Source organism: Pseudomonas sp. (assembly GCF_030150285.1).
Classification (GTDB): Bacteria; Pseudomonadota; Gammaproteobacteria; order Pseudomonadales; family Pseudomonadaceae; genus Aquipseudomonas.
The window spans coordinates 1-57,671 of record NZ_JASLGE010000053.1; the positions used below are offsets into that span (position 1 = coordinate 1).

A 57,671-nucleotide genomic window follows, 5' to 3' on the forward strand; every position below is an offset into this window, starting at 1 on the left:
GCGTTTACGTTGTCCCAGCCAAGATAGTGGAAGTCGCCCACCGATGCAAAACACCAAGCTCTTGCTAACCAGTTTCACCTTTGTGGGACTGCTCGCACTCGCCGGTTGTTCATTCCCCGGGGTTTACAAAATCGACATCCAGCAGGGCAATGTCGTCACGCAGGACATGATAAACCAGTTACGCCCGGGAATGACCCGCCGGCAAGTGCGGTTTATCATGGGCAACGCCCTGCTGACCGATACGTTCCATCCGGATCGTTGGGATTACTTGTATAGCCTGCAGCCCGGTGGCGGTGAACGCCAACAAGAACGCATCAGTGTGTTCTTCAACCAAAATGACCAGCTCGTCAGTTTGTCAGGCGACTTCAAGCCTGGCGTCAGCCGCGACGAAGCCATTCTGGGCAAAGACGCGGCTACCCGCGTAGTGGAGCCTGCGGCACCTGAGGCCCCCGTCGAACAGCAAGACGCGCCAGCCAAGCCTGGTTCGCTGCTCGATCAAATCCAGAAAGACGTTGATGGCGTTGAAGCTGTTCCGGTTCCGACTCCAGAACCACTGGATACGAGCGAACAATAAACGCTCTTCACACGACAAAAAGCCCGGCACGCCGGGCTTTTTGTTGTGAATCATTAGGTCAGCTGGCTTAAGGCTGGCGCTTCGCCTGCGCCGCTTTGGCTGCACGCTGACGGCGTATTTCCTTGGGATCCGCCAGCAACGGACGGTAAATTTCGATCCGCTCCCCTGCCATTAACACGCGAGTTTCAGGCGCGGACACCTGCTTGCCAAAGATCCCTACAGGGCAATGGTCAAGATCAAGTTCGGGAAAGTCATGCCCGATGCCCGATAGCCGTAACGCAGCACGCACCGTGGTGCCCTCGGGCACAGCAAACGCAAGCAGGCGCTGGCGATCAATGGCCGCGTACACGACCTCGACTTCAATCACTGACTCAGCCATATAACTGCTTGGCGCGCTGGCAAAACGCATCCACCAATGTGTTGGCGGCCTGGTTAAACAGTGGGCCCAAGGTGGCTTTGACGATTGCACCCGCATAATCAAATGTCATGTCCAGGCTGATCTTGCAGGCTTTCTCCCCCAACGGCTTGAACACCCACAGGCCATGAAGCTTGGTAAACGGGCCTTCTTCGAGGTTCATCTCAATGGATTGCCCCGGCAGCAGCGTATTGCGCGTCACAAAATGCTGACTCAGGCCGCCCTTGGCCACGCCCAGACTGGCGCGCATCAGCGACTCGGTGTTTTCGATAATCTCGGCCGATGAACACCACGGCAGAAACTCCGGATAACGCGCGACGTCGTTAACCAGGTCATACAAAGCCTGCGCCGGATAGGGCAGCAAGGCGGAACGTTGAATATGGGTAGTCATGTCAGCGTTAATTCCACAGCTGGGCGGCAAACACCCTCAGGGTGCCAAGTGGCGCATCAAGAAATAGTCAGGACGAACAAGGGCAGCATGATACGCGAGGTAAGAAAATTACGCCCAAGCACTCAAAAATGAGGGCGTATTGTCCGGGAATCAAACTACGTGCTCAAGCACACAGGTTGACCGTAGCCGACTCGCTCGCAACTGCCTATAATGCCGCCCCTATGGCTAAACAAAAGAAACACCCCACAGGGACCATCGCGCAGAATAAAAAAGCGCGACACGATTACTTCATCGAACATCGGTTCGAGGCTGGTCTGGTCCTGGCCGGCTGGGAAGTAAAAAGTCTGCGTGCAGGCAAGGCACAGCTGGTTGACAGCTATGTGCTGCTCAAAGACGGCGAAGCCTGGCTGCTCGGCAGCCATATCTCGCCGCTGACGACCGCCAGCACCCATGTCATTGCCGACCCGACGCGCAGCCGCAAACTGTTGCTTAACCGGCGCGAGCTGGAAAAGCTGGCCGCCGCTGTGCAGCAGAAGGGTTATGCGTGCGTCTGCCTCTCGATTTACTGGAGCAAGCACTTGATCAAGTGCGAAATTGCCCTGGGTAAAGGCAAGAAAGAATACGACAAGCGCCACACTGAGCGCGAACGCGATTCTGACCGTGAGTTGCAGCGCGCAGTGCGCTCCAAGGGCAAGGACGACTAAATCCAGGCCCTAACCGTGTAGGCGCGAACTGGCTCGCGATCTTTTGAAGGTGAAAAGATCGCGAGCCAGCTCGTTCTCACGGTTTTTGCAGGTCACAGCCCATTACGTCGCTCGGCCCGCGCCATGCGCTGAACCTCCTGACGCACCTCCTCCAGCACTTCCTGCACATACAGAAGATGGCGGCTTGCCACTTCCCGCGCATCCTCAGCGCGACCTTCGATAATCGCCAGGTACAACTCGCGATGCTGACTGATCAGCATGTCCCGCGTTTCACTGCGCTGCTTGTACATGCCACCAATGTTGGTCACGACGTTGCGCTTGAGCAGGTCGAACAACCCGCGAATCGTGTGCAGCAACACCGCGTTATGACTCGCCTCGGCAATGGCCAGGTGGAAATTGGCATCAGCCTCACCCTCCTCAGCCCTGCTCACCTCCCCCACCCGCGTGTAACAGTCCTGCAACTGTTCAAAGGCCAGGCGCAGACGCTCGCGATCCATCTCGGTGGCGCGCAAGGCGGCGTAATACGCACAAGACGCCTCCAGCGTGTGACGAAATTCCAACAAGTCGCGCTGGGCTTCGGGGTTGCTCTCCAGTAGTTGCAACAGCGGGTCACTGAAAGTCGAGCCGAGTGACGTCGCCACGTAGTTGCCACCGCCCTGACGGCTGACCAGCAAGCCTTTGGCCGACAATTTCTGGATCGCCTCACGTAACGAGGGTCGCGACACACCGAATTGCTCGGCCAATGCGCGCTCGGCGGGCAAGCGCTCACCCGACTTCAACGTGCCCTCAAGGATCATGCCCTCGAGTTGCTCGACAATATCGTCAGACAAACGGCGCTGACGAATTTGATCAAACCCCATAACTGCTCTCCACCCTCCCGAACACACGCCGGGGGCCACTATTCTCGCTGATTGGCGCGATTCAAACACCTGCCAGAAACACCGTTAAAAACCCCATCAGATGCTGAGCTGGCGATCGCCTGCGACTAAATATTTCTAAGCGGCAAATTGACACATGCCGCATAAGGCTTTTAACCTAGCCAACAACGATTGTAAATTGGTAATACCAGTTTACCAAAGCAATCGAAAGCACTGACCAATAACAATTAGGGGCCACCCCATATGCAAACCTGGCAACAGCTCTACAGCCCGCTCGGCAGTCTCGGCCTGTCCGCACTCGCAGCCGTTATTCCGATTGTGTTCTTCTTTATGGCCTTGGCCGTATTCCGCCTCAAAGGCCATGTGGCCGGTAGCATTACCCTTGCCCTGTCGATTCTGGTGGCGATCTTCGCCTTCCAGATGCCTGTCGACATGGCCTTCGCTGCAGCCGGCTATGGATTTGCGTACGGTCTGTGGCCAATTGCCTGGATCATTGTTGCCGCGGTGTTCCTCTACAAACTGACCGTTAAAAGTGGCCAGTTCGAAATCATCCGCAGCTCGGTTCTGTCGATCACCGACGACCAACGCCTGCAAGTGCTACTGATTGGCTTCTGCTTTGGTGCGTTCCTGGAAGGTGCAGCCGGTTTCGGTGCCCCCGTTGCGATCACTGCCGCACTGCTGGTAGGCCTGGGCTTTAACCCGTTGTACGCCGCTGGCCTGTGCCTGATTGCCAACACCGCACCTGTCGCCTTCGGTGCCCTGGGTATTCCGATCATCGTCGCGGGTCAGGTGACCGGTATCGACGCGTTCAAAATCGGTGCCATGGCCGGTCGTCAACTGCCACTGCTGTCGCTGTTCGTGCCGTTCTGGTTGGTGTTCATGATGGACGGCCTGCGTGGCGTACGCGAAACCTGGCCGGCAGCCCTGGTGGCCGGTTTGAGCTTCGCCATCACCCAGTACTACACTTCGAACTACATCGGCCCAGAACTGCCGGACATCACCTCGGCCCTCGCCAGCCTGGTCAGCCTCACCCTGTTCCTTAAGGTCTGGCAGCCAAAACGTACGGCCGGTGCTCAGATTGCAGGCGTGGCGTCCACGGTGGTGGTGACCGCAAACAAAGGTGGTTTCGGCAAGCCGACCAACCTCATGGCATCGCCTTACACCCTGATGCAAATTCTTAAAGCCTGGTCGCCCTTCCTGATCCTGACCGTGCTGGTGACCATCTGGACACTTAAACCCTTCAAGGCGATGTTCGCCGCTGGTGGTTCGATGTATGGCTGGGTGTTCAACTTTGCCATCCCGCACCTCGATCAACTGGTGATCAAAACCGCGCCAATCGTCAATACGCCGACCGCTATCGCGGCCGTCTTCAAACTGGACCCGATTTCAGCCACCGGCACCGCCATTTTCTTCTCGGCACTGATCTCGATGCTGATCCTGAAAATCGACATCAAGACTGGTCTGACCACTTTAAAAGAAACCCTCTATGAACTGCGCTGGCCGATCCTGTCCATCGGCATGGTGCTGGCCTTTGCCTTCGTCACCAACTACTCCGGCATGTCTTCGACCATGGCGCTGGTACTGGCCGGTACAGGCGCGGCATTCCCGTTCTTCTCGCCGTTCCTCGGCTGGCTGGGCGTATTCCTCACCGGTTCGGACACTTCGTCCAACGCCCTGTTCAGCTCGCTTCAGGCCACAACCGCCCACCAGATCGGCGTGAGTGACACCCTGATGGTGGCGGCCAACACCAGCGGCGGTGTGACGGGCAAAATGATTTCCCCGCAATCCATCGCTGTGGCGTGTGCGGCCACCGGCCTGGTGGGTAAAGAGTCCGACCTGTTCCGTTTCACCCTCAAGCACAGCTTGTTCTTCGCCACCATCGTGGGGTTGATCACACTGGCGCAAGCATATTGGTTAACCGGCATGCTGGTGCATTAATAGCGCTATGGTTACTGCACGATAAAAGACGCCGGGCGGTTTGCCGGCGTCAGCCATTCAAAACCCGGTCTGCCAAGCGGCTGAAGACCTGATTCAGCCGCGGCCACAGACACATAACCGGGACCACCCGGAGACGCCTGATGAGCGAGCTTTTTTACAACGCCGTGCCAAACGCGACCCGCGTTGCCCCGCCCTTGCCTGTACCCCGCCGTTACCCCGCGCACAAACCGGCCAAGGTCTACCTGTTCGGCACTTGCGTGGTCGACCTGTTCTTCCCCGAAGCCGGAATGGACGCCATCCACCTGATTGAACGCGAAGGCATCGAAGTCGACTACCCGCAAGGCCAAAGCTGCTGCGGGCAACCGGCCTACACCTCGGGCTACACCGCACAGGCCCGTGAAGTCGCCCGTTCGCAATTGGCCCTGTTTGCCGAAGATTACCCCGTGGTGGTGCCGTCCGGTTCCTGCGCCGGCATGCTGCGCGAGCACTACGAAGACCTGTTCAAGGACGAGCCCGAAACCCTGAAAAAGGTTCATGCCCTGGCAGAACGCACCTTTGAACTCACCGAATTCCTCCTGTTTGTCTGCAAAGTGAACTTCCAGGACCATGGCGCGCCGGTCAAAGTCGCCCTGCACACCTCCTGCTCTGCACGCCGCGAAATGAACACCCACCTGCACGGGCGCGAAATGCTGGCGCAATTGAGCAACGTGGAACGCATTGACCACAGCCATGAAAGTGAATGCTGCGGTTTTGGTGGGACATTCAGCGTGCGCATGCCGGATATTTCCGGTGCCATGGTGGCCGACAAGACTCGCGCCTTGATTGAAACCGGCGCACACCAAGTACTGACCGCCGACTGCGGCTGCTTGATGAACATCAACGGCTCGCTGGAAAAACAGAAACAAGCCCTGCGGGGTCAGCACCTGGCCAGCTTTCTGTGGCAGCGCACTGGAGGTGGACAATGAGCAACAGCGCACTGATCCCTACCGTGGCCGTAGAAGAAGACTTCCGCGAGCGCGCCCACGAAGCGTTGGGTGACACACAACTGCGAAATAACTTTCGCAGTGCGATGGACTCTCTGATGACCAAACGCGCCGTGGCCTTTAGTGACGCTCACGAGCGCGAGCATTTGCGCGCGCTGGGCAACGCTATCCGCGCCCGCGCCCTGTCCAAACTGCCCGACTTGCTCGAACGCCTTGAAGCCAACCTGACCCGCAATGGCGTGCAGGTGCATTGGGCTGAAACCGTCGAGCAAGCCAACGAAATCGTCCTGTCCATCGCCCGCCGCCGCGCCGCCAAACAGGTGATCAAAGGCAAATCGATGGTCAGCGAAGAGATGGAGATGAACCACGTACTCGGTGCCCAAGGGATTGAATGCCTTGAGTCCGACATGGGTGAGTACATCGTTCAGCTCGACAACGAGAAGCCGTCCCATATCATCATGCCCGCGATCCACAAGAACGCCGGGCAAGTGGCCGACTTGTTTCACGAAAAGCTCGGTGTGGAGTACACCAAAGACGTCGATCAACTCATCCAGATCGGCCGCCGCGTACTTCGCCAAAAATTCTTTGAAGCCGACATCGGCGTGTCCGGCGTCAACTTTGCCGTGGCCGAAACCGGCACCTTGCTGCTGGTGGAAAACGAAGGTAACGGGCGTATGTCGACCACCGTGCCGCCCGTGCATATCGCGGTAACCGGCATCGAGAAAGTCGTCGAAAACCTGCGCGATGTGGTGCCACTGGTGTCACTGCTGACCCGCTCGGCCTTGGGCCAGCCCATCACCACGTACGTCAACATGATCTCCGGCCCGCGCAAGCCCGGCGAACTGGACGGCCCTGAAGAAGTGCACCTGGTGCTGCTCGACAACGGCCGCAGCCAGGCGTTTGCCGACAGCGAACTGCGCCAGACACTGAACTGCATTCGGTGCGGTGCCTGCATGAACCACTGCCCCGTGTACACGCGCATCGGCGGCCATGCCTATGGCGAGGTCTACCCCGGCCCGATTGGTGCCATTATCACGCCGCATATGGTCGGCCTGGGCAAAGTCCCCGACCACCCGAGCGCTTCATCGCTGTGCGGTGCCTGCGGCGAAGTGTGCCCGGTAAAAATCCCTATTCCGGCATTACTGCGTCGCCTACGCGAAGAGAACGTGAAGTCGCCAGACGCCACGCCGCAAATCATGCGCGGCCAAGGCAGCAAGTACTCGCGTAAAGAGCGCTTGATCTGGAACATGTGGGCCAAACTCAACAGCTCGCCCACCCTGTACCGTGTCTTCCTGAAAGCCGCCACCCGCCTGCGCGGGTTAACCCCAAGCAACGTTGGCCCGTGGACACAAAACCACAGCGCCCCTAAACCGGCCGCCCGTTCCCTGCACGACATGGCCCGCGAACACTTGGCGAAAAAGTCGGGAGAACAATGATGAGCGCTAAACAGAACATCCTGAACAAACTGCGCAAAAGCCTGACCGGCACCACGCCGGTGGCCGATAACTTCGACGAAGAATTGGTGACAGCGCCCTGGACCTACACCCCGGAGCAACGCATCCCACAACTTCGCAAGCTGATGGAAGCGGTTCACACCGAAATCCACCTCAGCACTGAACAGGCCTGGCCCGCCCTGCTCGCGCAATTGGTCAGCGACCGTCAGTTGCCCAGCCTGCTCATCGCACCCAGTACCCCACACGGGCAACAAGTGACTGCTCACTGGGCACAACATCCTGAGCTACCGACGCTTAAAGCCTACGACCGCCCGGTTGAAGGGTGGAAAGACGAGCTGTTCAACGACACCCCGGCGAGCCTGACCACCACCTTGGGCGCGATCGCGGCCACTGGCAGCCTGATCATGTGGCCAACACCGGAAGAGCCCCGGCTGATGAGCCTGGTGCCGCCGGTGCATTTTGCGCTGCTCAAGGCCAGCCAAATTCGCGACAACTTCTACCTAGTGCAGCGGGACATGAACTGGGCAGCCGGCATGCCGACCAACGCATTGCTGGTGTCCGGCCCATCGAAGACCGCTGACATTGAGCAGGTGCTGGCCTATGGCGCGCACGGCCCGAAAGATTTGGTGGTGCTGATTTTGGAGGACGCATGAACCTGCCTGCTGCCTTTTTGCGTGATGCCGAACGCCTGATCCCACACGACAGACGCTTCGATGACCCGTTGTCGACCCTGGCTTTCGGCACCGACGCGAGTTTTTATCGGTTGATTCCCAAACTGGTGATTCGCGTTGAGTCCGAAGATGAAGTGGTCGAACTGCTGCGCCTGGCGCGCCGCGACAACGTCTCTGTCACATTCCGCGCTGCGGGCACCAGCCTCTCCGGGCAGGCGATCAGTGACTCGGTGTTGATCGTGCTGGGGGATAACTGGAACGCCAAAGACATTCGCGGCCAGGGCACCCAAATCCGCCTGCAACCGGGTGTGATCGGCGCTCAAGCCAACGCGTGGCTGGCACCGTTCGGCCGTAAGATCGGCCCGGACCCGGCCTCCATCAACGCCTGCAAAATTGGCGGCATCGTCGCCAACAACGCCAGCGGCATGTGCTGCGGCACCGCGCAAAACACCTACCACACCCTGGCGGGAATACGCGTGGTGTTATCCGACGGCACCCGAGTCGACACCGAAGATGCCACTAACATCGCGGCCTTTCGTCAAAGCCATGCGCCGTTGCTCGAGCAATTGGCAACATTGGCCCGTGAGACTCGCGCCAATACTGAATTGGCGGCCAAAATCCGCCATAAATACCGTCTGAAAAACACCACCGGCCTGTCACTCAACGCCCTGGTGGATTTCGACGACCCGTTGGACATCCTCAGCCATTTGCTGGTGGGCAGCGAAGGTACGCTGGGCTTTATTAGCGCGGTGACCTACGACACGGTGATCGACCACCCGAACAAAGCCTCCGCGCTGATCGTATTTCCCGACGTGGAAACCTGCTGTAACGCGGTCACCGTGCTCAAAAGCCAGCCCGTGTCGGCCGTGGAACTGCTGGACCGGCGCAGCCTGCGTTCGGTGCAGGACAAGCCCGGCATGCCCGCCTTCGTACAACAACTGTCGAACAATGCCTGTGCCCTACTGATTGAATCTCGCGCAGCGTCTCAGACATTACTGCACGAGCAACTGGCGCACATCATGGCTTCGCTGGCCGATTTCCCGGTTGAAAAACAGGTCGACTTCACCGAAGACCCGAAAGAAAACGCCAAGCTGTGGGCCATCCGCAAGGACACCTTCCCCGCCGTGGGGGCCGTGCGCAAAACCGGCACCACGGTCATCATCGAAGACGTCACCTTTCCGGTCGAGCAATTGGCCATTGGCGTCAATCGCCTGATCGAGCTGTTCGACAAACACCACTACGACGAGGCGATCCTGTTCGGCCATGCGCTGGAAGGCAACCTGCACTTCGTGTTCACTCAAGGCTTTAACAACCCCGAGGAAGTAGCGCGCTACCAAGCCTTTATGGACGACGTGGCCCAGTTGGTCGCCGTCGAGTTTGGAGGTTCGCTCAAAGCCGAGCACGGCACTGGCCGCAACATGGCACCGTTTGTAGAACTGGAATGGGGCAGCGACGCCTACCAGTTAATGTGGGCACTCAAGCGTTTGCTCGACCCGCAGGGCATTCTCAACCCGGACGTGGTGCTCAGCGAAGACCCGCACATCCACCTCAAGCACCTTAAACCGATGCCCGCCGCCGATGAGATTGTGGATAAGTGCATCGAGTGCGGCTTCTGCGAACCCGTGTGCCCGTCCAAAGGCCTGACCCTGAGCCCGCGCCAGCGCATTGTGATCTGGCGCGATATTCAGGCCCGAAAACGCGCCGGCATCGATACGCGCGAGCTGGAAAAAGCCTACGCCTACCAAGGCATCGACACCTGCGCTGCCACCGGTTTATGCGCCCAACGCTGCCCGGTGGGCATCAACACCGGCGAACTGGTGAAAAAACTGCGGGCACGCACCGCCAACAGCATCAAAACGGCCGACTGGCTGAGCAATCACTTTGCAACCACGCTGCAAGGCGCACGGTTTACCCTGCACATTGCCAATGGTGCCCGGATGCTGCTCGGTGCGCCGCGACTGGCCAACCTTTCTGCCGCCCTCACCAAGGTCAGCCAAGGCCGCGTACCGTTGTGGACCAACGCGATGCCACAACCGGAGCGGCCGATTCGCTTTAGCCCCGCGGTCAAGGATGCACGACCACGGGTGGTTTACCTGCCCGCGTGCGTATCGCGCGTCATGGGCCCGGCCGCTGGCGACAGCGAACAAATGTCGTTGCTGGACAAAACCCGTGGCCTGCTGGAAAAAGCCGGCTACCAGGTGGTGTTCCCGGACAACCTCGACGCCTTGTGCTGCGGCCAGCCGTTTGCGTCCAAAGGCTATGCCGAACAAGCTGAGCACAAACGCCAGGAACTGCTGGGTGCCTTGTTGCACGCCAGCCGTGGTGGGCTCGATCCGATCTACTGCGACACCAGCCCATGCACACTGCGCATGGTGCAGGACCTGGGTGAAACCCGCCTCGACCTATACGACCCGGTACGTTTCATCCGCACCCACCTTGTGGATAAGTTGAACTTCACCCCGCAAACCGCCTCGATCGCCGTGCATGTCACCTGCAGCACCCAGCACCTGGGCGAAAGCCAGGCACTGATCGACATTGCGCGATTGTGCAGCACCGACGTGGTCATCCCGGAAGGCATTCACTGCTGCGGCTTTGCCGGCGACAAAGGCTTCACCACACCGCAATTGAACGCCCACTCCCTGCGCACCTTAAAAGACGCCGTGCAGCACTGCAGCGAAGGGATTTCGACCAGCCGCACGTGCGAAATTGGCCTGAGCCAACATGGCGGGATCGATTATCACGGGTTGGTGTACCTGGTGGACCGGGTCAGCACCCCCAAAACCCTGTAACGCGACCGCACTCGATCTGTTCAACGTCGAAAACGCGCCTGCTAGCACCAGGCGCGTACGGCTTTAGCCCTGCGTCAAACCCGCCTGTTCACACCCTTCCCACGCCTCAGCCATCCGCCCCATTGAAGGCACAAAAAAAAATTGACCCAATGATGGCAAAATACGAGCAGAACTCCGGAGCGCAGCTATAGTCATTTGGCTTGAGGCTCTAACGATTGGGGCCAATAACCGAGCCCGGACCACCGGGCCTAACTGTGTAGAAGGAGCTTCTCCCTATGAAACGTACCGCCCTGGCTGGTCTGTTTGTTTGCGCTGCAATGTTGGCCTCTCCGGCGTTTGCGGAAGAAAACCTCTGCGACACCAACCTTAAGCAAATCGACAACACCTTAGCGACACTGGTTGCAACCAGTGAAAACACCACCGACGACATCCACGCGTTGGTCAAAAAAGCCAAAGACGAAAAAGCGGCTGGCAAAGTTGAAGAATGCATCTCGACCACTACCCAGGCGATACAGCGACTCCAGAACCTCACCAAAGGTGGCGATGACAACTAAGGGCTTGAGGTTGGCCTTCTGCGCCAAATTGGCGTAGACTCCACCGCTTGCTGGTTAAGACCAGCAAGCATCGGGGCCGTTTAGGATTCGACGCTGGTTGCGAAACTCTAGGTGCATGCCGAGTTGGTAACAGAACTCGTAAATCCACTGTTGCAACTACTTATAGTTGCCAATGACGAAAACTACGGCCAGGAATTCGCTATCGCTGCGTAAGCAGCCTTAGATCCTGAGCTTCTGGTACCTTCGGGTCCAGCAATCACCAGGGGATGTCTGTAAACCCAAAGTGATTGTCATATAGAACAGAATCGCCGTGCAGTACGTTGTGGACGAATCGGCTAAAACTTACACAACTCGCCCAAAGCACCCTGCCCTTCGGGTCGCTGAGGGTTAACTTAATAGAAACGGCTAAGCATGTAGTACCGACAGCGGAGTACTGGCGGACGGGGGTTCAAATCCCCCCGGCTCCACCATTTCATCATCTAAAGACGTCCACGGACGTCTTTTTTTGTGCCTGGAATCCAGTGAAATCAAGGGTTTAAGCGCTACTGGGCTCTGCAGAGGTTTTTTGAGTTCCAGCCGTTTGGGTATTCCAAATGGTATTCCAAGCCTTCCGGTGCTATTTTTTGGAATACCAAAACGGTGTCAGAGGTAGCTCTCATGCCTGCTCCAGTCCTTCGCCTCTCCGACCGCCAGCTCAAGGCAGTCAAGGCAAAAGACAAGGATTACGTCCTCAGCGATGGTGACGGCCTCCAGCTCCGAGTCAGGAGCAATGGCTCGATGCTGTGGAATTTCAACTACCGCGAGCCGGTAACCAAAAATCGTATCAATATGGGGCTGGGCACATACCCAGAGCTCTCGCTAGCGAACGCCAGGAAGAAAGTGGTGGAAGCACGCGAGCTGCTTGCACAAGGCATTGATCCCAAGGTGCAACGCAATGCACAGGACGAAGCCAAACGAGCGGAGACGGAACATACGTTCGAGAACGTGGCCACTGCCTGGTTCGAGCTGAAGAAGGACTCCGTCACGCCGGCGTACGCCGAAGACATTTGGCGATCACTTACGCTGCATATATTTCCAGACTTGAAAACAACGCCGCTCTCGAAAATTACCGCACCGATGGTCATCGAACTGCTTCGCCCAATCGAGGCCAAAGGTAGCCTCGAGACAGTGAAGCGACTGAGCCAACGGCTCAACGAGATCATGACCTACGGGGTAAACTCCGGGCTGATTTTCGCTAACCCCCTCAGTGGCATTCGAGCGGTATTCAAGAAGCCCAAGAAAGAGAACATGGCCGCGCTACGACCCGATGAGCTTTCCGAGCTCATGATCGAAATCGCGAACGCCAGCATCAAGCGGATCACCCGCTGCCTGATCGAATGGCAACTGCACACCATGACCCGTCCTGCCGAAGCGGCTACCACCCGATGGGCAGATATCGACTTCGACAAACGCATCTGGACCATCCCGCCGGAGCGCATGAAAAAGCGGCGTCCGCATACCATCCCGCTGACCGAACAGGCACTCGCCTTACTGGAGGCGCTCAAGCCCCACAGTGGCCACAGGGAATACGTGTTCCCGGCAGATAGAAATCCGCGCACCCACGCCAACAGCCAGACCGCCAACATGGCGTTGAAACGCATGGGCTTCCAGGACCGCTTGGTCAGCCACGGCATGCGCTCCATGGCCAGCACCATCCTGAACGAGCATGGGTGGGATCCGGAGCTGATCGAAGTCGCGCTGGCGCATGTCGACAAGGACGAAGTTCGAAGTGCCTACAACCGAGCGGACTACATCGAGCGCCGGCGTCCGATGATGGCTTGGTGGAGTGAGCACATCCAAAAAGCGGCCACTGGTAACCTGTCGGCATCTGCGATCAATCAAACCAGGGACCACAACGTCGTGCCGATACGGTGAGCGCTCACCGGACGCCGCTGGTAACCGAGGATGACTCTCCAGATAGAGTGATGGTTAATTTGGCGACAGCGGCGACAGCGGCGACACCGGCGACAACCCATGTAATACCTGGCCTGGAGCATGGCGACAGAGCTGGCGACTGTCGCCGCTGAAAGTCTTGCTCGTGGGGGCTTTCTCGGCAAAGCCCACGCGAGCGGGAAGGCTCCGCATTCCCACTCGCATGGGCTCTGCGTAATTGCATCTCACTTGACCATTTGCATTGCCACTGACCAGTCGTTTGCATTCGCGCTGATCAGCCGTTTGCAGTTGATGGGTGTCAGCGGGTGCCACTCAGAGCGAGTGCGTCAGCCAAGCACTGAAGGACTGCAACCGGCCAAGAAGCGGTCCCTCGCAATGGAGAACAATTAGCCTTAAGCAGTCGCTCGACACTGCATCTGCTCACCGCTTAAATTCCGCCCCTTGGGCGCACCAATCTCTAAAAATAAGTTTGACGACGGCATCCGCGTGCAACCCTATTGATGCGGCGCAATGGCATCCCGGTTGTGGGAGTACTTCAGTTAGGCGGTAAGCAGGTATGGCATCTGTGCGACCGATGTGATCATGTACAGCAGCATAATGGGATCGACCTCTTCAAGACCGATGGCGCGTCGCGCTTTTTCGATCAACACGAGCGTGCCTTCGTGGCTGGGCCTGATGAGCGTCTCGGCCACCAACTTCAACCGCTCTGAGTCCATAACGGATTCCTGCACCATTAAGTGCGCGATATCTTTTGACGAATAACGTGTTTCGAGCCTAAATTCTGATAACCAGGTGAAAAAGGATAATCATGAATATCTGCAAATGCTTTCAATGCAACACATGTGGCACAAAAATCGATTGCAGAATTGGTATGTCAAACAGAGATATTCAACCATTCCAATTCGCTTGTCCAAAATGTGAAGAGCGCATTTCATTTGTTTTTGGTCAGTCAGATGGTGAATTGCTGGGGGCCACAGAATTGGAGGATTTTGAGGGTCCTTTTAATGGAGCTAATCCTTTTGTTGATTTGCACTTGGATTTTCCAGCTTACTTCGGTGTTTACGTAATGGGCAGGACGACCTTCCTCAGGGTCACGCAAGAAATCGGTCATCAATCGTACCAACACTTGAATCTACGTTTGGACATGCTGAATACGCTCTACCCGATGCAAAATGACTTAAGAAGCATAATTACTCAGTACAAGCGTAGGGATATAGTGAATTTTGAAAAGACTTGCGAAAAAATACCCGGCGCCAGTCTAAAGTCGCGTAAAAAAGAGGATGTGCTAGCCGCGTTGTATTCCGCTACATCCGTAATGTCTTCGCCGTTTACAATCCACGAGCACAATGCTGAAATAAGCACAAAGGCATCTGAGCTATTCATGTGGCTGCACCAATACCACAATGAAAAGACAATTGCATTTATTGACGAAATATTAGGCAATGAATTTCTCAAGAACCTGCACAATGATTGCTTATCTTTATATCCAAAGTTAGTCGCAATGGATTTGCCGTTCCGCTCAGCATTTTTTTACGATTATGCGAACACTGAAAATCTTGGTCAAATTCCCGCTCGAATATCTACAGCTGACTTCGATGTTTGCAGTAACTATTATAAGGATTTGGCAGAAGTTTTCGCTCGCCAACTTACTTTCTTGGCGGGCTTGAACAACCTCATAAAGCGTGGAGATAGTGATCTTTTCGAGCCATCTCTGAAACTGACGAAAGCTCAGAAGGTCAGGCCTGAGCTTGAAAGCCTGAATTCGTTTGCAAACGTAGATCTGGGGAATAAACTGGCGTTTATAGACGACTGCTTTTATCGCATTGACATGGATGCTATTGACAACAAACTCAGGAACGGCATAGCTCACTATAAATACGAATATAAAGAGTCAGCGCAAATAGTAACCTATTACCCCGGCAAAGAAGGTATGAGTCGGGATAAGTATTATGAAATCTCTTTCATGGATTTTATCAGGAAGTCGCTCCTATTGTTCAGGGAGGTTCATAGTATTAATCACATCATGAAGGCAGCGCTTTTTTATTGCGTATTGGTTCTGAAAAAAGAAGTCTAATGTCTTCCCGCGGAGTACAAAACGCACTTTCACTGTTGGCTCATTGCGGCCTGTGACGACAGGCAGCAATAGGCTGCACGTTACCGGTAAGAACGACGATGCCTGTTTTTCAATTTCGATGCGAGATGTGCTTTCCGTGCGCAGGGAGCCATCATTTGGCCATCGCCGTGTAGAATGAGCTGAAAAATCCTTTCGTGCATGTCGTTGATGTGCTCGGGGCCAACAACCTTCCATGATGGAATGCGAGATGCAGCAAGCAAATTTTCAGGTTGACTCCCGACTGGCAACGTTGCTCAGCCAAGATTACTCAACGACAGAAAAAGCTCTTAAAGAGTTGGTTGATAACGCATGGGATGCGGATGCAGAAGAGGTGGTTATCGAACTACCTGAGCCATTGACCGATGGCCCTATTGTTGTACGAGACGATGGCAACGGGATGACTCGCCAGGAGCTTGAGTCTCATTATCTGAAAATTGCATCTGATCGACGGATGCGGACTGATGGACGTACATCAAAAAAGCGGCGTCCGATCAAAGGCAAAAAAGGGATCGGAAAATTTGCTGGGCTGATGTCCGCTTCGGTGATGTGTCTCACCACAATGGCCCGTGGCCAACAGATTTCGTTCACGCTCGGTATTCAGGCCCTTGAGTCGGCGTCTGACATCGAACACTTGACGCTACCGCTTGAGGTGAGCGAATGCAGCTCCGAAGATCATGGAACCTGCGTGACACTGACGCATCTTCGCCAAGGGCTTCGTTACCCAAGCGCTGATCGACTACGCCAAGAACTGATCATGGAGTACGGTCGGCAGAAGGACTTCAAAATTATCATCAATGGTAAACCGCTGGGCATTGATGATCTTGAAGGCGAATTCACTGAAGTGCGGGGTACGTTTCCTGATGCGGGAGATGCAACTCTTCGTTTTGCGATTAGCAAAAAAAAGAGTGGTCTGAGACGCCCCGGTATTACTTTGATGGTGGAAGGAAAGGCAGTCGGCAAGCCTGGTTTTTTTGGGCTGGAGAACAGCGATGAGATTCCTGCTCGTCTGCTGAGAAAGTTGTATGGCGAGGTCGAAGCTGACGGGCTGATGGATTATGTGACAGCCGGTTGGGACTCGGTAATCGAAAACAGCGAGGCCTACCTACAGATCGTCACCTTCGTGCAGGGAAATTTGGTTGAGGCTTTCCGCTCTACGCACGGTATGGAAATGCGGATGGCGCATGCTCGCTTGCAAAAAGCGGTCGCCGGCCGATTGGAAAAACTGCCCCAGCACAAGCGCGAGTTCGCAGATCGAGCAATCAAAAAGGTTTTGAAAAAATATTACGACGAACCTGCTCACAAGGTACAGGCCCTCGCGTTTGTCGTTCTTGAAGCCGTAGAACGCACTGAATACCGCTCTATCGTCGAGCATCTCGCTGAAGCAAATCGCGGCGATATAGTTAACCTTGCTGATGCGCTGGAGAGCTTTGGCCTTGCCGACATGGCCGTTCTGGTCGATCAAGCTAGAGCCAGATTGCAGTTCTTGGACGACTTGGAGCGCCTAGTCCGAAATGAAGGCTGCCTTGAGTCAACGGTACACAAAGCTATAGAAGTGAATCTTTGGATTTTGGGTGCTGCATTCACCATCTTCAGCTCCAATATCACTTTGAAACGGCAGATTGAGGAGCTGCTGAAACAGAAGTACTCCGGAGCGCAAGGCACGACCCGCCCAGACTTGTTGTTGAATGAAAGCTTGCTGGGGGAGTTCTTGCTGATCGAATTTAAGCGTCCCTCGCATCCTTTGAGCTTTGCAGATTACCAGCAAGCAACTAGGTATCGGCATGAGCTTACCGGGTATAGCGCTAAGCCAATAAAAGTTCTAGTAATAGGAGGGCGGATTGATAGCTTCCCGACCCGAGAGCTTGAGCCTGGAGTCAGCTGCCTATTATTTACAGATATTATTTCCACAGCACGCCGACAAATTGAATGGCAGCTTCAACGTGCACCGGGTTTTCCTGGCGCGCGGCTGGTGTAGGCCGTCTCTAGTGGGTTTTGGACAGATTCCTGACTCTAGCCTTCGGAATTCAGCGACCCCGGGACTGCTCGCCATTATGGCTTGTGGCAGCTGATAAAAGGGCTCTGATATCGGGATACCTGTTGCGGCAACAGGCCCGATACAAAAACTGAAGACGGCTTCTGCAATTTTATCTAGAAGCGCGCTGAGCTGCCTGAAACAGGCCCTGGACAGCCTGCATTGTCGAGGGCCTGCAATGTCCACGCGACTGATTCAAGTGGTCCGAGCGCGCTTGCTGCTTTTCGGTGTGCAACTCAATGGAGAGGGAACGCATGACACGGGTCGATGGCCTTACGATCTGGTCGTCCGCTTTTGGCCGATTCTGTTGAAAACAGTCGACCCGGCCTGGCCAGCCATGCATTGAGTGGTGAAAACGCCATTTTTGCACGCTGCTACGTCAAATCTGAGCCCTGAACCTTCTGATTCAACACGCGGATTTCAATCTCAGAGGCGTACTTTTCTGCCGTGGAAATCGAAGCCGACTTTTTCAACAGAATCGGCCGTTCTCCGCCGGTCGTCACTACGGCGTGTGCTGGTCAAGTCGAATGCAAACGGTTGATCAGCACGAATGCAATTGACTGGTCAGTGACAATGCAAATGGTCAAGTCCATGCAATTACGCAGGCTCACATTAAAAACCGACGAACAACCACCCGACCATGAAAAACCACCGACATCCAAGGTATTCCAGCGCTACCGATTGACGCAACAGCTGCCCCCAAAATACTGTTGACCGCGAGCAGAACGAGCGCTAAACCAGAACTGTACCAGCGCTGTCCTCGACAGCACCCAGGTAGCTAGAACCTTTGAGGCTACGCCACATCGTGGTGGTTCACCCCAAGTGCGATTAGCGTCCGGCGGCTCGCACGGTCACAGCGATGTGATGGATGCCTACTTCTCAACTTTGCCCACTGCGGCAACTCAGGCCTTCTCCTGGCTGTTCTGCAGCAACTTATCCGCTTGGCCATTTCTTGCGCCAACCTGCTGCCCGTCTCTTTGCCTCCTAAAGAGACGGGCGCATATCACACTGCTGCAGCCCTGCTCGCACGGGACTTTGCGGCTTTCCCCCTCGTGACAATCGGCGTGACAAACACCGAATGCTCACTCACCACAGCGATGCCGATGATGGTGCCGCAGCCCAAGAAATGGACTGCACCTGACTGACAGTCAGGCATGCCCCGGTCATCACATCACTGCCTTCACCTGACTCAGGATCTCGCGGCATTGGTCTCGTCAGCCAGTGCAGCCTCCACCCGCCCACTTCTACGGAAGTGTCCAGGAGGCCAGGTCATGAGATGCCCAAGCTCCCGGCCGTAAGGAGCCGTCAGTCCCGCGTTAGTGGACAAACCTCACAGGTCGCAGGGGCCTTGATCCCTGATAACACTCAACAACCGTGGCGGGATGAGTGAGGACGAAGTCGATAATCTCAGGAGAATTGCGATGCAACTGTGCGAAGCGTTCGAGCCACCACAACCGTTGCTGGAATATCAGCAGGCGCCACTGTCCTACCCGGTCGAAGCACTGGGGGAATTGTTGGGCCCTGCGGTCGAACGACTGGCCGAGGTGATCGGCGTGCCCTGCGCCATGGCCGCGCAATCGGTGCTGGCCAGCGCTGCTCTGGTGAGCCAGGGTCATGCCAATGTCCAACTCGACGGCCGAACCTATCCGCTGTCCCTCTACCTACTGACGGTGGCGTCCTCGGGTGATCGCAAAAGCGCGGTGGACCATCTGGCACTGAAGGCCGCGCGTGACTGGGAACGACAGCAGTGGACCCTGTATGCGGAAAAGCTCAAAGCCTATCGCGCCGCTACCAACATCATGGCCAAACCCAAAACCTCAAAGAAACACGCGGAGGCGAAAGACGGTGAGCTATCCGAGCCGGTACCGCCAAGACTGATCATTGCAGAACCCACCATTGAGGCTCTGGTCAAAAGCCTGTGCCATGGTTTGCCCAGCATGGGCTTGTTCAATGATGAAGGTGGCCAGTTCTTGGGCAGCAGCACCATGAGCAAAGAGAACCTGCTTAAGGCGATCACCACCTTGTCGACACTGTGGGATGGCAGCCCGATTGATCGGGCGCGCTCCATGGCCGGAGAAAGCCTGCGAGCCTATGACCGCCGCCTCAGCCTGCACCTGATGCTGCAACCCTACCTGGCCAACCAGCTGTTCAAAGACCCGGTGATCAATGGCCAAGGCATCCTCGGCCGTTGCCTGATCAGTTGGCCCGAGCGCCTGGTCGGCCAGCGGCTCTACAAGGCGATTGACCTGAGCCGGGATGCCAAAGTCCAGCGCTACCAACAACGGATCACCACCCTGCTGCAACAGCCTTGGTCGATTCACCAGGATGGTTCACTCAATCCCGCCACACTGGAGCTGACTGCCCGTGCCCGTCGTGCCTGGATTGATATTCACGACACCATCGAATGTCAGTCTGGCGAGTTCGGCGAGCTGGCCGGCATCCAGCCTGTCGCGGGCAAAGCCGCGGCGAATGTACTGCGTATCGCGGGTGTGCTGGCCATGGTTGAAGAGGCCAGTGCGTTGGACGAAGCACACATTCAGCGCGCCTCCACGTTGATGGATTACTACCTGGCCGAGACCCAACGCCTGACCGAACAGGAGCCGGTCAATAGCCGATGCGAAGAGGCAGATCGCCTGCTGCGCTGGCTGGTGCAGAAAGGCTGGACTCACTTCACCATTCGCGACGTCAATCGCAACGGCCCTCGTTTTGCCCGCAAGAGCGCTGACCATACCGCCTCTTTATTGGTCGTGCTGATCACTCATCGCTGGCTGAGCAGCCGCGACGGAAAAACTTTCGAGGTCCGCCATGTTTCGCCTCAATGACGCGGTGCGCCGCTACCAGGCGCAACATCGATCGCAACTAGAATCGCGGCGTGTCGCCGCCTCTGTCGCCACCCTGTCGCCACGCGCCAGGCCAGAAACGAGGCGGGTTGTCGCCACTGTCGCCGGTGTCGCCACACCACCCTTGGAGCCTACCAACCTCGCCCTGCTGATTGAGCAACTGCGTGAGGAAGGGGCACTGCTGCAACACCACGAGAACGCCCTCCTGATCCGCCCGACACACTGGCAGCAGGTGGACAGGCTCAGCCCTCACTGGAAAGCCTTGCTGCTCTTTCTGCAAACCAACGAAAACGGTGATGACGATGGCCCTGGTCGGTCGGCGTGAGGGTCGCAACTTTGGCTATGGCCGCCAGCTGAGCTACGCCGGCCCACAAGCGCTCAAGGATTTGTTTGCCGGTGGCCACTTCGCCACGGTCAAAGCGCATAGTGATCGCTGGCAAGCGTTCGTGCGTTGGTGTCGATCAGAGGACGGCCCCGGTTACGACGATGCGCGTCAGATCGATCGACGGACACTGCAAGACTACGCTGCGTATCTGCGCCAGCAGATCCAGCAAGGTGAACTCTGCATCGCGACCGCGCAGAACCGCCTAAGCAGCGTCAACCGTACCCTCGCTGCGCTGCGTGGTGATCAGGACGTGAGGATCGCCAGTCCGAGCCAGGCGTTAGGCCACCATCGCTCGAGCGTACGCACCCGCGTGCCGGATGGCCAAGATCGTCAACAGGTCCGGCGAGTGCTTGAGGTGCTTGGCGAACAGCAACACGAGCGGGTGGCCGCGATTGTCCTGTTGGCCCGAGCAACCGGTATGCGCCTGCGCGAAGCGATTCTGGCTGACCTGCCACGCTTGCACCGCGAAGCCGAGCACTTTGGCCGCATCAATATCCAGGACGGCACCAAAGGCGGCCGTTCAGGGGCATCAGCGCCGCGATGGGTTGTGGCCAATGACGCGGTGAAGGCGGCGCTGCAGTTGGCTCGCCATGTGTCGCCACCCCATAGCCGCAACTTGCTGGCCCGCGACGAAAGCTACGCCGCGTTCCTGCAACAGACCGTGCTCCCCGCCCGTGAAACGCTACATGAACACAGGCTGAAGGGTTTTCATGAACTGCGCGCGGCCTACGCCTGCGAGCGTTACGAGCAACTCACGGGCCACGCCGCACCGGTCAATGGTGGCCACTGCTATCGCCTTGACCGTGACCTTGATCAACAGGCGCGGAAACAGATCAGCCTTGAACTCGGGCATAACCGGATCGATGTAGTTTCGGCCTACATTGGAGGTCGAGCGTGACCAAGCCCTTCGATATGGCGCTGTTCCTGAGCGGTGTACTGAATGGCTCGCAGGCCACCCAGCAACGACACCTACGGCAAGCCCGAGCCATGCAAGCGGCCATTCAACAACGATGGCAGCGAGACAATCCCTGGACCTGGCAGCTCAAGCATTTGCGCTGGTTTCTCACTCAGCACCTGAAAGACCATTCCGACGCTACCCGGTATTACTATCAACTCACCGCTCTATTGATCTGGAAGCGATTAGGGAATGATAGAAAATACTGATCTACCGCTCGAATTTAGGTGATTTTTATCAAATTATTCTTGGCAATAAACGATGGGATGTATACCCGCTTCTTTAGCGGCATGCACGAACGACGATAAGATCCAGTAGAGCTGGGTTATGTTACCTGCCACACTCTTTCCTTTCTGGATTTTCTTGAACTCCTTCTCAATAATTTTCTTGGATATGAACGAACAGCAGATGATACACCTTCGATTGAATCGATAGTCCTGCCTGATCTTGTAAAGATAGTCTTCAAACTTGCCAGGAATACTTTTTCTCGTGCGATTCAAAAGACCACCACTATATTTCTTTTGAAGCTTTTCCTTGTACTTTTTTAGAAACAGCTTCGGGTCAACGTCCATATTACCGATGTTTTTTATGGCCTGGCCCACGACATCATGGAGATTACTGGCCGACTTGCTAGGCTTCCCATGTTTGGAGTGTATGAAAGACACGGAAAAATCAGTTTGGTTAAAAGTGATGTGATCCGCCCACTCATTGCCTAGATCATCGCAGAAAACGTAGTCGTCAGCACCATGAGCTATCTCAACGAGATCAAATACCGAGGTGGAATCAAACTTGGTTATCTTCTTTGTGATTTCACCTTTCTCAGAGGTCGCTGAGGCTAGCGTAGGTAGGACTTTTAAAGTCCGAAGCATTGAAGGGATTTCGTTGATCCCCGCACCATCCTCAAAGCACTGCCCCATAAAGTACATGTACCTTGGATCGGAGAATGTGATAGTTGCCAAACTCTGCTTCTTGATGTACGCCTGGAGTGTGATCCGTTTGCCGTTCTGCTCAAAATGAATATTTCGGAGTGCCCGGCTATTGACGGCAATCGAGTGAAGATTCTTTTTGAGTGTGGCCGCCCTAAAACTACCTAGGAGTTCGTAATCGGGCCCCGGACCAATTTCGTAAACCTGTTCCATTTCCGCAATCAAGGATTTGATCTGCTTAGATGTCATCTCAATAACACGACCATGTTTGGTTGTGTAAAAAACAGGAATACCTTGATCTATTACGTTTTCAACAAAAAACGAATATTCCAGCAGAATTGCGTTTGGCGCACTCGATTTCCAGACTAAATCAAGCTCGATAAATTTTGCGAAATTATTGAGAAAGTCTTTTTCAGTAGAAGGATTATGGATGTCGTGCAGTTGTGCCTTAGCCCATTCCACGGCGTGATGTACCGATTTCCGTTCCGATGCCTCGACCACGCGACCGCTTTGCGCGGAAATAGTTTTAGTACGCCCCTTCAATTTAAGCTTAAAGAAGTAGGGTATTGATCTCCCCGCAGCGTGTACAGACATAAGCCCTTTCAGATCTGAAGCTTCAAAGGCCCGGCCACGCATTGCTCGATCGGACACAGTCATGTTGCGGGTCGCCATCTTTTGATACTGCGCATCGACGTCGCTAAAAGCAGAGGTCAGCTCACTACTCCGAATTAGCATCGCATGCTTGTCCATGCTTTCCGTTATGCTGGCACAAGACTTTTTAAATATAGCGATACAGTCATCTATGGCAATGATCAAAATAAACGCATAGATCGTATCTTTGAGTGGCTGCTGCCAAAAATGTACATCACGGTCGGTCTTGAAGACGCGGAGGCTATAGGAGAACTTACTGCCGTCTGGAAGCGCATCATCCTGGTCCAGAATGTCCGCGATAAGCGCGCTACCAATAGTCATATTGGAGCTGGCAGCTTCGAGGACTACCGTGAGCGTAGCCTTAGTAAAAGGGGCCGTAGGGCGGTAGAATTGGGCATTCTGTGTAAGCAGGAGATCTTGCGACATCAAGCACCCTTCCGTGGAAATTCTGATAATGGGTAGCATAATGCCACTTATGACTTGGGGTCTACGGCATACAACTCTCGGCTTCACGTCGAAAGGTTGAGTCCGCCGCGAAAAAACACCACTAAATTTTTAGAATCGACCATCCCTCTGGATACCTGTCGCGGCCGGCAGGAAAGTACAGAGCCCCAAATTTTTAGGCTTCTTTGCCGATTGCCTAACGGCGTTGCTTCCTAGCCACCTTCACCCTGCCCTAGGGCACGATCCAAGATAAACGCACTGCAGGGACGACGTGAAACACTAGTCCTGCTATGGCCTCGGCTTATCTTGCCTACAACTCCATCACCAAAATCCGATCTTCCCCCGTGCCACTATTAAACAAGGTACATTTACACCCATCGAGCACGATCAGCAGTGCCGGAATGGAGCGACCAGGCCGGTTTGAAAGGGAATTGGGGTTATGGACAAAAAGTCGCTTTCCGAGCGGGACATCTGCAGCAAGTACATCGCCCCAGCCATTCAGCAAGCCGGATGGGACATGCACAAGCAGGTGCGCGAGGAAGTCAGCTTTACCAAAGGCCGCATTATCGTCCGGGGTAAACTTCACAGCCGTGGCGAAGCACGCCGTGCAGATTTCATCCTCTACCACCAAGCCAACCTGCCTATCGCTGTAATCGAGGCGAAGGACAACAAGCACTCCGTTGGCTCCGGCATGCAGCAAGCCCTGGGCTATGCAGAGGCGCTGGACGTACCGTTCGTGTTCTCCAGCAATGGCGATGGCTTCCTGTTTCACGACCGCAGTGGCACAGGCAGCCAGGTAGAAACCGAACTCAACCTTGATCAATTCCCCAGCCCTTCCGAACTTTGGCACCGCTACTGCCAGTGGAAGGGGCTGGATACAACAGCCCAACACAAGATCGAAGCGCCCTACTACGACGACGGCTCCGGTCGCATGCCGCGCTATTACCAGATGAATGCCATCAACCGCACCGTCGAGGCTGTGGCGCGCGGCCAAGACCGTATCCTGCTGGTGATGGCTACGGGCACCGGCAAGACATACACAGCCTTCCAAATCATCTGGCGGCTGTGGAAATCGAAACAAAAGAAACGCATCCTGTTTCTGGCCGACCGCAACATCCTGGTAGACCAGACCAAAAACAACGACTTCAAACCCTTTGGCCAGGCGATGACCAAAATCGCCAAACGCCAGATCGATACCTCCTACGAGATCTATCTGTCGCTCTATCAGGCCGTCACCGGCACTGATGAAGAGATGAACATCTACAAGCAGTTCTCCCGCGACTTCTTCGACCTGATCGTGATCGACGAATGCCATCGTGGCAGCGCCTCCGAGGATTCAGCCTGGCGTGAAATCCTCGACTACTTCTCCAGCGCCACCCATGTCGGCCTTACCGCCACACCGAAGGAGACCAAAGAGGTATCCAGCATCACCTACTTCGGTGAACCGATTTACAGCTACACCTTGAAGCAAGGCATCGAAGACGGCTTTCTCGCCCCCTACAAAGTGGTGCGCATCGACTTCGACAAAGATCTGCAAGGCTGGCGACCACCCAAAGGTATGCTCGATAAAAATGGCGAGCTGATCGAAGACCGTATCTACAACCTCAAGGATATGGACCGCACCCTGGTTATCGAGGCACGCACCCAACTGGTGGCGCAAAAGGTCACCGAACTCCTCAAGGCCACCGATCCGTTCCAGAAAACCATAGTCTTCTGCGACGACATCAACCACGCCGAGCGCATGCGCCAGGCCCTGGTCAACCTCAACCCTGAGCGCGTGGCCGAGAATCGCAAATACGTCATGCGCATCACCGGTGATGACCAGGAAGGCAAGGCCGAGCTGGATAACTTCATTAACCCGGAAGAGCGCTACCCGGTGATTGCCACCACCAGCAAGCTGATGACCACTGGCGTCGATGCTCAGACCTGCAAGCTGATTGTGCTCGACCAGCACATCAAATCGATGACCGAGTTCAAGCAAATCATCGGTCGCGGCACTCGCATCAACGAGGACTACGGCAAGTACTGGTTCACCATCATGGACTTCAAAAAGGCCACCGAGCTGTTTGCCGACCCTGCCTTCGACGGCGACCCGGTGGTGATCTACGCCCCAGAAAGTGATGACTCCCCCGTACCGCCGGATGACCCGCTTGCCGATGAAGACGGCATCAGCGCAGGCAACGATAACGAAGGCGATGACCTGGATTTTACCGGCGAAGATGAGGGCAAAAAACGCATCAAGTACGTCATCGACAACGTCCCGATTTATGTCATCGCCGAGCGTGTGCAGTATTACGGTCCGGATGGCCGACTGATCACCGAATCGCTGCACGACTACACCCGCACCTGCGTACAAAAGCAGTTCGCCTCACTGGATGACTTCCTTCGGCGCTGGAGTGATTCCGAGCAAAAGAAAGTCATCATCGAGGAGATGGCCGTCCAGGGCGTGATGTGGGAAGCCTTGGCCGAAGAAGTGGAAAACAAACAGGGCAAGCCGCTCGATCCGTTCGACTTGATCTGCCACGTCGCCTTCGATCAGCCTGCCTTATCACGCCGCGAGCGAGCCGAGCAGGTGAAAAAGCGCAACTATTTCGCCAAGTATTCTGGCGCAGCCCGCCAAGTACTGGAGGCCTTGCTGGATAAATACGCCGATACCGGCATCGAGCATATTGAGGACATCAAAATCCTGCAGCTTGACCCATTCAGTCAAATCGGTGCGCCCATCGAGCTGGTCAAGGCCTTTGGAGGCAAGGCTGGCTACAACAAGGCTATCCACGAACTGGAAGACGAACTTTACGCAAGCTAAGGGCTAAGCACCGACGACATGCCAAAGCAGTCGTCCCCACTATCCGGTAGAATTTCGCCCCCCTTGCGGTACGCGTTGAGAGAACTTCATGTCCATTAGCTCCACCATCAAGTCCATCCAGGACATCATGCGCAAAGACGTTGGCGTAGACGGCGACGCCCAACGCATTGGCCAGTTGGTTTGGCTGTTGTTCCTGAAAATCTTCGATGACCGCGAGCTGGAATGGGAGCTGATGGACGACAACTACCGCTCGCCCATTCCCGACAGTTGCCGCTGGCGTACCTGGGCCGCCGATCCGGAAGGCATGACCGGCGAGGCGCTCAAGGACTTTATCGACAGTAACCTGTTCCCCCAGTTGCAGAACCTTCATGAGTACAGCAACACGCCGTCGGCCTTCGTGGTGCGTAGCGTGTTTGAAGACGCGTACAACTACATGAAGTCCGGGCAGTTGCTGCGCCAGGTGATCAACAAGATTCAGGAAGGCGTGGACTTCAACAAGGCCCAGGAGCGCCACGAGTTCGGCAACCTCTACGAGCAACTGCTGCGAGACCTGCAGAACGCGGGTAACGCCGGCGAGTTCTACACCCCGCGCCCAGTCACTGAATTTATGGTGCGCATGGTCGACCCCAAACTGGACGAGAAGGTCATGGATCCGGCCTGCGGAACAGGCGGCTTCCTCACCTGCGCCATCGAACACAAACGCAGCCGCTATGTAAAAACCGCCGAAGACGAACGCACCCTGCAGACCAGCATTTTCGGCGTGGAGAAAAAGCCGCTACCGCACCTGCTGGCCACCACTAACATGATCCTGCACGGCATCGAGGTGCCCAACCAGATTCGCCACGACAACACCCTGAGCAAACCGCTGATCAGCTGGGGGCCGAGTGAGCGCGTGCACTGCATCGTTGCCAACCCGCCGTTCGGCGGCATGGAAGAAGATGGCATCGAAACCAACTTCCCTGCTGCCTTCCGCACTCGCGAAACCGCCGACCTGTTTTTGGTGCTGATTATGCAGTTGCTCAAAGACGGTGGCCGCGCCGCGGTGGTACTGCCCGATGGCTTCTTGTTTGGCGAAGGCATCAAAAGCCGGATCAAGGAAAAGCTGCTGACCGAGTGCAACCTGCACACCATCGTTCGCCTGCCCAACGGCGTGTTCAATCCCTATACCGGCATCAAGACCAATCTGTTGTTCTTCACCAAAGGCACTCCAACCAAACAGGTGTGGTTCTACGAACACCAGTACCCGGCCGGCGTTAAGAACTACTCGAAAACCCGCCCCATGCGCATCGAAGAGTTCGCTGTGGAAGAAGCCTGGTGGGGCAGCGAGGCCGACGGCTTTGCCGCACGAGTGGAGAACGAATTTGCCTGGAAGGTCAGCGTCGGAGACCTGCACGCGCGCAACTGGAACCTGGACTGCAAAAACCCGCATATCGGCGAGCAGATCAGCCATGACCCGGACGAACTGCTGCGCAACTATGCCAGCCTGCAAGACGAGATCGATGAGCTGCGCGACCAGCTCAAGGCTGTGCTGACAGAAGCACTGGAGCGTCAGATATGACAACATTGCTCACCGACAATCTGCCGCTGCTGGTCGGGACGCCGAATGGCATCATGAAGCTACGTGAGTTGATTTTAGGGCTAGCCGTGCGCGGCAAGCTGGTGCAGCAGGATCCGAATGATGAGCCAGCCAGCGAGCTGCTTAAGCGCATTGATGAGGATACGACAAGGTCTGTGGCGGGTGGGCGATCAAGAAAGCAATCTACATTTCCTAGTATTGATGAATCTGAAAAGGCTTTTGAACTTCCGAATGGCTGGGAGTGGGTACGGCTCCAGCAGATCATTTCCGTTTCCTCTGGTGATGGGCTCGTATCCGCAAACATGAAGCCAATCGGTGGAATTCCTGTTTATGGTGGGAATGGCATAACTGGATATCATGACGAGAAGAATGTTAATAAGGAAACTTTGGTTATCGGCCGTGTCGGCTATTACTGTGGATCAATACATTTAACTCCGGCCAATGCATGGATTACAGACAATGCCTTGATTGTAAGTTTCTCAGAAGAGAATTTTTATAAGAACTTCTTTTTTTGGCTTCTCAAGGGGACGAATCTCAAGGAGCAGGAAAACGCGACAGCGCAGCCAGTAATTTCAGGTAGGAAGATCTATCCCATCGTTTTGGCGATTCCGCCGCTCGCCGAACAACATCGCATCGTCGCCAAAGTCGATGAGCTGATGACCCTGTGCGACCGTCTGGAAGCCCGCCAGGCCGGCGCCGAAAGCGCGCACACCCAGTTGGTGCAGGCGCTGCTCGACAGTCTTACCCAAACAACCGATTCCAACGACTTCGCTGTCAATTGGCAACGTTTGGCTGAACACCTCCACTCCCTGTTCCGCACAGAATCCAGCATCGACGCTCTCAAACAAACCCTGCTGCAATTGGCTGTGATGGGCAAATTGGTTTCGCAACCTGATGACACGCACGCAGACAGCACGAGTGCAATTAACCAACGACCTGACGCTCTCCCAAAAGGCTGGCGATGGTGCAAGTTCGGTAGCACTTGGGAAAGCTCGTTCTACGGGCCCCGTTTTGGAAAAGAAGAGTATGTCGCTTCCGGTGGTATACCAACGATCCGAACGACAGATATGAGTTCTGGCGGACTCATCGAAATGAGAGATCCCCCGCAGGTACATGTACCAACAAAAAAACTAGACCTCTACAAGTTGAAATCCGGTGATTTACTAGTAACACGATCGGGGAGCATAGGTACTATGGCTTTATTCCTCCAAGATACTCTAGCGATCCCTAGCGCCTATTTGATTCGAATTCGTTTCCTCCCCACGATTACACCGCAATTTGGTTTGCTCTATCTCAAGTCCCCCCTTGGTCAGAGTTTACTGGGATTAAATACGACGTCTGTCGGTGTTCCAAATGTAAGCGCAACAAAAATGGCATTATTCTCACTACCTCTTCCTCCTATTGATGAACAACGCCGCATCGTCGCCAAGGTCGATCAACTAATGGCCCAATGCGACCAACTAAAAACCAGCCTAACTCAGGCCCGCCAGCTCAACGAGCAGTTGGCCAGCACCCTCGTCGAACGAGCCCTTACCGACGATGGCCAGCAGGCTCCAATTGCCACAGATCGGCAAGTATCTCGCACCCTACTCGCAGCAGAAATCACTCATCAGCTACATAGCCAACGCACCTTCGGCCAACGCAAGCTGCAGAAAGTGATTTACCTGGCCGAGCACGCCGCCAGGCTCGCCGTTATTCAAGGTGACTACCTGCGCGACGCCGCCGGCCCCCACGATCGCCGGTTGATGAATAAGGTCGAAGGCGAGATGCAAAACCATCAGTGGTATGAGCGCATCGAACGCGAGACTGTTGGCCATGCTTATCTCCCACTTTCCCAAGCAGGGCAGCATCGGAAGGCATATAGCAGCGCCTGGTCGGTCGCTGAGCGGGCCACCATTGAGCAGGTCATCGAACTAATGCGGGACTGGGATACAGATCGTTGCGAAATGACTGTGACGCTCTATGCCGCCTGGAACGACTTTATTCTCGAAGGCCGCCCGGTTTCCGATGACGCCATCGTGGACGAAGTCATGCATAGCTGGAACGACACCAAGCTGCGCTTTGGCAAAATCGAATGGTTGGCGGTACTCGCAGAGATGAAGAAGCACAAAATCCTAATGCCCACCGGCTTTGGCAAACGCACCACAGGCGGCATGCTCAGCTTGCCCGGTTTCGAGTAAACAGATGGTTTTTAGCCGTGCTCTGCAAGAGACAGATACGAAGCATACGGCTTATTCCAACTCTCACGGTATTCCAGTTGGTATTCCAAAGAAAAATACAAACTCATATTAATCAATTAAGTCAAATATCTAGCAACCCAGTTCAGATTACCCCGGCCCACCACTTCAACGAAAAAAGACGTCCACGGACGTCTTTTTTTGTGCCTGAAATCCAGTGAAATCAAGGGCTTCACGGCCATTGGCGTCCCCAGCCCCAGAGGCATTTTGAGTTCCAGGCGTTTGGGTACCCCTTTGGTATCCCCGATCCACCGCTACTTGTTTGAGAGACCCCATCGGTGTCGGAGGTAGCTCGCCTACCTACTAATGCAACCCGCCTTTCAGACCGCCAACTCAAGGCAGTCAAGCGACTCTCCCAACGCATCAGCGAAATCATTGACTACGGCGTTAACTGCGGGCTGGTTTTCGCGAACCCGCTCAGCGGTATTCGAGCAGCCCTCAAGAAGCCGCAAAAAACAACATGCCGACAGCACTGTATCCCTAAGAATAACCTGACCTGATGCTGGCGATTGCCAACGCCAGCATCAAACGCATCACCCGCCCTGCCGAGGCGGCCGGGACGGCGTGGACGGCGTGGACGGCGTGGACAGAATTCCACACACCCACGCCAACAACCAGATCGCGAACATGACGCTAAACGCATGGGTTTTCAGGATCGGTGGGGCAGCCATGGCGACCGACATGGGAACGTCGTACCGATACGTTGAACGGATAGCCGCCACGGGTGGTGATGCAGTTGGGCGTCAGATGACCTGAAGGTCTCGCAACGCCTCCGGGTGCTGGCTGGCACCCCGCAACGTGCGCTGGCTGACGCCCACTAGCTCCGCAAATGCACTTTGCGACACGCCAACTTTAGCCCTGGCCGCAGCCGAAAGCTTCACCTCAGTTGTACGTGCGGCCTTGCCAGGCTTCATTTGACGTACCGAAGCCAGCAAGTCCTTCTGAAAGCTTTCCATTTCATGGTCCATTACTGATTTCCTCTTTCAATTGACTTCAAGACGGCGCTCGGCAGGTTGTCGAACTTCGCCTTGGTGTAAGCGATCAGCCGCGGTAATCCCCCCCTAAAAAGCACGTATCGGATTTACCGCGAGCTGGAGCTGAACCTGCGGATCAAGCCGCGCAAACGTATCGTGCGCGCGAAGCCCGAGCCACTGGCGGCGCCTGATGGCAGTAATCAATGCTGGTCGATGGCTTTTATGCACGACCCGTTGTCGGACGGACGCAACTTTCGGGTTTTCAATTTGATTGACGCCTCCAACCGGGAAGCCTTGAGTATGGACATTGATTTGTCGCTTCCGGCTGAGCATGTGGTTCAAGCGCTTAAACCGCACGGTACGTTACGTACTGGCTGGATGATTACTGGTTTGAATCGATAGCTGAAGTTCAGGACTACGGGGCAAACTGGATCTGGACATGCAATCATGAGCGACAGAATATGGCCCGCGGGGGATTACTTTGCCCGAGCGCGTATTAACCCTCTACCCCAAAGCATCCTAGCCAAGGCCTTCCGAGGCGAACGGGTCCTGCAAGACCCGAACGACGAACCCGCTGTCGTGCTGATGGAGCGCATCAAGGCCCAACGCGCCGCCGCCCCTAAAAACAAGCGCGGTCGCCGATCCATCACGGAAGACTAAACCTGACATCAGGAAGAAATCGAACCATGTCCGTCCCCACCTACGACCAGTTCATCGAGCCCATCCTGCGTTTTCTCGCCGCCCATCCGGAGGGTGCCACGGCGAGTGAAACCCACGAAGCGGCCGCGCAGGCATTAGGGCTTAACGAGGCACAGCGGCAGGAAACCATCGCCAGTGGCCAGGCCACTTACAAAAATCGCTCCGGTTGGGCGCATGACCGGCTAAAACGCGCCGGCTTTTCCAGCAGCGCCAAACGGGGCTACTGGCAGTTGACCGACGCCGGCCGTGCATTCGCTCAGGCTAACCCTGCCCCGTTGAGCGCAGAGCAGGTCGAGCATTTAGCGGTGAACTTCATGAGCGTAAGGCTGAAAACAGCACCGGACGCCGCACCGCTGGATGAAAGCAACGACATGTCAACGCTGATTGCCCCGATCGATATCGCTACTAGCAGCCCGCAGGAGCGCTTGAACCAAGCCCTTCTCGAGTTGCGCACCAGCGTCGCGGGCGACCTGCTGGACAGCCTGCTGCAAGTGAGCCCGACGCGCTTCGAACACATCGTTCTCGATGTGCTGCACAGCCTGGGCTACGGCGCGAATCGTCAGGCGCTGCAACAAGTCGGCGGCAGCGGCGACGGCGGCATTGACGGCGTGATCTCGCTGGACGCGCTGGGGCTGGAAAAGGTCTACGTGCAGGCCAAACGCTGGCAGAGCACCGTCGGCCGCCCCGACCTGCAAGCGTTTTATGGTGCCCTCGCCGGGCAGAAAGCCAAACGCGGTGTATTCATCACCACGTCCGGCTTCACCGCCCAAGCTGTTGAGTTCGCGCGATCGGTCGAGGGGCTGGTGCTGGTCGACGGCAAACGCTTGGTCAATCTGATGTTGGATCACGATGTTGGCGTCAGCTCGCAGCTTTACAAAGTGCCTAGGCTCGACAGCGACTACTTTGACGAGTCGCTCGGCTGAGTTTAAAAAGCCCCCTTCAATCGAAAGCCAGATCAACCAGCATTCCACCGGGTATTCCAAGCTATTTATCCGACAGATTATTAGTCAACACAAACAGATGGCTCCGGCATTTTGGCCCTCATTTGAACCCGCCATCGCACGAATCAATAAAACACAATGCTCCCAAGGCCACACCGTAGGGGCCATGCAGCGCCGGGCTCAAAACTGTTCTGCCGTGAGGCCGTAGAGGGTTTCGCTTCCGGCACATAGGCTGGCTTCCAGGCTCAATGTTCGTGGCAGTAGGCGGGCATAGAAGAATTGCGCAGTGGCCAGTTTGGCACCATAGAAGGCTTCGTCTTCGGCCCGTTTGGCTTGGGCCACTGTGGCCATTCGTGCCCACATCCAGGCGTAGGCGGTGTAGCCAAGCAAGTGCAGGTATTCCACTGAGGCGGCTCCGATTTCAGTGGGGTGGCCGGCGGCGTGCGTGTGTATCCACGCGGTGGTGCGTTCCAGGCGGTCGACAGCGTCGAGTAGTTGCTCGCTAAAGCACGCGTCGGGCTGTTGCGCAGAGTGGCGGATGTTTGCGGTGAACTGGCGCAGCGCGGCGCCGCCGTTGGCAATGATTTTACGACCGAGCAGGTCGAGGGCCTGGATGCCGTTGGTGCCTTCGTAAATTTGTGCAATGCGCACGTCGCGAACCCGTTGTTCCTGGCCCCATTCGCGGATGTAACCGTGGCCGCCGAGGACCTGCTGGCCATGCAAGGTGCTTTCCAGGCCGCTGTCGGTAAAGAAGGCCTTCGCCACGGGTGTGAGCAGTGCCACTAACGTTTCTGCCGTCTGTTTGTCGGTGGTGTCGTCGCTGAATTTGCTGAGGTCGAGTTGTTTGCCAACATAGCAGGCAAAGGCCCGGCCGCCTTCGGTCATGGCTTTGATGGTGAGCAACATTCGGCGCACATCGGGGTGCACGATGATCGGGTCGGCGGCGTTGTCCTGTGCCTGCGGCCCGTTGGGTGAGCGGCCTTGAATGCGTTCGCGGGCGTAGGCGACGGCGGTCTGGTACGACGCCTCGGCACAGCCAATGCCCTGAATGCCAATGGACAGGCGCTCGTAGTTCATCATGGTGAACATGGCCGCCAGGCCTTTGTTGGCTTCGCCAATCAGGTAGCCTTCTGCACCGTCGAAATTCATCACGCAGGTGGCGGAGGCTTTAATACCCATTTTGTGTTCAATGGAGCCACAGCTCACGGCATTGGCGGCCCCCAACGAACCGTCGGCGTTGACCTTGATTTTCGGCACCAGAAACAGCGAAATGCCTTTGGGGCCCGACGGGGCACCGGGCAGTTTAGCCAACACCAGGTGAATGATGTTTTCAGTAAGGTCCTGCTCGCCGCCGGTGATGAAAATTTTGCTGCCACTCACTGCGTAGCGACCATTGGCCTGCGGTTCAGCGCGTGTACGGATCATGCCCAGGTCGGTGCCGGCCTGGGCTTCAGTCAGGCACATGGAGCCCGCCCAACGGCCTTCATACAGGGCGGGCAGGTAGGTCTTTTTTAGCGCGTCGCTGGCGTGGGCGTCGATGGCCAGGCACGCGCCGGCGCTCAATGCCGAATACAGGGCGAAACTGGAGTCCGCGGCGTAGAGCATTTCTTCGAACTGCACGGCCAGCATCTTGGGCATCCCCATGCCGCCAAACTGGGGGTTACCCGACAACCCGACCCAGCCGCCCTCGATGTACCGCGCATACGCCAGCTTAAACCCCGCGGGGGTGCTTACGGCCCCCTTCACCCACTGCGCGCCCTCTTCATCGCCGCTGCGACTGAGCGGGGCAATCAGCGTTGCAGTTATTTTGCCGGCCTCCTCCAGAATGGCGTCAGCGGTGGTGGCGTCGACCACCTCGGCCAGCGCTGGCAGGCGAGCCCAAAGGCCAGGGGCATCGAATACTTCATGAAGCACGAAGCGCAGGTCTCGCAGGGGGGCATTGTAGTCAGGCATCACGGTTTACTCGTCAAGGTGGTCGCGCCACGCGCGGATAAAATCAGACGGTACAAAGCCCGCGCCGCATCGAACCGGCACCACGGTGTGGGCTGAAAAGCGAGGTGGGGGGAACTTAGTCGGCCAGCGGCCCCATGCCACTGGCCTCAATGGCTCGGCTCATGCCTGGTTCTCCCCGCTCTGCAAGCGTTTAAGTCGCCGCCACAGCGTGGTCTGGCTAATGCCCAGGTACTCGGCGGCCATGCTTTTGTTGCCAGCGAACAGTTGCAGGGCTTTGACGATTTCCTCCTGCTCGACATGGTGCAGGTGCCCGCCGTTCTCGGGCTCGTTAAGCGGCGCGTAGAGTTCGGGAACCACGCGTTCCAGCGCGTCGAGCAGGGCTTCGCAACTGCCGTAGAGACGCTGGGAAACGATCAGACGCTCCACCACGTTTTCCAGTTGGCGCACGTTGCCCGGCCAGTGATAACGCCGGAACAACGCCGCTACGCCTTTGATCAGTGCGTAGGGCTCGACTTCTATGCCATAGCGCAGGGTTTCGCGGCGCATCATGTAACGGGTCAGCAAGGGAATGTCTTCGGTTCGCTCGCGCAAGGGCGGGATGTGCACGACAAACGTGCTGATGCGGTAGTACAGGTCTTCGCGAAAACGCCCGGCGCGCACTTCGTCCATCAGGTCGACGTTGCAGGCGGCGATAAATTTGATGTTCAACGAAATCGGCCGCCGCGACCCCACCGGAATGATCTCCCGCTCCTGCAGTACACGCAGCAACTTGGCCTGCTGCGGCATCGGCAGCGAGTTGATCTCGTCCATAAAAAAGGTGCCGTTGTTGGCACTCTCAAGCAGGCCGGACTTGCCGCCGCTTTTGGCGCTGGTAAAAGCGCCTTCGGCGTAACCAAACAGCTCGGATTCAAACAGCTCAGCGGGAATCGCCGCACAGTTGATGGCGACAAACGTGCCCTTGGCATTCGCACACGCCGAATGCACCTGGCGCGCGGCCAGTTCCTTACCCGTTCCGGTCTCACCGCGCAGCAGCACCGTGCTGGGTGTCGCCCCGTAGATATTCAGTTGGTTCTGCACTTCAGCCATGCGGCTGGACTGGAACAGCAGGCGCCGACTATCGTCTTGCGCCAATGCCTGCGGGCTGGGCACAAAGCTGTAGAGAAAGCCGACACGCTCGCCCTCTACCTCGAAGGGTTGCTTGTGCAGGCTGCACAACCGCTCGCCGACCAAAATGCCTTCGGCGCGCAAACTCGGCGCATCGATCAATTTGCTGCTGAGCACACTGTCCAGGCGCCGTCGCCGGCTCATGTTGCCAATAAACTGCGCGGCGGCACTGTTCCAGGCGATGACCATGCCGCCCTGGTTGGTCAACACTTGTGGCAGTGGGTTTTGCTCCAGCAAGAACTGCCCCAGTTGGGCTTGTTGCTTGTGGCGTTTGTGCTGCCCGGCGGTGCGAATAGCTTTGCGCAGCAGGTTTCGGCAAGACTCGCGCGAGTAAATCAGCACCGAATTCAGGCCCCACTGCTCGGCCAAATCGCAGGCGTAACTGGAGCCAATCACCACACCAAAGCCCTCATTGCGCACGCTGTGAAAAATCTCCTTGGCGTGTTCGGCCGTGCTGTAGGTGTGGTGGGTCAGGTCGAGGCCCTCGAACAACCCCAACAACTCGACATTAGCCTCCTGCCGTTCGTAGGTGAGCATCAGTATTTTCGGTGAAATCCGCCGCGCCGTGAGCACCGCCTGAATCAGGTCCGCCTGCTCCACTTTCAACGCCAATACCGGTGTTGGCAGCGTGTCCTGAAGGTAGAACGCGTTGGCCCCGGCGCTGATGAAAATATCCACCTGCTGGCGCTCGATCAGGTCACGCGCAGCACGCACGGCATCGTTAAAAATATTGTCGATGATCGTGATGCTGGCGAGCGACTCGAACTCGGGTATCAAACTGTGCACGATCTGACTCAGCTTTGAGTTGCCGATCAGGCAAATCTTGACCCGATCCTGCTCCGCGTTAGCAAATTCCACGGCGTACCTCTCTTATTATTATGGGGCCGAGGGTGTTTCCTTCAGTGACGAAACACCCACTGTTCGGTTCTTTTGCGCTGTTGTTCATAGGCGCTGATGCGGTCGGCGTAACGCAGGGTTTCACCGATTTCATCCAAGCCCGTCAGCAAATTCTGGCGTCGCCCCTCCTCCAACTCGAACCGCCAATGCTGCTGCGCTGTTGCAAGCAAACGCTGCGCCAAATCCACCCGGACGGTAAAGCCCGGTTGCTGCTCGGAACGAGCAAATAGCGTATCGATCACGGCCTGCGGCAGGTGCAGCGGGAGTAAGCCGTTGTTAAAACAGTTAATACGGAAGATGTCGCCAAAGCTTGGGGCGATGATGACCTTCACCCCAAAATCGCGCAGTGCCCACACCGCGTGCTCCCGGCTGGAGCCGCAGCCAAAGTTGGCCTGTGCCAGTACGATTGAGCCCTTGTTGTAGGGTGCCTGATTGAGGATGCACTGCGGGTCAGGCCGTCGACTGGCCAGGGGCGTGTCAACTTCGCCGGGGTCCAGATAGCGCTCGTCATCCATCAAAAAATCGCCAAAGCCAACCGATTCCAGGCTCTTCAAATACTGCTTGGGCAGCAGCCTGTCGGTGTCAATATTGGCGCGGTTGAGGGGGATGACGATGCCCTCGTGCTCGATAAACGGTTGCATGTCAAAAGCTCCTGATATCGGTGAGCTCGCCGGCCACCGCCGCGGCAGCGGCCATGGCCGGTGAAAGCAAGTGGGTACGCCCACCTTTGCCTTGGCGCCCTTCGAAGTTCCGGTTGGACGTTGCTCCGCAGCGCTCGCCGGGGTTTAGCCGGTCGGCGTTCATGCCCAGGCACATCGAGCAGCCCGGTGAACGCCATTCAAAGCCAGCCGCTTTGAACACCTGGTCCAGCCCTTCGCGCTCGGCTTGCAAGCTCACCAGGCCAGAGCCTGGTACCACCAGCGCCTGTTGGATGCGCGCATGCACGCGACGACCGCGCAGCACTTCGGCGGCGGCCCTCAGATCTTCTATACGCGCATTGGTGCATGAGCCGATGAAAACTCGGTCCAGCGGCACGCCAATCATCTGTTGCCCGGCCTCCAGGCCCATATAGGCGAGCGCACGCTCCCAGTCCAAACGCTGCAGGGCGTCGCGGGCCTTGTCCAATGTCGGTACCGCCTGGTTAATGGCCACGACCATTTCTGGCGAGGTGCCCCATGTCACTTGCGGCAGGACGTCTTCGCCACGCACTGTCACGCTGTGGTCGAAGCTGGCCTGCGGGTCGGATTGCAGGCTGCGCCAGTACGAAATGGCGTCGTTCCACTGCTCACCTTGGGGGGCCAGCGGCCGCCCTTTCACATAGGCCTCGGTGACCTGGTCATACGCGATCAACCCCACCCGCGCGCCCGCCTCGATGCTCATGTTGCACAGGGTCATGCGGGCTTCCATCGACAAGGCTTCGATCACCGGCCCGCAGAATTCGATGGCATAGCCGGTACCGCCCGCGGTGCCGATCTGGCCGATGATAAACAGCGCAAGGTCCTTGGCCGTGGCATAGGCGGACAAGGTGCCGTCGACGGTAATGCGCAAGTTTTTCAACTTGCGGCTGCGCAGCGTTTGGGTGGCCAGCACATGTTCCACCTCACTGCTGCCAATGCCGTGCGCCAGAGCGGCCAGTGCGCCGTGGGTGGCAGTGTGTGAGTCGCCGCACACGAGCGTCATGCCGGGCAGGGTCAGGCCCTGCTCCGGGCCGACCACGTGCACGATGCCCTGGCGCATATCGTTCAAGGCAAACAACGGAATGCCAAACTCACGGCTGTTGCTTTCCAGCATGGCAATTTGCTGCCGGGCGATCTTGTCGCTGATACCGCTGATGCCCAAGTCGCGACCCAACGTGGGTACATTGTGGTCCGGCGTGGCCAGGCTGGTGTCCAGCCGCCAGGGTTTGCGCCCCGCCAGGCGCAGGTTGGAAAACGCTTGCGGCGATGTCACCTCGTGCAACAGATGGCGGTCGATATAAAGCAGGCTGGAACCGTCAGGCAGGTCGTCTACCCAGTGGCGGTCCCACAATTTATCGTAGAGCGTTTGGGCTCCCACGTTTGGTACCTCGGCAGTGAAAAGGGTGAGTCTTGTGATTGGGTTTGCCTCAATGGGCAGGCTTCCAGGGCACCCAGCGGTACAGCTCGGCACCCGTCGGGTCGTCCACTCGGTAGCCGCAGTAACTGTTCAGGCGGCCACCCGCTTCGGGTTGCACCACGCAGAACGGGCGCTCGCACGTCGTCTCGGTTACCCCTGCACGCGCCAATGCTTCGCGCGCCTCATTCAGGCGTTGTTTGGGTGCATCGCGGGCCTGGCCGTCGAGCCGCGCCACGTTCGCGCGGAAATGACCGACCCAGGCATCGACATACGCCGTGCACGGTGCCGACTCGGCAGGCCGCTCGGCAACCGGCACCGGTGCCAGTGACGAGCAGCCCGACAAGGCGCTGAGAACCATGACGCTAAGCCAGCAGCGCAAGGCAGTGCTCCAGCGTGACCACATCGGCGTACTTGATGTGCAGGTCGCGCAAGTTCGCCCGATGCGCCTCGGCGTCGCGGTCGCCCACGGCCTCCTCCGGCACCAGCACACGCAGCTCGTTCTGCAAGGCATCCAGCACCGTGGCGCGCACGCACCCGCTGGTGGTCAGGCCCGTGACCATCACACCATCCGCGCCAGCCGCATGAATGCGCTCGGCCAAATCGGTGCCAAAGAAGGCGCTGGCCCAGTGTTTCACCAGCACCGGCTCGTCGGCGTGCGGTTGCACGCGCGAGTCAATCGCCACGAGCGGCGACCCGGCTTCCAGTACGTTCAGCACCGGTATCTTGCTGCGAAACACATGGGCCTGAGACGGCGCGCTGTACGCCACGGTAGTGAAAAACACCGGCCAGCCACGGTGCCGGAAGGCCGCCAGCAACCGCTGGTTGGCGTGCACCACCGCGCTGCACTCGGCGGCCAACGGGCTTAGCGCCGGGTTGGTAAAGCCCACGGACAGGTCCACCAGCACCAGCGCATAGCGCTGGGCGGCAGCCAGGGAGCGGGAGTCGAGGCTCATGGTCGCTCCCTATGCCCAGACCGGCGTGGCCGGCGCAGGCAAACCGGTTTCAACCAGGCAGCGGGCCTTGAGTTCCTCAAGCGTGCCGCCACGGTCGAACAGCTGAATTTCGCCGCGCGCGCTGGCCATGGCCTCACGCAACGCCAGGGTGGCCTGTTCGTCTACCGCGTCGTTGGCCACGACAACCCCATACCGACGCGCGCCGTCGACACTCACCAACCCCCGGCGGATATCGGTCAGCACCTTGCCCGGCTCGCGCAGAAACGGGTCACCCCAACCGCCGCCGCCCCAGGTATCGAACAGAATCAGGTCGCCGGTTTTCACCTTAATGTTGTCGCACTTGGCCGGCAGCATCTGACGGGTGCCGTCGGCCCGCAGCAGCTCTTTGCGACTGCGTTCGCCGGGGGCTCCACCGTTGACGCCCCAAGGGTAGGTCAGCCAGCGATCGTCATGGATCGACACATCGCCATCCACCAACAACCGATACGCGACACGCAGCCCGTTGCCGCCACGGTGCAAGCCGGCCCCCCCGGAGTCGCAGAGGGTTTCGTAGGTTTCAATACGCAGCGGGAAATACGCTTCAACAAACTCGTTGGGCACGTTGGTAAAGCCTGGCCACAACGAATGACCGTCCGGACCATCGCCCACAGGGCGCCCTGGAATACCGCCGAAGCCGATCTGAAACAACTGGAACCACTCGCCTTGCTGGTCATAGCCCGAATACATAAAGTGCGGTGAGTCAGAAAAGCCCGCCGCGTTCATAGCCTGTGGCGTGCCCTGCCCAAGAAGCCCGCCCATCATGTCGAAGATGCGACCAAGTAAATGGGTGCGGCACGACAACGCCGCCGGGAAGTTAGGCTTAAGAATCGAGCCCTGCGGAATGCGCACTTCTACCAAGTCGTAGAAGCCGTCGTTTAGCAGAATGGCGGGGTCAAACAGGCTGATGGTCAATGCGCCAAAGAAGATTTTGAACATTTCCTCGTTGACGTAGAAGTTGACTGACGACGGGGCTTGCGGGTCAGTGCCTTCGAAATCAAAGATCGCTTTGTCACCCTCGCGCCACAGCGCGCAGCGCAAGGTGTAAGGGCCCAGTCCCGCGCCATCGTCGCAAATGTAGTCTTCGAACTCTTGACGGTGTTCGGGCACCACACGGTTGATCACTTCTTTCATGGCCCGGTGGGTGCGTTCCAGCATCTCCTGCTGGGCGCTGAAAAAAACGTCGTCGCCAAAGCGTTCCGCCAGCTCAATGCAGCGTTTGCTGGCCGTGCGGCAGGCCGCGACAATGGCGTTGAGGTCAGAGCGGTTCCAGCGCGGCATACGCACGTTGTGCAAGATCACATCGAGCATGTCGCTGTTCATGACGCCACGGCGGTACAGTTTCACCGGCGGAATGCGAATGCCCTCTTCCCAGATCGAGCTGGCATTGGTCGGCAAACTGCCGGGTACCTTGCCGCCCACGTCGGACATATGGCCAAACATGGCGGCGTAGTTAATCACCCGGCCGTCTTTGAAGATCGGCATCAGCACCAGCCAGTCCGGCAAATGGCTGACGGCCCCGCCGCACAGGTAAGGGTCGTTGGTGAGGAATACGTCGCCCTCTTCAATCTCGCCTTCGTAGTTCTTCAGAAAGCCGGTGATGAACGAGCCAAACTGGCCGACGATCATTTTGCCTTCGCTGGTGGCGATCATCGGGAAGGCATCGCCTTGCTCACGAATGCCCGGGCTCATGGCGGTGCGAAACAGCACCGCGTCCATTTCGTTACGGGCGTTGCCCAGTGCATTTTCGACGATATCGATGGTGATGCCGTCGACCTCGACCCGCTGAAACGATTGGCTGTTTTCTTGTTTAATTCGCGCAACCATGACTGTTACTCCTGATGGCCCAGCGGGCGGATCAACAAGTTGCCGACGCGGTCCACAGCCGCTTCGTAACCTGGAAGAACAAGGGTGGTGGAGTCCATTTCCATCACAATGGATGGCCCTGGCACCACTAACCCCGGGCTCAGCTTGCCGCGCGCATAGAGCGCGGCGCTGTAGTCCTTGCCGGCGTAATGCACGGGGGTCTCGCCGACATGCGCATCGGCCAGGGTGTGATCGGCACCTTCGAAGGCACGCTCGGTGATTTCCGGACGCGGAGCCCGGGCAATGGCGCGCAGGTTGACCAACTCGTGGGCTTCACTCAGGGCAAACGTAAAGAGCTGTTCGTGCTCGGCATCAAAGGCAGTGGTGATCGCCGCCAGGCCTTCGCTGGCCACACGTTCCAGATCGATTTCCAGGGTCAGCAGCAATGCCTGGCCCTGGTAGCGCACATCGGCCTGCCAGTTCAGTTGTTGCACCTCGGCCGGAATGTTTTGTGCCGCCAGAGAGCTGCGCACACTGTCGCCCAGTTGCTCGAGAATCTGCGTGACCTCCTCCACGCTGAGGTCGCTCACGCGGCGAACCAGCGAGCGCGAGGCTTCGTCTTTCACCCGCGTGGTGGCATCGCCATAGGCGCACAGCACGCCCGGCCCCGGCGGAATAATCACCGGCCAGGCGTTCATCAGAATGCCCAAGGCATTGGCGTGCAACGGGCCCGCGCCGCCAAAGCCACACAGGGCAAAATCGCGCGGGTCGTAACCCTGCTCGACGCTGATCAAACGCAGCGCCCCAAACATATGTTCGTTGGCGATGCGCACAATGCCTTCGGCGGCTTCGAACAGCGACACCCCCATGGCATCGGCAATAAGTTGCACGGCGGTGGTCGCCAGGTCTTTGCGCACCTGAAAATCGCCCCCCAGTTTTTGCTCCGCAGGCAGGTAACCGAGCACCACGTTAGCGTCGGTAACGGTCGCCACGGTGCCGCCCTTGTTATACGCCGCAGGCCCGGGCACTGCGCCCGCGCTTTCCGGGCCGACACGCAGCGCGCGCGTCAGCTCCGGCACAGAGGCCATTGAGCCGCCGCCGGCCCCAATGGTGCGTACGTCCACTGACGGAGCCCGCACGGCCACGTTGCCCACGCGGGTTTCACGGCGAATGCGCGCCTGGTTGTTATCGATAAGCGCAACGTCGGTGGACGTGCCGCCCACGTCAAAGGTCAGCACTTTGCTAAAGCCGCCCCGGGAGCAGAACCAGATGGCCCCCGCCACACCGCCCGCCGGGCCGGAGAGCAGCAGGTTAACCGGCGTGCTGGCCGCCGACTGGCTGGTGGCCAAGCCACCGTCGGAGCGCAAAATGGACAACTGCACATCCGGGCGCAAACGCCGGCACAGCTCGCCCTGCAAGTGTTCCAGGTAATTGGCCACTTGCGGACGCACGTAGCTGTTCACCACGGTGGTTTCGGTGCGCTCGTACTCCTGCATCTCCGGCACCACTTCCGACGAGAGCGACACCGGCATACCCGGCATCACTTCACGGGCGATGTCATGAATGGCGCGTTCGTGCTCGCCACTGGCGTAGGCATTGATCAGGCTGATGGTCAGCGCTTCGATGCCGGCGGCCTTCAGGCGCTCCAGCTCGCCACGAATCGCCTCGCGGTCCAGTTCGCGCACCACCTCGCCATGGGTGTCAATGCGTTCGTCGGCTTCAACGGTCCACTCCAACGGAGCCAGCAGTTCACCTTTATTAAACGTCACCCAACCGCCCAAACCGCCCGGCACAAAGGAACGCGCGATATGCAGCACCTGCTTGTAGCCTTTGGTGGTGACCAGGCCAACTTTCGCGCCGCGCCGGGTCAGAATGGCGTTGGTGGCCACCGTGGTGCCGTGCATCACCGAACGAATGTCCGACGGCGCGACCCCGGAGGTCTGGCAAATTTTCTCGATGCCGTTGAGCACGGCGATAGAGGGGTTGTGAGGCGTGGACGGAACCTTGGCGGTAAAGCTGTCGCCGGTTGCATCGTTAATCAGGAGCAGGTCGGTGAAGGTACCGCCTACGTCAACACCCAAACGGAAACTCATGTTGCCTCCAGCACTTTTTTGATTGTATGCGTGCAATAGCGACCGGGGCGCAGACGCCCCGGCCATACAGGGCTAACGAGCAGCTTTTTCCAGTTCCCGCAGGTTGACATCGTCACCCTTAACGCCTGGGGTATTGAGGCGCCCTTCATCGCTAAGGATGAACGCGGTGCCATGCCGGCGTTGGTAGTCGATCGTGAAACCTGCAGATGACACGATGCCGGTATCACCGTCGGCTGTCTTGATGGTTTTCAAGTGGTAGTTCATCCACTTCCAGAACTGCCCTTTACGGTCATAGGCTTCCGCTTGGTAGAAGCGTGGGAACTGGGTATCCATGTACAACACCTTCTTGCTGTAAGGGTGCTCCGGCGGCGTAATCGCTTCGATCACCCACACCTCACGCGGCTCCCAGCCATCCTTCGGGTTCCAGTGCGGGGCGTTCGCCAGGTCGATGATGGGGAACTCGGCATCGCCCGACGCGCCCTGTTTCCAGGCCTGCGTGGTGGAGTTGGGAACGGCCAGAATCCAGCGCTTGCCCAGCAGTTTGTACCCGGCATACCAGCTGGGGTGAGCGTTGAAAATCTCGATGTCGTCGTTGAGCTGGTCGGTGCCGCCGATGGGGTCCATCCAGGTGCCGCCCGACAAGCGACGCGTACGCCGCACGGACTTGATATAAGCCCACGAGTCTTCCAGTTTTGGCGAGTCGTGGCGGATGGTGAACAGCCCCAGCCCACGGATATCGTTGGGGTAGGTCGCATATAACAGGGTTTTACTGAGGATGCTGCCGTCACCCTCGATCACATCGTTGGAACCCAAACGGCCTTTCATGAAGTAGCGTTTGAACGCCCACTCTTGCTTGCGCTCCAGGCCGGTCTTGTCGCTGATGAACAAGTACGCAAACTTGGGATAATCCTGCAGGTTTTTGGTGGGCTGCGCGTAGTGGTGGTTCCAGATCAGTTTGGCGGCGGCATCCGGGTCGTCGGCGCTGACATTCGGGAACGGCACGCCACTGACCCAGCCGTCGACCTGACGGGTGTCTTTGTTGTACACGGCTTTGCCGGCGTTGGCCTTGGTCGCGGCTTCGAAATCCTTGCCCAGAACAACCGGCTGCGAAGCCTTGAGGATGATGGTTAAGCCCTCCTCGTGCATCAACTGCTGCATACGCTCAGTCAGCAAGTCACCGATTTTATGGCCTTCAAAGGTGTCGCCCAGGTGCTGGCCAAGATTGGCACCGGTCAGCGTGGTGCCTGCCGTTAAAGGCGCAGCCTGGACACCCAGGGTGAATGTTAAGGTCAGCGCCAGCGAGGCGGCCAGGCGGTTCATCAGGATCGTCATTATTGTTGTCTCCTAGATCAGAACTGGTAAGTCAGACGCACAGCCAGTTGGTCGTTACCTTTGAAGTAACCGAAGAGGTTGGTGTTGTTGAAATCACGCAAGGTGCGCTTCTGACTTTCGTCGTTGAAAAAAATGTCGGCCTCAACGCGCACACGCCAGTTGTCGCCATAGGCAAACTCAACGCTGGGAATCACAAAACCGCCGCCATACGTGAGGTCGCTGCCCACTGCCAGGCTTGGGTTGATCCGGTCGTTGTCGTAGTTGGTGGCAAGGATCGCGGTGACGATGGTGGAGTACTCTTTGGTCCGGCCGCTGAACCCGGCGCTGTTAACCACTTCATCGCTACGCTTGTAGTTCGTGATCCAAGTATTGAACAGTTGCAACGAGAAGAACGATGGACGGCTGGTGCCCAAGTAGCTCTGTAGCGCCAACTGCTTGTCCATGCGCAGCATCGACTTGACCACGTCCTTCTCGATAATCCCGCAGAAGCCCGGGAAAAACGCGCAGCCGCCAGACTCGCCGGCATCAACCCCAACGTTGTAGGGCGAGTCGGGAATGTAGGAGAGCTCTGCTGAGAACACCGCGTCGAGGGTTTCCAGGTAACGGTTGGCGGTGATGCCAAAGGTGTCGATGTACGGGAAAATCAACTCGCCCACGGTGGAGGAGCGGTCCGAGTTGTAATCGCCTTTATAGGCACCCATGAAGGGCCGACCACTGGCCGAGTTACCCACGCCCAGCGGGTTGTCCGGGTTCGGGTTGATGACCGGGTTGTTGGACGGGCCGTGGAACCAGCCCAGCGAGTACTCCCACTGCGCAACCATACCTTTCCAGCGCAGGCCATAGGAACCATCGTCCATATTGGCGTCTTTGTGGTTGTAGTTGTACGGCACGTCGGCACCGAAGGGGGCCGAGGCAAACGTCAGCCCCTTGTTCGGGTTGTTGGCCCAACGGCCGCCTTCCAAGTCGTAGCTGTTACCGCGCTGGTCGGCAGGGTTCATCTTGCCGGGGATGTAGAGCGCCTGGAGGGTGCCGTCCACGCTGTCAAAACGGTGCACCAGGTTGAGCATCCACAGGGGTTTACGCAGTTCCTCGTTTTCCGGTTCCAGGAACGAACGCCAGCGGAAATCGTAGCCTTGGACCACATCCATGGACTGGAAGAAGTCACTCTCGCCCCACACCACCTGCTGTTTGCCCAGCTTCACGGTGGTGTTCTCGGCCAAGGTGGTCTGCCACCACAATTCACGCAGTTCGACGCCGTTGTATACGTCGTCCATCAAATTGACACTGGACTTGTTTCGCGAGCTGAACAGGTCGGTGGCGGCGTAGCCGTCCATCGACGCCTGCAAGTCTTTGAGGTAGTTGGTTTCGTACTCTTCAGACGCTCGCCCGGAAATGCTGAACTGCGAGTTACCAAAGTCCTTGAACAGGTTTAGCTTACCCACCGACCGTGCCATCGACAGGTCGTAGCGGTAGTTGCCCCTGGGCTCGCCGTTGTTGGCCGGGTCCGGCACGTAGGGATTCTCAAGGTTCCAGGACATGTATTGACGGATGTAGCCGCTTGCCTCCCAGTTTTCAAAAAAGCCGTCGTCTGCCTGCACGGCTCCGTTCAGCCCTATTCCAGCCAACACCAAGGCGCAGGCCTGTGGTGAGCTGATGAATCGCACTTTCGTCTTATTTTTCTTAGCGCTCATCTTCAATTCCCGATGTGTTCAGGTTGATGGACAGGTTCAGTGCCAGGAGCACTGTTCGAATGGCGGTGTTCAAAGATGAACTGCGGCTTGAACACCAGCGCAAGCGAAGGCATGACGAAGAGCGACGTGAACGCCGAGACCATTAGCCAAAGGCCAATGAGCATTCCCATCTCCGCCTGAAACCGGAGCGAAGAGACCGACCAGAACAGCACGCCAGCGGCCAAGGTGAAGGCTGTTAACAGCACCCCTCGGCCAGCCGAACCGAGCGACTGCAGCACCGCATCAAGCGGCTCGGCGCCTGGGTTCTTCTCCAGGTATTCCTTGATTGAATCGACGATATAGAAGGCGTAATCAACGCCCAGGCCGATGCCCAGGGCGACCACAGGCAACGTGCTGATGCTCATGCCGATGCCCTGCCACGCCATGAAGGCAAAAGTCACCACGTTGGAGATCAGCACCGGGATGATGAAAAAGATCCCGCTGACCGAGGAGCGGTACACCACCAGGCAGCACAAGACCACCACGAGAAACGCCAGGGCGATGGCTTCAATCTGGTCGCCCAACAAAATCTCGTTGACCGCTGCAATGATGCCCAGCACCCCACCGACCAACTTGACCTGCGCCCCTTCCAACGGGTTGTCCTGAATAAACTGGTTGGCGTAATGGGTGGCCTTGCGCAGCGTGTCGCCCTTGTGATCGCGGAAGAACAAGGTGATCGCGCCGTTCTGGAACTTCACGTCGGCGAACTGCGCCAGGTCGTCCGGGTCGGCCCCCTGCATGTAGAAACTGATGAGTTCACCGTTTTCCAGCTGGGTAGCGCCCAGTTCGCGGTAACGCGGGTTGCCTTCGTAGAGGTTGCGGCGAATGTCGACCACGATGTCAGCCATCGACACGCTGCCACCGATCTCCGGTTGGCGCTCCATGTAGCGCGAGAAGCGCTGCATCCAATCCAGCACCTGAGGCATTTTCAGCGCGTCCGGGGCGTCGCCTTCAATCACCACAAACATCTGTTCGGAACCGGGATACAAGCGGTTGATCAGTGCGCTGTCCTGGTTAAACGATGACTTCTGCCACAGGATCGGCGAGCCATCGCTGGCATCGCCCACGCTGAGCCGTGTGGCCTCGAACAGGAAGCCGCCGAGCAGTACCAGGGTGATGGGGGCCACGGCGTAACGTGCGCGGCTTTTCACCACCCAACTGGCCGCACGGATAAAGACCTGCAGCACGCCGTCAAGGTTGATCGGGTGCACGTAGCCCTGCGGGTGCTTGATAAAAGACAGCAGCACCGGCGTGAGCAGCACCGCCGACACCGCGATGGTCATGACCCAGATTGCGCCAATGATCGCCACTTTGTGCATCAGCGGAATGGGCGTCAGAATCACACACAAAATGGCACCCGCATCGGCATACAACCCCAGCATGCCCGGGCGAAATAGTTCGCGCATGGCCTGTTGCGCCGCCTTGCGCGGGTCAATCGATTCGCCCACCGCCAGGTCGTCGAAGCGGGTAATCAACTGCACCGAGTGGGAGAACGCCCGGGCGGTGATGATGAACGCCACCACGATCACCAACGGATCAAAGTTGTAGCCCAGCAGGCTGCCAACGCCGAGTGCCCAAATAGCCGATACCACGCCGGCAATCAGCGGCAACACGGTGCCGCGCCAAGTACGGCTAAAGATAAACAACAGCACCAACATGGCGGCCAACGACAGCAGCGCGATGCTCACGGTTTCGTGCAGGTAGTGCGCCACCCAGCCATACAAAATCGGCTCGCCCACCACGTGCAGGCTGACCTCTTGCTTGATCGGCGACGCCTCAAGAATCGCCTCGATCTGCGGGAAGATTTTCCCGTAGTCGACCAAGTGGTCGTAGAAGTCCACCTGGATCAGCGCTGAGCCCAGGTCACGATCAACGTACAGGCCGTACACCAGCGGGTTATTGAGCACCGCCTGGCGCAACTCAAGCATCTTTTGCTCGTCGGACGGCAGGTCGGGCCACATCATGGGCTGGGTTTCGATGCCCTCGCTGGAGGCGTTGACGCGCTTGAGTTTTTTCGACGCCAGTGAGGTGATTTGCAGCGGATTTACCCCTTCCACCTGCTGCAAGTCATAGGTGATACGGCGGATCTCCTGCAGCACTGGCAGGCGAAAAATATCGCCCTCCTTGGCCTTAACCAAAATGGTTACGCGGTTGCTGGCGGCAAAGCTGTCCTGGTACTTCTGGTGCACCTTCACGTAGGGGTGGTCGTGGGGGACCATGTCGCTAAAGTGAGTGCGAATATCCAGCTGGGTCAGCGCAGCTGCAAAGCCAAGGGTGATGAGGGCGATCACCACGCACACGGCCACACGCTGGCGGATAGCCCACTCGGAAATGCTCGCGGCCAGGTTCATTAAGGGGTTCATCGTACGGACTCCTGCGGCCAGATCTGCAAATCGTTGTCGCGCAACAGCCCAAGCTGCTGGCCGATAACGACCACACCGTGTTCACTGTCGAGCAACCGGCTGTGGTAGCTCTTGTCGAGCCCCGCCGGGGTCCACGCTTGCCAGCCGCTGGCCGGGTTGTCGCTGCGAAACAGCGCGCCGCGGTCGCCCGTCACAACCCAGTGACCGTCATGCACCGCCACGTCGAACAAATGCTCGGTGGTGAAGTGCGGTAACGCTTGCCAGTGATCGCCGCTGTCGCTGCTGAGGTAGACCTCGCCCCGATTGCCCACCGCCATGGCGGTGCTGCCACTGAACACCAGTGCGCGCAGGCTTTCGCTGCCCAGCTCGACAGGGGTCCAGGTCAGCCCTTGATCACGGCTGCGCAGCAGGCGACCAAACTCGGCGGTGATCCACAGGTCGCCGTTGGCACCTGCACGGATGCTGTTAAAGGTGACGTCGGCTTCATCGCCCAACGCTTGCCAGTGCTGTGCATCAGCGTCGCTGCGAAAGAGCGCGCCCATTTCGCCCACGGCCCAGAAATGGCCGTCAATAAAGCTCACGCTTAGCAGCTTGCCGGCCAGTTCCGATACCGGTAGTTGCGCGCTTTGCCAGGCCTGGTCAGACACCCGTGTCCACACGCGTCCCTGGTTGCCCACCACCACCTGACGCCCCTCGGGCGACACGGCAATCGACTGCAAATTGCTGCGCCCGGGCAGCTCTTCACGGTCCCAGCTGTTGCCGGCATCAGCGCTGGACAGCAACGCGCCATTTTGGCCAATCACCCACAGCTGATCGCCCTGTACGGCACCGTCAAAGAACAGGTCGCGACGTTCCAGCAAGGGCTGGTGAAGCGGTACCGACTCAACGCTCGGCTGAATAAACACGGCGGCATACGCCAGCCCGCCAATCACCATCCACGGGGCCAGGCGCGCCAGCCAACTGGCGACGAAACTAACCATTGGTCACCTCCTGGCGCTTGTTACGCTCGCGGTGCAACCAGCGGTAGCTGTGCCCGCCAAGGGTGGCTCCGGTGAGCCGTTGGGCCTGCTCAACAGCGGCCACCAGGCGGTCACTCTCAATGCCGGTGTACAGCCCCATGGAGTGCAGCATCAGCACCAGGTCTTCAGTCGCGAGGTTGCCACTGGCCCCGGGGGAAAACGGGCAACCGCCCAGGCCGCCGATGGAGCTGTCGAACTCACGCACGCCACATTCCAGGGCGGCCAGCACGTTGGCCAGCGCCATGCCGCGCGTGTCGTGGAAGTGGCAGGACAGCGTGTTCGCCGCATCGAGCCCGCCAAGCCGCTCCAGCACGCGTTTCACGCTCTGCGGGTTGGCGGCACCCATGGTGTCGGCCACAATCACTTTGCCCGCACCGGCTTCAACCATACGCAGGGTCAGCGCCTCGACGACGGCGGGCGAGGTCAGCCCTTCGAACGGGCATTCGAAGGCCACGGCCACATAGGCGCGGGCATCGATGCCGTCTTCACGGGCGCGCTGCATAAGTTGCGCACACACGGCCGTGGTCTGTTCCAGGCTCATGTTGATATTGCGCTGGTTCATGGTTTCGGTGGCGGACAACACCACCGCAATAGAGCGTGCGCCCGCAGCAAGGGCCAATTCGTAGCCACGTACGTTAGGAACCAACGCGGAGTAAGTCGCCTCGTTGCGCAACGGCAACCTGCCGAACAATTCGGCGGTTCCGGCCATTTGCGGCACGGCGTTGGGCGACACAAAACTGCCCGCTTCAATGTGGCGTATACCGCTGCTGAGCAACGCTTCAATCAGCTGCAAACGCTCGTCGACAGTCAGGGTTTTGCCCTGGCTTTGCAGGCCGTCGCGCGGACCGACTTCATTGACGATGACAAAATCGCTCATGGTTTAGCCCACCGTCTGCTGGTTTTTCAGCGCGGCGATGCGCGCCGCGTCGTAACCCAGCACCCGCGCCAGTACCGCGTCGGTATGCTGGCCCAGCAGCGGCGGTGCGCTAAAGCTTTCTTCGTCGTCAACGGACAGTTTGATCGGGTTGCCCGGTGCCTCGACACTGCCACCCTCGGGGTGCGCAATGTTCACCACCATGCGCCGGTGGCGCACTTGCGGGTCGGCCAAGGCTTCGCTGAAGCGGTTGACCGGCGCACAGGGCACGCGCACGGCCGATAATTTTTCGACCCAGTAATCAGTGCTCTGGGTGATCAGGATTTCTTTGAGGGTGCCGTCAATCAGCGCCTGGTCGGCCAAGCGCCCGGCTTGCGTTTTGTACTTCTCATCGCGCAATACCGGCACGTCGATCACGCTCACCAGGTTGTCCCAGAAGCTGTCGAAGATCACCGCGATAATGACGAAGCCATCGGCGGTGCGGTACGTGTTGTAAGGCACATGAACGAAATGGCCATTGCCCAGCGGCTCAGGGTTCTCGCCACTGAGGAAGTACATGGTGGCCATGTAATTGAGCATGCTGATCTGGCAGTCGAGCATGCTGATGTCCACGTGCTGGCCGTGGCCTTTGCTGTGCCGCGCTTGCAACGCGGCGAGAAGGCCCATCACCGCAAACATGCCACCGCCCAAGTCGCCGATGGGAATGCCGGCACGGGTGGGCGTCTGGGCGTTATCGCCGGTAATCGACATACCGCCGCCAATGCCCTGCACGACTTGGTCAAACGCGGGGCGCAAATAATTGGGGCCGTCTTGACCAAAGCCTGAGACCGAACAGGTGATGATCAGCGGGTTAATCGTGCGCAGGTGGGCGTAGTCGATCTTGAGTTTTTGCGTCACGCCAGCACTGAAGTTATCCAGCACCACGTCGGCCTTGCGCACCAGGTCGTAGAACACTTGCAGGCCGGCTTCGCTTTTGAGGTCGATGCACACGCTTTGCTTGTTGCGGTTGAGCGTGAGGAAGTAGGCCCCCATGCCGTTGAGCGAATGCCGTGGGTCTTTGGCCAACAATGCGCGAGTGCCTTCACCCGCAAGTGGTTCGACCTTGATCGTGTCCGCACCCAGGTCGGCGAGGATCATTCCGGCGTAGGGGCCGGACAGCATGTGAGTCAGATCGAGGACCCGAATTCCCTCTAGCGGTTTGCTCATTGTTATTCTCTTTTTACGTGTTTGAAATATCCGCAAAAGAGGTATTGCAAGCCGCTTGCCAACTCTTAAAATAATTTTATGTCTTTGTTTTTATTGTATTTTTTATAGAAAACTGAACAGTATTGCCAGGCTGCAACCTGGCCCCTATTGCAGGGTGAAATTATTTTTCCAAATTGAATGACCCGGTTAAATCCCGGCGTCAGCACTCGCACGCCCAGGCCAAATTTCAGGCAAAAAAAAGCCGGTCACACAACGGTGCCGGCAAAGGAGCAGCTCACGATGAATCAGATAAAACGGGCCGTTTCAATGGGGCCATCAAACTGCTCAATGGCACCGGGTTCGATGTAGCGTTTCCAGTTGTCGAATATCTCGCGCCCGGCAAGAAAGCCCTCGAAAATCGCGTGATCGGTTTTACGCGGCACCACGCAATCGCCCACACGATGAACATTCGCCAACTCGCCTTTAAGCGCGTGGTACAGGCCGTCCACCGGCAGGTGCCGAACCGCCAACACGATGCTGTCAAAACCCTCCAGGGTTTCCACGTCGGCGCTGTACAGATTGAACAGGTCCACCGCCGACCCGCGCACTTCACTCACCCATGCATTGAGCGTGTAGGTGAGGCCACGGCTGAACAAATTGGCGTACACCAGGGGTTGGTCGAGGGTGGTGCCCAACCGGTGGAACAGCGCATTCCACCGCGTGACCACATGCACCTCATGGCCGCTCTCCATCAGCAACTCGGCGATGCCGGCGGAATAGCGGTTACCCTCCTCGTCCAGCACGAGCACGCGCTTGCCAACCCGCTCGGGATGCGCCAGCACGTCCAGGGCGGTCAATACGTGGTCAGCGTCCAGCCCCGGTACCCGGTCGACCAAGGGGTTGATGTCGGAGTAGCCGCTGCGATCCGGCAAAGAGCCCGTGGCCACAATCACGCCGTCGGGCTGCAGCGCCTTGATCAGCTCGACACTGGCCTCGCAATTGAGCCGTACCTGCACGCCCGCCTTGGCCATGTGCACCTTGAGGTCTTCGGTAATCCAGGCGAAGGAATCCCGACGCGGCAGGCGCACGATATGGTTGACTTGCCCACCCAGCTCGGCCCCCTTTTCCAGCAGCGTCACGCGATGGCCGCGCTGGGCCAGCCCCTCGGCGGCTTTCATGCCGCCGGGGCCGCCGCCCACCACGACCCAATGCTTGGCAACGGGAGCCAGTTCCAGGGTTTGCGGGCCAAAGACTTCTTCACGGCCGGTCGCCGGGTTGATCTGGCAGGTCATTGAGGTGCCGTGAAACAAGCGGGACACGCAGCCCTGGTTGCAGCGCAGGCAGTGGTAAATCTCGTCCTCGCGCCCTTCAGCCGTTTTACGCGCGAACTCCGGGTCGGCAATTTGCGCACGGGTCATGGCCACCATGTCGGCGTCGCCACGGGCAAGAATCGCCTCGGCTTCACCGGCACTGCCAATGCCCGACACGCAAAATACCGGCAGCTTCACGGCGCGTTTGAGCCGTGCAACCGGGTCTACGAGCCAGCCGTTCGGCACATCGTAGGGCGGCATGATGTAGGTGGCGGATTGGTACACCCCGGCGGTGGCCATGATGTAATCGATGTTGCCCGTCGCTTCAACCGTCTGCGCCACCTTTATCCAGTCAGCGATTTCCATGCCGCCGGGCACCATTTCGTCCATCGACAAACGAATGCCGACCACAAACTGCGGGCCGACTTTATCGCGCACCGCCTGGATCACTTCCAGCGGAAACCGCATGCGGTTTTCGAAACTGCCGCCGTATTCGTCGTCACGTTTGTTAAACAACGGCGAGATGAATTGGTGCAGCAAATAGCTGTGAGCCAGGTGCACTTCCACCCCATCAAACCCGGCCAGCCGCGAGTATTCGGCGGAGCGCACCCAGCCTTCGACGATCTCGTCCATGTCCGACCGTTCCATGGCCTTGGCCATTTCACCGAACACCGGCGACTTGATGTTGGACGACGACCAGAGCACCCGGTAGTCATCCATCGCGTGGGTTTCGCCCATCACGCCAAAGTGGTTGAGTTGCGCGAAGATATGCGCGCCAAAGCCATGCACAGCCTCGGTCAAGGCCGTGTCGCGCTCGACCATTTCCTCACGATAGCCATAGGGGTAGCCCCGGCAAAACGTATTCGAGGTGGGGTGGATCAGCCGGTTGCCGGTCACCATCAGGCCAATGCCGCCCTTGGCCCGTGCCGCGTGGTAAAAAATGTCGCGGTTATTGGTCAGCCCATCGGGCGAGTTGAAGGCCATGGCATGGGCCGATTGCATGATGCGGTTACGCAGGGTCAGCCCGCGCAGTTGCAACGGTTGAAACAGGTGCGGATAACGTTCAACAGTCATTGCTTTTCTCCCCGGCAGACAACCGGTTAAACACCGGGTGCGCCCATGGTGCTGCGCCAGTCGGCACCGAAGCCTTCCAGCTCACCTTGTTCGATAAACCGCGCGGGGTCGTCCAGCAACTCGCGGCCCGCCAACATTCCCTCGTAGATCGTGTCCTGCAGGGGTCTGGGCAAGCGCGCATCGCCAATGCACTGCAGGTTGCTCACCCGGCCTTGCAACGCGCGGTACAACGCATCGTGCGAACTATGCCCGGCGGCGATCACAAAGCTGTCCGCTTCCAGGCACTCGCCGTCCTGGTCGGTAAACAGGTTGAGCAACTGCGCCTGCTGGCCATTGATATGGCGCACCCAGCTGTTGAGGGTGTAGGTGAGCCCCTTGCGGAACACATGCTGGTAATTCACCGGTAAATCCAGCGTCAGCGCGAGGTTGGGTGACAGCGAAATAAAGCGGCTGACGACGTGCACCTGATGGCCACGGTCGAGCAGGAACTCGGCCGTGCCCAGCGCATACCGACCGCCGTCTTCGTCGAACAGCACTACGCGTTTGCCGATCTGCGACGGGTCTTCCAACACGTCAACCACGCTGTACACGTTGTGCTGCTCGGTACCGGGTACGCGGTCCACGGCGGGTCGGGTCGAGGTAAAGGCGGTTTTCAACGGTGTTGAGCCGGTGGCCAGAATGACCCCGTCGGCAGCAAAGGCAACCACATCATCGGCGCTCATCGCGCAATTCAGGCGGATCTCGACGCCGGCTTTGCGCAGTTGCCGCTCCAGGTCACGGGGAATAAAGCCGAACTTCTGCCGACGCGGCAGAAGCGCCGCCAGGTTCAGCTGGCCGCCCAAGCGGTCGCCCTTCTCCACGAGTGTCACCTGATGACCGCGCTCGCGCAGGGTCAACGCCGCCTTCATCCCGGCCGGCCCGCCGCCCACCACCAGCCAACGCGCGGGCGTGTGCGCCGGTTGCAGCGTGTGCAAACCAAACCGTTGCTCACGGCCGGCTGCGGGGTTCACCACGCAGGAAATCGCATTGCCTGCCATCAACCGCGCAATGCACGCCTGGTTGCAGCGAATGCAGTGGTTGATTTCGTCTTCGCGGCCGTCACGCAGCTTGTTGCAAAACTCAGGGTCGGCGATTTGGCTGCGGGTCATGGCCACCATGTCGGTCGCGCCGCTGGCGATCAACGACTCCGCTTTGGCCGGGTCGACAATATGGCCCACGATAAAAACCGGAATGTCGCTGATTTTGCGCAGCGCCGCACGCAAGCGTGCGCCGTCCTCCACCAGCCAGTTTTCCGGGTAATCGCCCGGCGGAATCTGGTCCGCGTGGGCGGCGTAAGTACCGGCGGTGGCGCTGACGTAATCGATCAGCCCGGTTTCGACCAGTTGGGTGGTCATTTGGATAGCGGTGTCGGCGTGCATCCCGTCAACGGTGCATTCGTCCAGCGACACCCGAATACCGATCACAAAATCCGGCCCTACGGCCTCGCGCACGCGCTGCATCGTTTCAATGGGAAAACGCACGATATTGTCCAGGCTACCGCCGTACTCATCGGTACGTTTGTTGTACACAAACGACAGGAATTGCTGGTGCAGGTAGCCGTGGGAGTAATGCATCTCCACGCCATCAAACCCGGCGACTTTGGACTTCAACGCCGTGTCGGCAAAGGCCTGCGACACCTCGTCCATTTGCGTCTTGGTCATTTCCTTGGCCCACTCGTTGTAGGCGGGCGACTTCATGGTCGACGGCCCCCACAGCACGCGGTAGTCGTCCAGCGCACCACTGCGCCCTTGGGGGCCGAAGTGAATCAACTGAGCAATGATCCGTCCGCCAAACGCGTGCACCGCGCTCACCATCTCGGCATCGCGCTCGACCATTTCTTCACGGTTGCCACGGGCCAGCGAGCGGTTGGGCCCTGTGGAGTTGGGGTGAACGTGGCGGGCACCGGTCACAATCAAACCGATACCGCCCTTGGCACGCTCGGCCTGGTAGTGAATGTCACGGTCGTTGGTCAGCCCTTCGGCCGAAGCAAAGCCCTTGGCATGGGCCGTTTGCATCAACCGGTTGCGTACGGTGATGTTGCCGATTTTCAGGGGCGTAAAAATCGAGGGGTAGCACAGCTCCCCCGGTGTCTTTGGCTGGGTCATGTCGCTCATCCATTATTGTTGTTCTGGTGAGTTCCCCGCCCTTGCGGGGCGGGCTTGTGCACGCTGCACACCGTGAGAACCGGCGTGAGGTACAGCACACCGGGCAGCATCACGGCCATGCGCCCGGGTACACAGGTGGCGCGGTTAGCGCAGCACGTTCTCGCCACTCATAAACACAAACACGCGGCGGAACTTGCCGTCTTCGACGTACCAGAAGTTGCAGTTACGCAGGCGGGTTTCGTTGCCTTGAGGGTCCTTCAGCAGCACGTTGAAACGCGAGCAGATCGTCTGTTTTTCAACGTCGATGGCGAGTTCAAAATCGCCGTGCCAGATGTATTCAAAGTTGTTGAACAAGTTGTCGAACATCTTGCGCACGCCGGTATGGCCGTCGTGCGTGAGGTTGTCGGTTTGGATGGTGAATTGCACGTTCTCGTGGCAGCAGTCCAAGACCGCCTGCATGTTTTTATTGTCCACGTTACCAAAGTACTGTTCGGTGGCCAGATCACTCAGTTGCTCACGGGTAAGACGGCTCATGGGGCAGGCTCTCCTTATTGATATTATTGACCAGCAAAGCCGTGGTAGGCGGCGTCGTTGAGGTGTTGCGGAGCGGGGTACGCCTTGCGGCTCTGCTTGAGCCCCAGGGTCAGGAACAGTTCACAGAGCTTGTACGACACCAGGCCAGGGTTGATCACCGGAATCGGCAGGCGCTCGGCCAGGTAGGCATGGGACTGGTGCATGGTGGTGGAACCGAGCACGATGACATCGGCACCGTCCTCATCCAT

At 57.9% G+C, this 57,671-nt stretch carries 45 protein-coding genes, 1 other RNA gene and 2 pseudogenes (1 of these 48 running past the window's edge); 23 read left to right on the plus strand and 25 right to left on the minus strand.

From position 1 onward, the window contains the following. Nucleotides 1–43: 43 nt before the first annotated feature. Nucleotides 44–574, plus strand: a complete 531-nt coding sequence (locus tag Q1W15_RS11610; protein ID WP_300728444.1) for an outer membrane protein assembly factor BamE — start codon at nt 44–46, stop codon at nt 572–574. Nucleotides 575–641: 67 nt separating this feature from the next. On the opposite strand, the gene Q1W15_RS11615 is transcribed toward Q1W15_RS11610, so the two are convergent. Continuing rightward, nucleotides 642–953, minus strand: coding sequence for an RnfH family protein (locus Q1W15_RS11615; RefSeq protein WP_300728161.1), 312 nt, complete (start codon nt 951–953; stop codon nt 642–644). Continuing rightward, on the minus strand, nt 946–1,380 hold the full coding sequence (locus tag Q1W15_RS11620) for a type II toxin-antitoxin system RatA family toxin (RefSeq protein WP_300728164.1): 435 nt from the start codon (nt 1,378–1,380) through the stop codon (nt 946–948). The genes Q1W15_RS11615 and Q1W15_RS11620 overlap by 8 nt, the downstream gene beginning before the upstream one ends. Nucleotides 1,381–1,601: 221 nt before the next feature. Between Q1W15_RS11620 and smpB the strand changes: the two genes are divergently transcribed. Then, nucleotides 1,602–2,084 carry an SsrA-binding protein SmpB gene (gene smpB / locus Q1W15_RS11625; protein WP_300728167.1) on the plus strand — a complete coding sequence of 161 codons (483 nt, stop codon included), beginning with the start codon at nt 1,602–1,604 and terminating at the stop codon, nt 2,082–2,084. A 92-nt stretch (nt 2,085–2,176) separates the two neighbouring features. Here smpB and Q1W15_RS11630 read toward each other — a convergent pair whose 3' ends face one another. After that, nucleotides 2,177–2,944 carry a GntR family transcriptional regulator gene (locus tag Q1W15_RS11630; protein WP_300728170.1) on the minus strand — a complete coding sequence of 256 codons (768 nt, stop codon included), beginning with the start codon at nt 2,942–2,944 and terminating at the stop codon, nt 2,177–2,179. Nucleotides 2,945–3,205: 261 nt separating this feature from the next. On the opposite strand from Q1W15_RS11630, the gene Q1W15_RS11635 reads away from it, so the two are divergent. The 8 genes from Q1W15_RS11635 (at nt 3,206) to Q1W15_RS11670 (ending at nt 13,265) form a co-directional block, all read left to right on the plus strand. Then, nucleotides 3,206–4,900: a lactate permease LctP family transporter gene (locus tag Q1W15_RS11635; RefSeq protein WP_300728175.1), complete on the plus strand. Its 1,695-nt coding sequence runs from the start codon at nt 3,206–3,208 to the stop codon at nt 4,898–4,900. Nucleotides 4,901–5,040: 140 nt separating this feature from the next. After that, nucleotides 5,041–5,865, plus strand: a complete 825-nt coding sequence (locus Q1W15_RS11640) for a (Fe-S)-binding protein (protein ID WP_300728178.1) — start codon at nt 5,041–5,043, stop codon at nt 5,863–5,865. Then, on the plus strand, nt 5,862–7,319 hold the full coding sequence (locus tag Q1W15_RS11645) for a LutB/LldF family L-lactate oxidation iron-sulfur protein (RefSeq protein WP_300728181.1): 1,458 nt from the start codon (nt 5,862–5,864) through the stop codon (nt 7,317–7,319). The genes Q1W15_RS11640 and Q1W15_RS11645 overlap by 4 nt, the downstream gene beginning before the upstream one ends. Further along, nucleotides 7,319–7,990, plus strand: coding sequence for a lactate utilization protein (locus Q1W15_RS11650; protein WP_300728184.1), 672 nt, complete (start codon nt 7,319–7,321; stop codon nt 7,988–7,990). The genes Q1W15_RS11645 and Q1W15_RS11650 overlap by 1 nt, the downstream gene beginning before the upstream one ends. Next, nucleotides 7,987–10,797 carry an FAD-binding and (Fe-S)-binding domain-containing protein gene (locus Q1W15_RS11655; protein ID WP_300728187.1) on the plus strand — a complete coding sequence of 937 codons (2,811 nt, stop codon included), beginning with the start codon at nt 7,987–7,989 and terminating at the stop codon, nt 10,795–10,797. Before Q1W15_RS11650 ends, Q1W15_RS11655 begins: the two co-directional genes overlap by 4 nt. Nucleotides 10,798–11,072: 275 nt before the next feature. Then, complete coding sequence (locus Q1W15_RS11660) at nt 11,073–11,351, plus strand: hypothetical protein (protein WP_300728189.1); 279 nt, start codon at nt 11,073–11,075, stop codon at nt 11,349–11,351. A gap of 72 nt (nt 11,352–11,423) precedes the next feature. Further along, nucleotides 11,424–11,821: a transfer-messenger RNA gene (gene ssrA / locus Q1W15_RS11665) on the plus strand. A gap of 187 nt (nt 11,822–12,008) precedes the next feature. Beyond that, on the plus strand, nt 12,009–13,265 hold the full coding sequence (locus Q1W15_RS11670; protein WP_300728192.1) for an integrase domain-containing protein: 1,257 nt from the start codon (nt 12,009–12,011) through the stop codon (nt 13,263–13,265). A 557-nt stretch (nt 13,266–13,822) separates the two neighbouring features. Here the strand turns inward: Q1W15_RS11670 and Q1W15_RS11675 are convergent. Next, nucleotides 13,823–13,999, minus strand: coding sequence for a hypothetical protein (locus tag Q1W15_RS11675; protein WP_300728195.1), 177 nt, complete (start codon nt 13,997–13,999; stop codon nt 13,823–13,825). 92 nt (nt 14,000–14,091) lie between these two features. Between Q1W15_RS11675 and Q1W15_RS11680 the strand changes: the two genes are divergently transcribed. From Q1W15_RS11680 to Q1W15_RS11705, 6 genes are all read left to right on the plus strand, one after another. After that, nucleotides 14,092–15,357, plus strand: a complete 1,266-nt coding sequence (locus Q1W15_RS11680) for a hypothetical protein (protein ID WP_300728198.1) — start codon at nt 14,092–14,094, stop codon at nt 15,355–15,357. A gap of 247 nt (nt 15,358–15,604) precedes the next feature. Further along, a complete protein-coding gene (locus Q1W15_RS11685; protein WP_300728201.1) occupies nt 15,605–17,371 on the plus strand; it encodes an ATP-binding protein in 1,767 nt (588 codons plus the stop codon). A gap of 1,478 nt (nt 17,372–18,849) precedes the next feature. Then, nucleotides 18,850–20,250 carry a YfjI family protein gene (locus Q1W15_RS11690; protein ID WP_300728204.1) on the plus strand — a complete coding sequence of 467 codons (1,401 nt, stop codon included), beginning with the start codon at nt 18,850–18,852 and terminating at the stop codon, nt 20,248–20,250. Further along, on the plus strand, nt 20,234–20,593 hold the full coding sequence (locus tag Q1W15_RS11695) for a hypothetical protein (protein ID WP_300728207.1): 360 nt from the start codon (nt 20,234–20,236) through the stop codon (nt 20,591–20,593). Before Q1W15_RS11690 ends, Q1W15_RS11695 begins: the two co-directional genes overlap by 17 nt. Further along, a complete protein-coding gene (locus Q1W15_RS11700; RefSeq protein ID WP_300728447.1) occupies nt 20,571–21,551 on the plus strand; it encodes an integrase domain-containing protein in 981 nt (326 codons plus the stop codon). Before Q1W15_RS11695 ends, Q1W15_RS11700 begins: the two co-directional genes overlap by 23 nt. Further along, nucleotides 21,548–21,817: a hypothetical protein gene (locus Q1W15_RS11705; RefSeq protein WP_212797609.1), complete on the plus strand. Its 270-nt coding sequence runs from the start codon at nt 21,548–21,550 to the stop codon at nt 21,815–21,817. Before Q1W15_RS11700 ends, Q1W15_RS11705 begins: the two co-directional genes overlap by 4 nt. A gap of 33 nt (nt 21,818–21,850) precedes the next feature. On the opposite strand, the gene Q1W15_RS11710 is transcribed toward Q1W15_RS11705, so the two are convergent. Then, complete coding sequence (locus Q1W15_RS11710; RefSeq protein WP_300728218.1) at nt 21,851–23,611, minus strand: hypothetical protein; 1,761 nt, start codon at nt 23,609–23,611, stop codon at nt 21,851–21,853. Nucleotides 23,612–24,068: 457 nt separating this feature from the next. Between Q1W15_RS11710 and hsdR the strand changes: the two genes are divergently transcribed. The 4 genes and pseudogenes from hsdR to Q1W15_RS11730 all read left to right on the plus strand — a co-directional run. Beyond that, a complete protein-coding gene (hsdR, locus tag Q1W15_RS11715) occupies nt 24,069–26,435 on the plus strand; it encodes an EcoAI/FtnUII family type I restriction enzme subunit R (protein WP_300728221.1) in 2,367 nt (788 codons plus the stop codon). A gap of 88 nt (nt 26,436–26,523) precedes the next feature. Then, nucleotides 26,524–27,993 (plus strand): class I SAM-dependent DNA methyltransferase, encoded by a 1,470-nt coding sequence (locus tag Q1W15_RS11720; protein ID WP_300728224.1) that lies wholly within the window; start codon nt 26,524–26,526, stop codon nt 27,991–27,993. Continuing rightward, nucleotides 27,990–30,191 carry a restriction endonuclease subunit S gene (locus Q1W15_RS11725; protein WP_300728227.1) on the plus strand — a complete coding sequence of 734 codons (2,202 nt, stop codon included), beginning with the start codon at nt 27,990–27,992 and terminating at the stop codon, nt 30,189–30,191. The genes Q1W15_RS11720 and Q1W15_RS11725 overlap by 4 nt, the downstream gene beginning before the upstream one ends. Nucleotides 30,192–30,580: 389 nt before the next feature. Next, nucleotides 30,581–30,729 (plus strand): annotated as a pseudogene (locus Q1W15_RS11730) (integrase); the annotation flags it as partial. A 52-nt stretch (nt 30,730–30,781) separates the two neighbouring features. Here the strand turns inward: Q1W15_RS11730 and Q1W15_RS11735 are convergent. After that, entirely contained in the window at nt 30,782–30,931 is a 150-nt protein-coding gene (locus tag Q1W15_RS11735; RefSeq protein WP_300728229.1) for a hypothetical protein, read from the minus strand. A 60-nt stretch (nt 30,932–30,991) separates the two neighbouring features. Beyond that, nucleotides 30,992–31,216, minus strand: coding sequence for a transcriptional regulator (locus Q1W15_RS11740; RefSeq protein WP_300728232.1), 225 nt, complete (start codon nt 31,214–31,216; stop codon nt 30,992–30,994). Nucleotides 31,217–31,321: 105 nt separating this feature from the next. Between Q1W15_RS11740 and Q1W15_RS11745 the strand changes: the two are divergent. The 3 genes and pseudogenes from Q1W15_RS11745 to Q1W15_RS11755 all read left to right on the plus strand — a co-directional run. Beyond that, a pseudogene (locus Q1W15_RS11745) lies at nt 31,322–31,722 on the plus strand (IS3 family transposase); the annotation flags it as partial. Beyond that, nucleotides 31,670–31,882, plus strand: coding sequence for a hypothetical protein (locus Q1W15_RS11750; RefSeq protein WP_300728235.1), 213 nt, complete (start codon nt 31,670–31,672; stop codon nt 31,880–31,882). The pseudogene Q1W15_RS11745 and the gene Q1W15_RS11750, both read left to right, overlap by 53 nt. A gap of 26 nt (nt 31,883–31,908) precedes the next feature. Beyond that, on the plus strand, nt 31,909–32,844 hold the full coding sequence (locus Q1W15_RS11755) for a restriction endonuclease (RefSeq protein WP_300728237.1): 936 nt from the start codon (nt 31,909–31,911) through the stop codon (nt 32,842–32,844). Between the two features lie 198 nt (nt 32,845–33,042). Here Q1W15_RS11755 and Q1W15_RS11760 read toward each other — a convergent pair whose 3' ends face one another. From Q1W15_RS11760 to Q1W15_RS11845, 18 genes are all read right to left on the minus strand, one after another. Beyond that, nucleotides 33,043–34,815 carry an acyl-CoA dehydrogenase C-terminal domain-containing protein gene (locus tag Q1W15_RS11760; RefSeq protein ID WP_300728240.1) on the minus strand — a complete coding sequence of 591 codons (1,773 nt, stop codon included), beginning with the start codon at nt 34,813–34,815 and terminating at the stop codon, nt 33,043–33,045. Between the two features lie 159 nt (nt 34,816–34,974). Further along, complete coding sequence (locus Q1W15_RS11765; protein WP_300728243.1) at nt 34,975–36,837, minus strand: sigma 54-interacting transcriptional regulator; 1,863 nt, start codon at nt 36,835–36,837, stop codon at nt 34,975–34,977. A 41-nt stretch (nt 36,838–36,878) separates the two neighbouring features. Further along, entirely contained in the window at nt 36,879–37,517 is a 639-nt protein-coding gene (gene leuD / locus Q1W15_RS11770; protein WP_300728248.1) for a 3-isopropylmalate dehydratase small subunit, read from the minus strand. A gap of 1 nt (nt 37,518) precedes the next feature. Beyond that, nucleotides 37,519–38,931, minus strand: a complete 1,413-nt coding sequence (leuC, locus tag Q1W15_RS11775) for a 3-isopropylmalate dehydratase large subunit (RefSeq protein WP_300728250.1) — start codon at nt 38,929–38,931, stop codon at nt 37,519–37,521. A gap of 49 nt (nt 38,932–38,980) precedes the next feature. Beyond that, nucleotides 38,981–39,349 (minus strand): hypothetical protein, encoded by a 369-nt coding sequence (locus tag Q1W15_RS11780; protein ID WP_300728452.1) that lies wholly within the window; start codon nt 39,347–39,349, stop codon nt 38,981–38,983. Next, nucleotides 39,333–39,923: an isochorismatase family protein gene (locus Q1W15_RS11785; protein WP_300728256.1), complete on the minus strand. Its 591-nt coding sequence runs from the start codon at nt 39,921–39,923 to the stop codon at nt 39,333–39,335. Before Q1W15_RS11785 ends, Q1W15_RS11780 begins: the two co-directional genes overlap by 17 nt. 9 nt (nt 39,924–39,932) lie before the next feature. Next, nucleotides 39,933–41,786 carry a hydantoinase B/oxoprolinase family protein gene (locus Q1W15_RS11790; RefSeq protein WP_300728259.1) on the minus strand — a complete coding sequence of 618 codons (1,854 nt, stop codon included), beginning with the start codon at nt 41,784–41,786 and terminating at the stop codon, nt 39,933–39,935. 5 nt (nt 41,787–41,791) lie between these two features. Continuing rightward, entirely contained in the window at nt 41,792–43,858 is a 2,067-nt protein-coding gene (locus Q1W15_RS11795) for a hydantoinase/oxoprolinase family protein (protein ID WP_300728261.1), read from the minus strand. Nucleotides 43,859–43,930: 72 nt separating this feature from the next. Then, the gene (locus tag Q1W15_RS11800; protein ID WP_300728263.1) at nt 43,931–45,190 is read right to left on the minus strand and encodes a DUF1329 domain-containing protein; all 1,260 of its coding nucleotides are present in this window, start codon (nt 45,188–45,190) and stop codon (nt 43,931–43,933) included. Nucleotides 45,191–45,207: 17 nt separating this feature from the next. Then, nucleotides 45,208–46,881, minus strand: coding sequence for a DUF1302 family protein (locus tag Q1W15_RS11805; RefSeq protein ID WP_300728265.1), 1,674 nt, complete (start codon nt 46,879–46,881; stop codon nt 45,208–45,210). Between the two features lie 2 nt (nt 46,882–46,883). Next, nucleotides 46,884–49,283: an efflux RND transporter permease subunit gene (locus tag Q1W15_RS11810; protein ID WP_300728268.1), complete on the minus strand. Its 2,400-nt coding sequence runs from the start codon at nt 49,281–49,283 to the stop codon at nt 46,884–46,886. After that, nucleotides 49,280–50,263: a YCF48-related protein gene (locus tag Q1W15_RS11815; RefSeq protein WP_300728270.1), complete on the minus strand. Its 984-nt coding sequence runs from the start codon at nt 50,261–50,263 to the stop codon at nt 49,280–49,282. Before Q1W15_RS11815 ends, Q1W15_RS11810 begins: the two co-directional genes overlap by 4 nt. Next, nucleotides 50,256–51,179, minus strand: a complete 924-nt coding sequence (locus Q1W15_RS11820; protein ID WP_300728273.1) for a hydroxymethylglutaryl-CoA lyase — start codon at nt 51,177–51,179, stop codon at nt 50,256–50,258. Before Q1W15_RS11820 ends, Q1W15_RS11815 begins: the two co-directional genes overlap by 8 nt. Before the next feature lie 3 nt (nt 51,180–51,182). Beyond that, on the minus strand, nt 51,183–52,382 hold the full coding sequence (locus Q1W15_RS11825; RefSeq protein ID WP_300728276.1) for a CaiB/BaiF CoA-transferase family protein: 1,200 nt from the start codon (nt 52,380–52,382) through the stop codon (nt 51,183–51,185). 284 nt (nt 52,383–52,666) lie between these two features. Then, the gene (locus Q1W15_RS11830; protein WP_300728279.1) at nt 52,667–54,745 is read right to left on the minus strand and encodes an NAD(P)-binding protein; all 2,079 of its coding nucleotides are present in this window, start codon (nt 54,743–54,745) and stop codon (nt 52,667–52,669) included. Nucleotides 54,746–54,771: 26 nt separating this feature from the next. Then, on the minus strand, nt 54,772–56,889 hold the full coding sequence (locus Q1W15_RS11835) for an FAD-dependent oxidoreductase (protein ID WP_300728282.1): 2,118 nt from the start codon (nt 56,887–56,889) through the stop codon (nt 54,772–54,774). A gap of 144 nt (nt 56,890–57,033) precedes the next feature. Beyond that, the gene (locus Q1W15_RS11840; RefSeq protein ID WP_300728284.1) at nt 57,034–57,423 is read right to left on the minus strand and encodes a nuclear transport factor 2 family protein; all 390 of its coding nucleotides are present in this window, start codon (nt 57,421–57,423) and stop codon (nt 57,034–57,036) included. A gap of 23 nt (nt 57,424–57,446) precedes the next feature. Further along, nucleotides 57,447–57,671, minus strand: partial view of an aspartate/glutamate racemase family protein gene (locus Q1W15_RS11845; RefSeq protein WP_300728287.1) — the 3' portion only. 525 nt of this gene lie beyond the right edge of the window; 225 of the gene's 750 nt are visible here — the last part of the coding sequence; the start codon falls outside the window, past its right edge; the stop codon is at nt 57,447–57,449.

Excerpts from the sequence above, each read along its gene's own strand:
- Q1W15_RS11720 (WP_300728224.1), top strand. The coding sequence starts at position 26,524 with ATGTCCATTAGCTCCACCATCAAGTCCATCCAGGACATCATGCGCAAA.
- Q1W15_RS11670 (WP_300728192.1), top strand. The coding sequence starts at position 12,009 with ATGCCTGCTCCAGTCCTTCGCCTCTCCGACCGCCAGCTCAAGGCAGTC.
- Q1W15_RS11820 (WP_300728273.1), bottom strand. The coding sequence starts at position 51,179 with ATGAGCGATTTTGTCATCGTCAATGAAGTCGGTCCGCGCGACGGCCTG.
- Q1W15_RS11815 (WP_300728270.1), bottom strand. The coding sequence starts at position 50,263 with ATGGTTAGTTTCGTCGCCAGTTGGCTGGCGCGCCTGGCCCCGTGGATG.
- Q1W15_RS11680 (WP_300728198.1), top strand. The coding sequence starts at position 14,092 with ATGAATATCTGCAAATGCTTTCAATGCAACACATGTGGCACAAAAATC.
- Q1W15_RS11620 (WP_300728164.1), bottom strand. The coding sequence starts at position 1,380 with ATGACTACCCATATTCAACGTTCCGCCTTGCTGCCCTATCCGGCGCAG.
- hsdR (WP_300728221.1), top strand. The coding sequence starts at position 24,069 with ATGGACAAAAAGTCGCTTTCCGAGCGGGACATCTGCAGCAAGTACATC.
- Q1W15_RS11695 (WP_300728207.1), top strand. The coding sequence starts at position 20,234 with ATGTTTCGCCTCAATGACGCGGTGCGCCGCTACCAGGCGCAACATCGA.
- smpB (WP_300728167.1), top strand. The coding sequence starts at position 1,602 with ATGGCTAAACAAAAGAAACACCCCACAGGGACCATCGCGCAGAATAAA.
- leuD (WP_300728248.1), bottom strand. The coding sequence starts at position 37,517 with ATGCAACCGTTTATCGAGCACGAGGGCATCGTCATCCCCCTCAACCGC.
- Q1W15_RS11830 (WP_300728279.1), bottom strand. The coding sequence starts at position 54,745 with ATGACTGTTGAACGTTATCCGCACCTGTTTCAACCGTTGCAACTGCGC.
- Q1W15_RS11760 (WP_300728240.1), bottom strand. The coding sequence starts at position 34,815 with ATGCCTGACTACAATGCCCCCCTGCGAGACCTGCGCTTCGTGCTTCAT.
- Q1W15_RS11740 (WP_300728232.1), bottom strand. The coding sequence starts at position 31,216 with ATGGACCATGAAATGGAAAGCTTTCAGAAGGACTTGCTGGCTTCGGTA.
- Q1W15_RS11675 (WP_300728195.1), bottom strand. The coding sequence starts at position 13,999 with ATGGACTCAGAGCGGTTGAAGTTGGTGGCCGAGACGCTCATCAGGCCC.
- Q1W15_RS11800 (WP_300728263.1), bottom strand. The coding sequence starts at position 45,190 with ATGACGATCCTGATGAACCGCCTGGCCGCCTCGCTGGCGCTGACCTTA.
- Q1W15_RS11790 (WP_300728259.1), bottom strand. The coding sequence starts at position 41,786 with ATGGTTGCGCGAATTAAACAAGAAAACAGCCAATCGTTTCAGCGGGTC.
- Q1W15_RS11685 (WP_300728201.1), top strand. The coding sequence starts at position 15,605 with ATGCAGCAAGCAAATTTTCAGGTTGACTCCCGACTGGCAACGTTGCTC.
- Q1W15_RS11690 (WP_300728204.1), top strand. The coding sequence starts at position 18,850 with ATGCAACTGTGCGAAGCGTTCGAGCCACCACAACCGTTGCTGGAATAT.
- Q1W15_RS11735 (WP_300728229.1), bottom strand. The coding sequence starts at position 30,931 with ATGTCGGTCGCCATGGCTGCCCCACCGATCCTGAAAACCCATGCGTTT.
- Q1W15_RS11725 (WP_300728227.1), top strand. The coding sequence starts at position 27,990 with ATGACAACATTGCTCACCGACAATCTGCCGCTGCTGGTCGGGACGCCG.
- Q1W15_RS11700 (WP_300728447.1), top strand. The coding sequence starts at position 20,571 with ATGGCCCTGGTCGGTCGGCGTGAGGGTCGCAACTTTGGCTATGGCCGC.
- Q1W15_RS11660 (WP_300728189.1), top strand. The coding sequence starts at position 11,073 with ATGAAACGTACCGCCCTGGCTGGTCTGTTTGTTTGCGCTGCAATGTTG.
- Q1W15_RS11630 (WP_300728170.1), bottom strand. The coding sequence starts at position 2,944 with ATGGGGTTTGATCAAATTCGTCAGCGCCGTTTGTCTGACGATATTGTC.
- Q1W15_RS11785 (WP_300728256.1), bottom strand. The coding sequence starts at position 39,923 with ATGAGCCTCGACTCCCGCTCCCTGGCTGCCGCCCAGCGCTATGCGCTG.
- Q1W15_RS11645 (WP_300728181.1), top strand. The coding sequence starts at position 5,862 with ATGAGCAACAGCGCACTGATCCCTACCGTGGCCGTAGAAGAAGACTTC.
- Q1W15_RS11805 (WP_300728265.1), bottom strand. The coding sequence starts at position 46,881 with ATGAGCGCTAAGAAAAATAAGACGAAAGTGCGATTCATCAGCTCACCA.
- Q1W15_RS11655 (WP_300728187.1), top strand. The coding sequence starts at position 7,987 with ATGAACCTGCCTGCTGCCTTTTTGCGTGATGCCGAACGCCTGATCCCA.
- Q1W15_RS11615 (WP_300728161.1), bottom strand. The coding sequence starts at position 953 with ATGGCTGAGTCAGTGATTGAAGTCGAGGTCGTGTACGCGGCCATTGAT.
- Q1W15_RS11825 (WP_300728276.1), bottom strand. The coding sequence starts at position 52,382 with ATGAGCAAACCGCTAGAGGGAATTCGGGTCCTCGATCTGACTCACATG.
- Q1W15_RS11810 (WP_300728268.1), bottom strand. The coding sequence starts at position 49,283 with ATGAACCCCTTAATGAACCTGGCCGCGAGCATTTCCGAGTGGGCTATC.
- Q1W15_RS11650 (WP_300728184.1), top strand. The coding sequence starts at position 7,319 with ATGAGCGCTAAACAGAACATCCTGAACAAACTGCGCAAAAGCCTGACC.
- Q1W15_RS11640 (WP_300728178.1), top strand. The coding sequence starts at position 5,041 with ATGAGCGAGCTTTTTTACAACGCCGTGCCAAACGCGACCCGCGTTGCC.
- Q1W15_RS11710 (WP_300728218.1), bottom strand. The coding sequence starts at position 23,611 with ATGTCGCAAGATCTCCTGCTTACACAGAATGCCCAATTCTACCGCCCT.
- Q1W15_RS11795 (WP_300728261.1), bottom strand. The coding sequence starts at position 43,858 with ATGAGTTTCCGTTTGGGTGTTGACGTAGGCGGTACCTTCACCGACCTG.
- Q1W15_RS11635 (WP_300728175.1), top strand. The coding sequence starts at position 3,206 with ATGCAAACCTGGCAACAGCTCTACAGCCCGCTCGGCAGTCTCGGCCTG.
- Q1W15_RS11750 (WP_300728235.1), top strand. The coding sequence starts at position 31,670 with ATGAGCGACAGAATATGGCCCGCGGGGGATTACTTTGCCCGAGCGCGT.
- Q1W15_RS11835 (WP_300728282.1), bottom strand. The coding sequence starts at position 56,889 with ATGACCCAGCCAAAGACACCGGGGGAGCTGTGCTACCCCTCGATTTTT.
- Q1W15_RS11755 (WP_300728237.1), top strand. The coding sequence starts at position 31,909 with ATGTCCGTCCCCACCTACGACCAGTTCATCGAGCCCATCCTGCGTTTT.
- Q1W15_RS11840 (WP_300728284.1), bottom strand. The coding sequence starts at position 57,423 with ATGAGCCGTCTTACCCGTGAGCAACTGAGTGATCTGGCCACCGAACAG.
- Q1W15_RS11610 (WP_300728444.1), top strand. The coding sequence starts at position 44 with ATGCAAAACACCAAGCTCTTGCTAACCAGTTTCACCTTTGTGGGACTG.